43 protein-coding genes, 10 pseudogenes and 1 riboswitch are annotated in these 43,525 nt (G+C 40.6%); of the genes and pseudogenes, 14 read left to right on the top strand and 39 right to left on the bottom strand.

Annotated elements, in window-relative coordinates; genetic code table 11:
• Window positions 1-101: 101 nt before the first annotated feature.
• The 16 genes and pseudogenes from JCM19033_RS19600 to JCM19033_RS19555 all read right to left on the bottom strand — a co-directional run bounded on the left by JCM19033_RS19600 (window position 102) and on the right by JCM19033_RS19555 (window position 11,880).
• A pseudogene (locus JCM19033_RS19600) lies at window positions 102-664 on the bottom strand (nitroreductase).
• A 24-nt stretch (window positions 665-688) separates the two neighbouring features.
• A complete protein-coding gene (locus JCM19033_RS19595; protein ID WP_269758425.1) occupies window positions 689-961 on the bottom strand; it encodes a flavodoxin domain-containing protein in 273 nt (90 codons plus the stop codon).
• Complete coding sequence (locus JCM19033_RS26725) at window positions 955-1,107, bottom strand: hypothetical protein (protein ID WP_269758423.1); 153 nt, start codon at window positions 1,105-1,107, stop codon at window positions 955-957. The genes JCM19033_RS19595 and JCM19033_RS26725 overlap by 7 nt, the downstream gene beginning before the upstream one ends.
• Window positions 1,108-1,113: 6 nt before the next feature.
• On the bottom strand, window positions 1,114-2,151 hold the full coding sequence (locus tag JCM19033_RS19590) for a ribonucleotide-diphosphate reductase subunit beta (protein ID WP_054637578.1): 1,038 nt from the start codon (window positions 2,149-2,151) through the stop codon (window positions 1,114-1,116).
• A gap of 26 nt (window positions 2,152-2,177) precedes the next feature.
• Window positions 2,178-2,917, bottom strand: a pseudogene (locus JCM19033_RS26720) (hypothetical protein).
• 26 nt (window positions 2,918-2,943) lie between these two features.
• Entirely contained in the window at window positions 2,944-4,467 is a 1,524-nt protein-coding gene (locus JCM19033_RS19585) for a ribonucleotide reductase N-terminal alpha domain-containing protein (RefSeq protein ID WP_269758422.1), read from the bottom strand.
• A 185-nt stretch (window positions 4,468-4,652) separates the two neighbouring features.
• A riboswitch (cobalamin riboswitch) is annotated at window positions 4,653-4,850 on the bottom strand.
• 274 nt (window positions 4,851-5,124) lie between these two features.
• Window positions 5,125-6,099 carry a DUF2971 domain-containing protein gene (locus JCM19033_RS19580; RefSeq protein WP_054637577.1) on the bottom strand — a complete coding sequence of 325 codons (975 nt, stop codon included), beginning with the start codon at window positions 6,097-6,099 and terminating at the stop codon, window positions 5,125-5,127.
• 315 nt (window positions 6,100-6,414) lie between these two features.
• Window positions 6,415-6,546: a hypothetical protein gene (locus tag JCM19033_RS26715; RefSeq protein ID WP_269758421.1), complete on the bottom strand. Its 132-nt coding sequence runs from the start codon at window positions 6,544-6,546 to the stop codon at window positions 6,415-6,417.
• 74 nt (window positions 6,547-6,620) lie between these two features.
• Window positions 6,621-6,788: an ROK family protein gene (locus tag JCM19033_RS23820; RefSeq protein ID WP_269758420.1), complete on the bottom strand. Its 168-nt coding sequence runs from the start codon at window positions 6,786-6,788 to the stop codon at window positions 6,621-6,623.
• A 10-nt stretch (window positions 6,789-6,798) separates the two neighbouring features.
• Window positions 6,799-7,485 carry an ROK family protein gene (locus JCM19033_RS19575; protein ID WP_054637576.1) on the bottom strand — a complete coding sequence of 229 codons (687 nt, stop codon included), beginning with the start codon at window positions 7,483-7,485 and terminating at the stop codon, window positions 6,799-6,801.
• A 99-nt stretch (window positions 7,486-7,584) separates the two neighbouring features.
• Entirely contained in the window at window positions 7,585-8,001 is a 417-nt protein-coding gene (locus JCM19033_RS27745; RefSeq protein ID WP_306301412.1) for a hypothetical protein, read from the bottom strand.
• A gap of 38 nt (window positions 8,002-8,039) precedes the next feature.
• Window positions 8,040-8,336, bottom strand: a complete 297-nt coding sequence (locus JCM19033_RS27740) for a hypothetical protein (protein ID WP_306301411.1) — start codon at window positions 8,334-8,336, stop codon at window positions 8,040-8,042.
• Window positions 8,337-8,494: 158 nt separating this feature from the next.
• Entirely contained in the window at window positions 8,495-9,187 is a 693-nt protein-coding gene (locus JCM19033_RS27735) for a hypothetical protein (protein ID WP_306301410.1), read from the bottom strand.
• Window positions 9,187-10,101 (bottom strand): ABC transporter ATP-binding protein, encoded by a 915-nt coding sequence (locus JCM19033_RS19565; RefSeq protein WP_054637575.1) that lies wholly within the window; start codon window positions 10,099-10,101, stop codon window positions 9,187-9,189. The genes JCM19033_RS27735 and JCM19033_RS19565 overlap by 1 nt, the downstream gene beginning before the upstream one ends.
• 14 nt (window positions 10,102-10,115) lie before the next feature.
• Window positions 10,116-10,739, bottom strand: a complete 624-nt coding sequence (locus JCM19033_RS19560) for a TetR/AcrR family transcriptional regulator (protein WP_054637574.1) — start codon at window positions 10,737-10,739, stop codon at window positions 10,116-10,118.
• 182 nt (window positions 10,740-10,921) lie between these two features.
• Window positions 10,922-11,880: pseudogene (locus JCM19033_RS19555) on the bottom strand (calcium/sodium antiporter).
• A gap of 150 nt (window positions 11,881-12,030) precedes the next feature.
• Here JCM19033_RS19555 and JCM19033_RS19550 point away from each other — a divergent pair.
• A complete protein-coding gene (locus JCM19033_RS19550; protein ID WP_054637573.1) occupies window positions 12,031-12,489 on the top strand; it encodes a hypothetical protein in 459 nt (152 codons plus the stop codon).
• A 97-nt stretch (window positions 12,490-12,586) separates the two neighbouring features.
• Here JCM19033_RS19550 and JCM19033_RS19545 read toward each other — a convergent pair.
• From JCM19033_RS19545 to htpX, 3 genes and pseudogenes are all read right to left on the bottom strand, one after another.
• A pseudogene (locus JCM19033_RS19545) lies at window positions 12,587-13,617 on the bottom strand (NADH:flavin oxidoreductase/NADH oxidase).
• A 271-nt stretch (window positions 13,618-13,888) separates the two neighbouring features.
• Complete coding sequence (locus JCM19033_RS23815; RefSeq protein WP_157049985.1) at window positions 13,889-14,056, bottom strand: hypothetical protein; 168 nt, start codon at window positions 14,054-14,056, stop codon at window positions 13,889-13,891.
• A gap of 248 nt (window positions 14,057-14,304) precedes the next feature.
• Window positions 14,305-15,219 carry a protease HtpX gene (htpX, locus tag JCM19033_RS19540; protein ID WP_054637572.1) on the bottom strand — a complete coding sequence of 305 codons (915 nt, stop codon included), beginning with the start codon at window positions 15,217-15,219 and terminating at the stop codon, window positions 14,305-14,307.
• A gap of 265 nt (window positions 15,220-15,484) precedes the next feature.
• Here htpX and JCM19033_RS19535 point away from each other — a divergent pair, with 265 nt between their 5' ends.
• The 6 genes from JCM19033_RS19535 (at window position 15,485) to JCM19033_RS19510 (ending at window position 19,637) form a co-directional block, all read left to right on the top strand.
• Complete coding sequence (locus JCM19033_RS19535) at window positions 15,485-15,751, top strand: hypothetical protein (RefSeq protein ID WP_054637571.1); 267 nt, start codon at window positions 15,485-15,487, stop codon at window positions 15,749-15,751.
• Window positions 15,752-15,880: 129 nt separating this feature from the next.
• A complete protein-coding gene (locus JCM19033_RS19530) occupies window positions 15,881-16,192 on the top strand; it encodes a GerAB/ArcD/ProY family transporter (protein ID WP_198153589.1) in 312 nt (103 codons plus the stop codon).
• 5 nt (window positions 16,193-16,197) lie between these two features.
• Window positions 16,198-16,890, top strand: a complete 693-nt coding sequence (locus JCM19033_RS19525; RefSeq protein ID WP_054637569.1) for a GerAB/ArcD/ProY family transporter — start codon at window positions 16,198-16,200, stop codon at window positions 16,888-16,890.
• Window positions 16,887-18,062: a Ger(x)C family spore germination protein gene (locus tag JCM19033_RS19520; RefSeq protein ID WP_054637568.1), complete on the top strand. Its 1,176-nt coding sequence runs from the start codon at window positions 16,887-16,889 to the stop codon at window positions 18,060-18,062. Before JCM19033_RS19525 ends, JCM19033_RS19520 begins: the two co-directional genes overlap by 4 nt.
• 25 nt (window positions 18,063-18,087) lie before the next feature.
• A complete protein-coding gene (locus tag JCM19033_RS19515) occupies window positions 18,088-18,318 on the top strand; it encodes a hypothetical protein (RefSeq protein ID WP_054637567.1) in 231 nt (76 codons plus the stop codon).
• A complete protein-coding gene (locus JCM19033_RS19510) occupies window positions 18,279-19,637 on the top strand; it encodes a spore germination protein (RefSeq protein ID WP_054637566.1) in 1,359 nt (452 codons plus the stop codon). Before JCM19033_RS19515 ends, JCM19033_RS19510 begins: the two co-directional genes overlap by 40 nt.
• Window positions 19,638-19,691: 54 nt before the next feature.
• Here JCM19033_RS19510 and JCM19033_RS19505 read toward each other — a convergent pair whose 3' ends face one another.
• Window positions 19,692-20,366 carry an LrgB family protein gene (locus JCM19033_RS19505; RefSeq protein ID WP_054637565.1) on the bottom strand — a complete coding sequence of 225 codons (675 nt, stop codon included), beginning with the start codon at window positions 20,364-20,366 and terminating at the stop codon, window positions 19,692-19,694.
• The gene (locus JCM19033_RS19500) at window positions 20,341-20,736 is read right to left on the bottom strand and encodes a CidA/LrgA family protein (protein ID WP_054637564.1); all 396 of its coding nucleotides are present in this window, start codon (window positions 20,734-20,736) and stop codon (window positions 20,341-20,343) included. The genes JCM19033_RS19505 and JCM19033_RS19500 overlap by 26 nt, the downstream gene beginning before the upstream one ends.
• A gap of 158 nt (window positions 20,737-20,894) precedes the next feature.
• On the opposite strand from JCM19033_RS19500, the pseudogene JCM19033_RS28520 reads away from it, so the two are divergent.
• The 3 genes and pseudogenes from JCM19033_RS28520 to JCM19033_RS19485 all read left to right on the top strand — a co-directional run bounded on the left by JCM19033_RS28520 (window position 20,895) and on the right by JCM19033_RS19485 (window position 23,939).
• Window positions 20,895-21,791 (top strand): annotated as a pseudogene (locus JCM19033_RS28520) (LysR family transcriptional regulator).
• A gap of 250 nt (window positions 21,792-22,041) precedes the next feature.
• Window positions 22,042-22,980, top strand: coding sequence for an NADP-dependent oxidoreductase (locus tag JCM19033_RS19490; RefSeq protein ID WP_054637563.1), 939 nt, complete (start codon window positions 22,042-22,044; stop codon window positions 22,978-22,980).
• A gap of 134 nt (window positions 22,981-23,114) precedes the next feature.
• Window positions 23,115-23,939 (top strand): STAS domain-containing protein, encoded by an 825-nt coding sequence (locus JCM19033_RS19485; protein ID WP_054637562.1) that lies wholly within the window; start codon window positions 23,115-23,117, stop codon window positions 23,937-23,939.
• A gap of 86 nt (window positions 23,940-24,025) precedes the next feature.
• Here the strand turns inward: JCM19033_RS19485 and JCM19033_RS19480 are convergent, their stop codons facing one another.
• Window positions 24,026-24,928: a LysR family transcriptional regulator gene (locus JCM19033_RS19480; RefSeq protein WP_054637561.1), complete on the bottom strand. Its 903-nt coding sequence runs from the start codon at window positions 24,926-24,928 to the stop codon at window positions 24,026-24,028.
• Window positions 24,929-25,497: 569 nt separating this feature from the next.
• Between JCM19033_RS19480 and JCM19033_RS19475 the strand changes: the two genes are divergently transcribed.
• Genes JCM19033_RS19475 through JCM19033_RS19465 form a run of 3 tightly spaced genes read left to right on the top strand, consistent with a single transcriptional unit; the run spans window position 25,498 to window position 26,442 of the window.
• Window positions 25,498-25,962: a DUF2243 domain-containing protein gene (locus tag JCM19033_RS19475; RefSeq protein WP_054637560.1), complete on the top strand. Its 465-nt coding sequence runs from the start codon at window positions 25,498-25,500 to the stop codon at window positions 25,960-25,962.
• A gap of 4 nt (window positions 25,963-25,966) precedes the next feature.
• Window positions 25,967-26,167 carry a hypothetical protein gene (locus tag JCM19033_RS19470; protein WP_054637559.1) on the top strand — a complete coding sequence of 67 codons (201 nt, stop codon included), beginning with the start codon at window positions 25,967-25,969 and terminating at the stop codon, window positions 26,165-26,167.
• Window positions 26,158-26,442 carry a hypothetical protein gene (locus tag JCM19033_RS19465; RefSeq protein WP_054637558.1) on the top strand — a complete coding sequence of 95 codons (285 nt, stop codon included), beginning with the start codon at window positions 26,158-26,160 and terminating at the stop codon, window positions 26,440-26,442. Before JCM19033_RS19470 ends, JCM19033_RS19465 begins: the two co-directional genes overlap by 10 nt.
• Window positions 26,443-26,507: 65 nt before the next feature.
• On the opposite strand, the gene JCM19033_RS19460 is transcribed toward JCM19033_RS19465, so the two are convergent.
• From JCM19033_RS19460 to JCM19033_RS26685, 6 genes and pseudogenes are all read right to left on the bottom strand, one after another.
• Window positions 26,508-28,226 carry a SulP family inorganic anion transporter gene (locus JCM19033_RS19460; protein WP_054637557.1) on the bottom strand — a complete coding sequence of 573 codons (1,719 nt, stop codon included), beginning with the start codon at window positions 28,224-28,226 and terminating at the stop codon, window positions 26,508-26,510.
• A 505-nt stretch (window positions 28,227-28,731) separates the two neighbouring features.
• On the bottom strand, window positions 28,732-30,186 hold the full coding sequence (gene betB / locus JCM19033_RS19455) for a betaine-aldehyde dehydrogenase (protein WP_054637556.1): 1,455 nt from the start codon (window positions 30,184-30,186) through the stop codon (window positions 28,732-28,734).
• A 66-nt stretch (window positions 30,187-30,252) separates the two neighbouring features.
• Window positions 30,253-31,245 (bottom strand): annotated as a pseudogene (locus tag JCM19033_RS28515) (NAD(P)/FAD-dependent oxidoreductase).
• Between the two features lie 20 nt (window positions 31,246-31,265).
• Window positions 31,266-31,625: a Rieske (2Fe-2S) protein gene (locus tag JCM19033_RS19445; RefSeq protein ID WP_054637555.1), complete on the bottom strand. Its 360-nt coding sequence runs from the start codon at window positions 31,623-31,625 to the stop codon at window positions 31,266-31,268.
• A gap of 2 nt (window positions 31,626-31,627) precedes the next feature.
• Window positions 31,628-32,029 carry an amidohydrolase family protein gene (locus JCM19033_RS26690; protein ID WP_269758416.1) on the bottom strand — a complete coding sequence of 134 codons (402 nt, stop codon included), beginning with the start codon at window positions 32,027-32,029 and terminating at the stop codon, window positions 31,628-31,630.
• A 32-nt stretch (window positions 32,030-32,061) separates the two neighbouring features.
• Window positions 32,062-32,697: an amidohydrolase family protein gene (locus JCM19033_RS26685; RefSeq protein ID WP_269758415.1), complete on the bottom strand. Its 636-nt coding sequence runs from the start codon at window positions 32,695-32,697 to the stop codon at window positions 32,062-32,064.
• A gap of 520 nt (window positions 32,698-33,217) precedes the next feature.
• On the opposite strand from JCM19033_RS26685, the gene JCM19033_RS19435 reads away from it, so the two are divergent.
• Window positions 33,218-34,750 (top strand): BCCT family transporter, encoded by a 1,533-nt coding sequence (locus tag JCM19033_RS19435; RefSeq protein WP_054637554.1) that lies wholly within the window; start codon window positions 33,218-33,220, stop codon window positions 34,748-34,750.
• A gap of 128 nt (window positions 34,751-34,878) precedes the next feature.
• Here JCM19033_RS19435 and JCM19033_RS26680 read toward each other — a convergent pair.
• The 11 genes and pseudogenes from JCM19033_RS26680 to JCM19033_RS19380 form a co-directional block, all read right to left on the bottom strand.
• Window positions 34,879-35,212: pseudogene (locus JCM19033_RS26680) on the bottom strand (transposase); the annotation flags it as partial.
• Between the two features lie 336 nt (window positions 35,213-35,548).
• The gene (locus tag JCM19033_RS23810; RefSeq protein ID WP_157049983.1) at window positions 35,549-35,704 is read right to left on the bottom strand and encodes a hypothetical protein; all 156 of its coding nucleotides are present in this window, start codon (window positions 35,702-35,704) and stop codon (window positions 35,549-35,551) included.
• A gap of 64 nt (window positions 35,705-35,768) precedes the next feature.
• The gene (gene gvpJ / locus JCM19033_RS19425; RefSeq protein ID WP_054637552.1) at window positions 35,769-36,107 is read right to left on the bottom strand and encodes a gas vesicle protein; all 339 of its coding nucleotides are present in this window, start codon (window positions 36,105-36,107) and stop codon (window positions 35,769-35,771) included.
• A 40-nt stretch (window positions 36,108-36,147) separates the two neighbouring features.
• The gene (locus JCM19033_RS19420) at window positions 36,148-36,447 is read right to left on the bottom strand and encodes a gas vesicle protein K (protein WP_054637551.1); all 300 of its coding nucleotides are present in this window, start codon (window positions 36,445-36,447) and stop codon (window positions 36,148-36,150) included.
• Between the two features lie 21 nt (window positions 36,448-36,468).
• Window positions 36,469-36,693, bottom strand: a complete 225-nt coding sequence (locus JCM19033_RS19415) for a gas vesicle protein (protein WP_054637550.1) — start codon at window positions 36,691-36,693, stop codon at window positions 36,469-36,471.
• A 2-nt stretch (window positions 36,694-36,695) separates the two neighbouring features.
• Window positions 36,696-37,535 (bottom strand): GvpL/GvpF family gas vesicle protein, encoded by an 840-nt coding sequence (locus tag JCM19033_RS19410; protein WP_054637549.1) that lies wholly within the window; start codon window positions 37,533-37,535, stop codon window positions 36,696-36,698.
• A 30-nt stretch (window positions 37,536-37,565) separates the two neighbouring features.
• Window positions 37,566-38,213, bottom strand: coding sequence for a TetR family transcriptional regulator (locus JCM19033_RS19405; protein WP_054637548.1), 648 nt, complete (start codon window positions 38,211-38,213; stop codon window positions 37,566-37,568).
• A 143-nt stretch (window positions 38,214-38,356) separates the two neighbouring features.
• A pseudogene (hcp, locus tag JCM19033_RS19400) lies at window positions 38,357-39,648 on the bottom strand (hydroxylamine reductase).
• Window positions 39,649-40,085: 437 nt separating this feature from the next.
• A pseudogene (locus JCM19033_RS19395) lies at window positions 40,086-41,668 on the bottom strand (BCCT family transporter).
• A 217-nt stretch (window positions 41,669-41,885) separates the two neighbouring features.
• A complete protein-coding gene (locus JCM19033_RS19390) occupies window positions 41,886-42,281 on the bottom strand; it encodes a thioesterase family protein (RefSeq protein WP_054637579.1) in 396 nt (131 codons plus the stop codon).
• Window positions 42,282-43,190: 909 nt separating this feature from the next.
• Window positions 43,191-43,525 (bottom strand): annotated as a pseudogene (locus tag JCM19033_RS19380) (heterodisulfide reductase-related iron-sulfur binding cluster); the annotation flags it as partial.

Here is a 43,525-nt window from a genome sequence, read left to right as displayed (position 1 = left end):
GGGGTGCCTGGCACCATAAGCGGTTGTAATATATTTTTCGCTCATACTAGGGCTTTAAATAGATTTTGTGTTACAGCCCCTGCCGGTGCCAGGCACCATAGTTATAGCCATACGGTTTTTTCTTCAAATGGTGTGCGCTGCTTCTTTTTTTCTGCTCCCTCGCTGTTTTCCGGGTAACCTAAAAATACTGTTCCAACTACCTTTTTGTCTTGTGGCGAACCTATAAAATGATGAAGACGTTCGTCGTGGACAAGACCAACTCCCCTTGTTCTCCAGACAAAACCTAACCCTTGTTCCTCAGCTGCAAGCCACATTGAATGAATCGCACAGCACACAGCATATTCATTGTCTGTAGAATCAGACGCCTTTGGAAGAGTGTCTGATGTGACAACAATAATGACGGGCGTTTGTGTCACTGCTTTCATGGAACTGTCTACTAGCTTTGGCTTTGTTGGAAAACGTTCTTGTAAATATTCATAAGCTAAAGATTCATATTCTTTCTTGGACCTCCCCTGTATCACATAAAAACTCCACGGCTCTCTCATTCTATCATTTGGAGCAGGGTAGCTGCATAGAGCAGGGATTCTATTTTTTCTTTTTCTACCTCTTTGGGTATGTAACTTCGCACTGCCCGCCTTGCTTCCAAACGTTCAAAAACGCTCATTTCTTTCACTCTCCCTTTGTTTTTTTACGAGGAATCTACGAATCTTTTACACCGCTGATCATCCTTTTTCTGAGGTGTAAGCTCCACTTTTAACGTGACGGCGAGATTCGTACATACGTACAGCATGTCCCGGAATTCATTGACTGCTCCGCAGTATCTCGGAAACAAGCTGTCGCCTGTTCCAAACACCCCAGTGGTCAGTTTCTTGCTTCCATATTCCTCAAAGGCAGTATAGAGGTCTCTCATTTCACGGGGAATTTCCCCATTTCCCCAGGTGTATGTCCCAACTGCTACGATCTGAAAGTCCTGAAGCTGTGATAATGGAAAGAGGCTGAAGGATAAGAGACTACGTCGATGTCTCGCATTTCCAAATACTTCTTAATCATTTCTGCCAGCTCTTCGGTGTTCCCGGTCACTGATGCGTAAATAACAGCCGCTTTCATGGTACCTTACAGCTCATCAAATCCATTTGACTGAGTAACTTTCGAATAGGTTCTTGATTTTTGTTCAAAGAAATCTGATTTCGTTTCATTGATCATTTCGTCGCTGTATACTTGGATCCACGGCATAGGGTTGTCCTTTTCTTCATACAGATTGTTCAGTCCTAATTGCCGCAGACGTTTATTTGCTAAATACTCTACATATTCTTCAAATTCATCTAAATCGATACCTTCGACCTCTTTAAGAATGTAATGTGCCCATTCTTTTTCCAGTTCGACGGCATGCCCAATGGTGTCATAGACATAGGAAATGTTCTTGTCTGTATGGAGCTCGGGATTTTCCGCCAGCAAAATCCGTACAAACTGAGAAATAAAGTACGCATGCTGCATTTCATCCCGCTGAATATAACTAATCATCGTGCTTGTTTTCAGCATTTTTTGCTGACGGGCCAAGTGATAGAAAAAAGCAAAACCAGCATAAAAATAAATACCTTCTAAATTAATTGAATTAATGGCTAATTTAAAGAGCGCTTGTGGCGTAGGCTCTTCTCGAAAACTCTCGTAGGCCTCTAAAATCAATTGATTTCTTTTGCGAACAATAGGATCCTCTTTGGCCTGGTTGAACCTTTCATTCTGCTCACGTAAAGGAACAAGGGAACTCAACACATAAGAGTAGGACTCGTTATGGACAGCTTCTTGCTGGGCTACAACCGCAAAAATTGCTTTAAAGCTGGAATCTGTCACATAATCCATTACCTGGCTCATGGTTGGAGTTTGCAGGCTGTCCAATGAGGCAAGCTGAGTATTGATTCTCAGGAACACATCTTTTTCAACATCACTTAAATGATCCCATTGTTTAATATCATCCTGCATATTAATTTCCTGAGCCTTCCAGAAGTTCGAAAGGAGAGTCTGATATAACTCATACATTTGTGGATAAGCTATATCATTCCAGTTAAGCAGTCCTGAAGACTGTCCACTAATGATGCCTGTAGATTTATTCGGGGCTGCTGGATTCATTAATTTCACTTTTGACAATGAGGACATTTCGATCCCTCCTAAAATAGGTTAAGTTAGCTGTGACAAGCTTCACACTCTTCAATTTCTGACTGGGAAGTGCTCCGCACATAATAAGTTGTTTTCAACCCCTGCTTCCAGGCTTCAAAATGAAGGTTGAGCAACTCTTTAGCCTTAATGTCATGACGGACATAAATATTAAAGCTTATTGACTGATCAACATGGCGCTGTCTGGCAGCGTTTTGCCTGATGCTCCAAATCTGGTCCAGTTCATGGCGGGCCCGTTGGTAATAGAGGTACGTATGGTGATTTAAGTCTGGAGCTGTTACCTTAAACTTAAAGTTCTTCTTTTCTTCAGCAAATTCCACTGCGTACAACGGGTCAATTCCATCTGTGGATCCACCGATTTTGGCAGTAGAAGAATTAGGAGCTACAGCCATCATCCATCCGTTTCTCACTCCAGTTGCAGCCACCTCTTCCTGTAATTCCTGCCACCGTTTTGACGTATAGCCTCTTCGCTCAAAATAAAGACCTGTTTCCCACTCAGAACCTTGAAATTTACTATAAGCCCTTTTTCTTTTGCCAATTCCATGGAAGATTGAATCGTGTGATAGGCAATGTCTTCGTATATTTTATCTGCGTATTCCACAGACTTCTCAGATTCCCACTGGATTCCTTTTAATGCCAAAAGGTGATGCCAGCCAAACGTTCCAAGACCCACAGCTCTGTACTTTCTGTTGGTAACTTGCGCCTGACCCACTGGGATGTTGTTTAAGTCAATGACATTATCAAGCATCCTCATCTGAATAGGTATCAGCCTTTCTAAGACATCATCCTTACAGCCGACGGAAGATTAATAGAAGATAAATTACATACCACAAAATCTCCTGGTTTACGGACAATAACAATGTTTCCCTCTTCGTCTTCATACTCTTGACTAATAGGAGAAGGTGACATATTTTGTGTAATTTCTGTGCATAAATTACTGCAATAGATAGAGGTTCTTCCCTCCCCTTTCAAATGCTTGTTTGAATTTTGACGATTTACTTCATCCCGGTAGAACATGTAAGGTGTTCCAGTTTCCAGCTGTGCCACCATAATTCTTGCCATGATATCCATGGCTCGGTAGGTCTTTCGCGGAAGAAGAGGGTGATTGACTGCTTCTTCATACTTTTCTGTAAAATATTTACGGTCTTCCTCGTCATAAAAGTCTTCAAGACCAACCGGAGTGCCATCTTCACTCTTCCAGCCCATGATTTGTTTCACCTGGTGAGGACAAAACACATGCCATTCGCCTATGCTTCTTCCGTTCTCATCTGTCTCCTGTAACTTATGCATAAATAGGTCAGGTATCGTAACCCCGGTAAAAATATCGTGAGCTTTCCTTCTTTCATCACCATTATTTGTTTTTAAGTCAAGAAAACCGTTCATAATGTCCTTGTGGAATAAGTCTAAATAAACAGCCACCGCCCCTTGACGCTGTCCCAGCTGGTCCACACTCACAGCTGTGTCATTAATCAGCCTGATCCACGGTACCACTCCAGAGGAATTACCTTTAAACTTCTTTATATCTGATCCTAAAGCTCTTACCTTCCCATAATAAATACCAATCCCACCGCCATCCTTGCTGAGGCGGGCAATGTCCCAGTTATTCAGGTAAATACTGTCAAGTGAGTCATCAACTGTATCTATAAAACAAGAAGACAATTGACCAAAACTTTTTCCTGCATTAGATAAAGTAGGAGTAGCAACCGTCATATATAAATTGCTTAGTGCCCAATAAGCTTCCTTAACCTTTTCCAGCCTTTTGTTTTTTTCTTCCTTCTGCATAAGGGTCATCGCAATGATCATAAACCGCTCCTGCGGCAGCTCAAATACTTTCCCCTCATGATCTCTCGCTAAATACCGGTCTGCCAGTAAAAATAAACCTATGTAAGTAAACAACTCATCTCGCTTGGGTTCAATTTCCCGTTCTAATTCCTTAATTTCCTGTTCAGAATATGCTGCTAACAAATGATCGGAATAGATTCCTTTCTCACGTAACGTTTTCATTAGCTTATACAAGCTTCCATATCGTCTTTCCGCCGTGCTGTACCCTCTATGTAAAGCCGCCTGCTTGTATAGTTCATTTAAATACAGCCGTGCTGCAACAAACGTCCAGTCTGGCTGGTCCATTTGTATTTGGTTTAATGCATAGAGCATAGCTTGATGGTTCACGTCTTTATCCGTTCCGGTAAAAGATGTAATATATTCTTTGATTTGCTTTGCATTAAAATTGTAACGATCAAAAGCTTTATCAATTGTATCCATCACTTCATGTAATTCCTCTTTAACATGTACTGTCATTTTCTTCCTCCTTATTCCTGCTTTATTCTAAGCTGGCCGTTGTCGTCTCACCGCTCCTGATATTTTTTCGAATTAAAAAATCCGCTCAAATTAATGTGAGCGGATGAAACGATAGCAAGTAATGGAGAAAGATACTTTGGTCTTTCTCTGTGCCACCGTTTCATCTTCTCAATCCCCGAAGAAGGTGAAACATCTTAAGATAAGACAGGTCTCCTGACTTGTGCGTCTTCCGTCCATGAGCTCCTTCCCGTATAAAAACCGATCAAGTTTATTTATACAGTGGATACGACTCATTTCGTCAGCACTTACAGTTGCGGGGGCAGTCTTGGATTTTCACCAAATTCCCTTTTACGCCAAATGGCATCTCATCTCAAGGCAAACAATATATAGTTTTATCGATAACAAAAAACACAATATCTTGTGAAATTCTACATTTATACTACATGACTTATCCCAATTTAGCAAGTTCATAGATCCATAGATTATTAATTTATTTCTTCAAATGTAAAGCATCTCTACTATTACATGGGGGGAGCATTTGACGTCAATTATCACATTTTGTCGTAATACCCGAAAAGTCTAAGGCTGCGTTGTTTTTCTTTTCCTATTCGCTGAAAATACATTTATTTTACCTACACTAACCCCTGCATAAAAGAATTAATACCTCAGTGAAGCAACGGACTTACTAATAACCATCCTCTCCGTTTCATATCCCTTACTTTTTAAGTAATACTCCATTCCTGCTTTAGCAATGTCTATGTTATTTTTCGGACCGATGGTCACACGTTTTATAGGAAGTTTCTCTGGAAAATGAATCGTAATAAACGGGATGATTACTCCATTTGAAGCCCGGAAGAAAACCTCTGGGCCCCTCTCTTTGGTAGTGAGCTTTCGTGGAAGAGCAATTCGATATTCTTCTTCACTTTTAAAAGCCTCATCCTTAAAAAAGATCGAACAAGTTGCTAGTATAGAAAAGAAATGTTCTGAAAGCTCTCCACCGATTTCTTGCAGCGTATACTGAGGGTGAAGGCGGGATAGATATTGAAAGGTTTCCATGAGAAAATCCATAACAATTTGTTCTTGTTCTCTTCTGTCGTATATTACCCTTCCATACACTAAGGTATATTCACGGGCAAAATGACTGGAAAAATCATTTATTTTTTTCAGCATGTCACCAGAGGAAAAGCCGATATTGTATCCGTCGCCTTTTGCGTAGTTATACCAAAGAGCCAAAGAGTCTTTATTTTCGGTCAGGGAGAATATATATACTTCAAAATCGTCAAGGTCTATCTTCTCCATAAACCTTTGCCACGTCTGTTTTAATTCTAAAATAAATAACTTTTTCAGTTCCTGTATATATGTATCTTCCCCAAAGTTATCCGTCAGCTTACTTTCGACCTGTCCCAATACTTTATTAATAATTCCTTCTATATAAATAAGTTCATTTGAGTCATTTAAAAAGGTTCCTCTGCTCATCCACAAATTGTTTGTTTCTACCATGCCCATTAAACTATCTAAACCGGTGTAATGATACAGTTCCTTTTGTACAGTGTGATCTTTTCTGATTTGCTGGTCTACCGACTGCCAAAAATGCAGCGATAAAGCCTCTGCCAGTGTCCCCTTTTTATCCATGGTTTCTCCCCTTCTACTCAAGCATAAGTCTTATTTCCAGCTTGTATTTTCCCTTCTTTGTGTAAGAATAATCCCGGTCCACGATTTTTTCATTGGTGCACCCCATGTACTGGTATGCGTGACTCAGAATATCAAGAGCTCATTTAGGCATTATACATTTACCCAAATCCTTTCGGCTTACTGTCTATTTTCGTTCGACTCCTGCTTTTTCCAAAGGGGCCACTCTTCGACATGACTAATATAACTTGGAACTTTGACAGAACCTATGAAAAAAGACGGTCTCAAAAAATTTTCATTGAGACCACCCTTTTTTATCTACTTCTTTTTTTGCTGAAATGATCTTTCTTTTGCCGGCTCTGTACTTCCAGGTTCATCTGGGCTTTTTTGTGAACGGTAGGCCTCGTTTATAAACGAGCTTCCACTTTTCTTTGTGTTTTTATGGCTCACCCTCTTCACCCCCTCCTTATATAATGTTAGCTATTAGCCGCATTTTATTTGAGGGAGGGTAAAATAAGTGAGGTCTATCTGTAATGGGGGAGGAGAGCGGCCCCTATCGCTCCTGCCTTTTGCCCCGACAAGGCTTCGTAAATCTCGGCCTCTTTCTTAAATCTCGGGTAGACCAAATGATTTGTCTTTTCCTTAAGCTGGCCTAAAAAGTATGATGAAGAAGCCATCACTCCTCCTCCCAAGATAAGCTTATCAGTTTAATAAAAAGATGACATTCGCGAGCAGTATAGACAGGTTTGTAGTAAATTGATCCACAATTCCCGCTGAAATTTCTTCCTTTTCCACTTCAGCTAAATAAAAGAGTTGTCTTACATTTCCTGGTATACCCGCACTTTGGCATTGCTTCTCCAATGCTTTTCCGCTTACTGCATCTTTAAAGCTTTTGCCGGAATTCATCATCATATAACCGACTTCCCCTGAAAATCCATCTTTCCCATGAATGATTTCCTTGTTTACAATATAAGAGCCTCCAACGCCTGTGCTAACTGTAAGGTAGAATATACTCTCAGCATCAGCGCCTATACCGTTCACAGCTTCTGCAAGAGCAGCACAATTTGCATCATTTTCAACAAATACAGGAACTCCCCAGTATTGTTCCATCATTTCTTTTAAGGGAACGTTCTCCCATCCAGGCAGGTTTGGGGGACTTTTTATAACACCTTTCCAAGGATCTAAAGGGCCAGGGCTTCCTATCCCTATCGCTCCTACCTTTTCATTTTCTTTAACAAAAGCCGTTATTTCATTAATTTCATCAATAATCTCATCAGGCCCTCTTTCCGGATGAGTACTTCTTATATTTTCCTTTACTATTTGTTGGTGTTCATTCAGTAACACCGCTCGAATATTTGTACCGCCAATGTCTACGCCTACTGTATTCATAGGTGCCTGGCACCACTTTCCCTTGTCATGTGCTGCCCCCTTATTTCAACCTTATCCCCAAAAGAATGTTACAATCCTTTCTGGTGCCTGGCACCATGATTATCCGTGAATGTCTCTTTTGTTATATGCAATATATCCTGCCCCAAGGCATAGTAACGTAAGAAAGGTTAGGGTGGCGAGAGCAGTAACATTCACATCCTCTACCGGGAGCTGTGGCACATGCCCATATGGTGAGAGGACAGAAAGCCACTCTTCAAATTGCAGAAGCCCTCCCAGGTAGACAACAATAAAGGAATAAAGCAAGTAACCCCAAACAGCCGACACGGCATTAGGGGCTTTTCCAATCAGGAGTACAGCAATCGAAACCATTAACCAAATTGCCGGGAGGTAAACCATCCCTGCGCTATATAGGGTTCCAAAAGCGAGGCCCTCCTCCATAGAAATATTCCCTGCAATCCATAGACCGGTAACAGCAAGCGACATCATAACAAAAGAAACAATAACTGAAATAAGCAAGTAACTGCCAAGGAGGGTGTTTCTAGATACACTGCGGCTTAGGATATGTCTATTCGATTTTTCTTCTCTTCACTTACAATCTTTAAAACTGCCATAAGCGCTGGAATCGTGGAGATCATAGCCATAATTGCCATCAGCATTGTGATAAATTGCTCAGTTAAAGTAAATCCCTCTATGGATGGAAGCATTTCTTCCATCATCTCGATCCCTTCAATAAATGCTTCCAAATCTCCCAGTACTGATCCATAGGATACACCAAGAACAAACATGCCGACTCCCCAGGTAATCAAACTGACTCTCTGCAATCTGAAAGCCAGACCCAATGGACTAAGCAAAGAGCCTGATCCCCGGCTTTTCCCTGGCCTTTCCGGAAAAAAACCCGCACCGATGTCACGAATGGCTTGCAAATAAAGAGCAACAACGAATAAGATAATCGAAATAACCAGCGTGACTATGACAGGCCACCAGTAGTTCGTTACATATACTTCTGTTCCTAAAATCCACCCAATGGGGATGCCCAGGACAAAGTCTGATTGCCTACATCACCAATAGCCCGAATCAGATAAGAAAGCCCGAGCACAGCAAACGAAAACCCTATCACACCTCTTGAGTTATTTAGTAGTTGAGAGAAAACTGCGGTGAGACTTGTAAAAAATATTCCTGTAGCCCCTAAAGCTGCTCCGTATAATAGAGATCCTTCTAAATCCATGCTCTCAATTCTAAGCGAGTACAGACCGAGACCAATCACTAACGCTACCAATAGGTTAACCATAAACAACACCATAACCGCTGCGGTGGTAGGAGCTAATCTTCCAGAAGGAAGTGAACGAATAAGTTCTACCCTCCCGGCTTCCTCATCAGCTCTTGTAGAACGAACAAGAAGAAGAATACTCATGATGGCTACCGTCACAGCAGTAAAAAGGAGCATCTGATGAGCCATCATCGCACCTGTAGTATAGTTATCCAAACCATATCCCTGGCCTACCATAGCAGTCATAGCTGGATTGTGCATTGTATCGGCTATGGCCTGCCGTTCTTGCTCATTTTGGTAAAGGTCTGTAAAAGCTAAAGCTGTCACAAAGGTAAGGCCTGCTAAAGCGATCAGCCAAACGGTAATTCTGAACCGGTCTTTTTTTAAATAAAAGGAGGCTGACTTTCCTGTATTCTTAAACAGCTTTTCACTCATTAAGACTCCCCTCCGTTCCTTTCCCGAAAAGAAGAGGAAGTTTCATAATGGCCCATAAATAAATCCTCCAGCGTGGGAGGAGCACTTTCCAATTTAACTACTCCAAACTGACTTATATATTTTATTACCTGGTCCAGGTCCTCTGTATTCACTTGAAAAGAAAGAGCCTGTTCTTTCTCTTCTATATGATAAACTCCTTTTACCTCTTCAAGTGCTGTGATCGGCTCTTTGGTCTCCACTGAAATACTGGTCCTTGTCAAATGCCGAAGTTCCTTTAAGGAGCCTGATTCTATAATTTTTCCCTGCCTGATAATCCCGACCTGGTCACATAACCTTTCTACTTCTGAAAGGATATGGCTTGAAAGTATGACGCTTTTCCCTTGTGCCTTTGCTTCCTGAACGCATTCTTGAAAAACTCGTTCCATTAGTGGATCCAGTCCTGAAGTAGGCTCATCAAAAATATAAAGGTCCGCTTCCGAGGACAAAGCAGAAATTAAAGCGACCTTTTGCCGATTTCCTTTTGAATACGCTCGGCATTTTTTTGAAGGATTAAAATCAAATCTTTCTATTAATTCCTCCCGTCGGCTATGATCACCCGCTCCTCGTAATTTTACAAACAAATCAATGACCTCTCCTCCCGTTAAGTTAGGCCATAAATTAACGTCTCCCGGTACATACGCAAGCCGTTTATGAATCTCCACAGCATCTTTCCATGCATCTTTTCCAAAGATCCTGGCCTCACCGCTTGTGGCCTTTAAGACGCCTAATAATATCCGGATCGTTGTAGACTTTCCTGCTCCATTCGGGCCGATAAACCCGTATACCTCCCCCTCTTTCACTTCCATGTTTACGCCATCCAGTGCCATAACCTTTCCAAACCTTTTGGTTAAGCTTTTCGTTTGCAGAACATTCATTTTTCTGCCTCCCCTTACTTATAAAAGCTTGTTTTTAAGATTTCCAGATACTCGTCAAACTCCTCCCAATAAGGTTCCATATCCACTGAAGTAAAAGGCTTTCCTTTAAGCTTGTTAAGCAGTTCATTCTGATAGCCTTCCATCGACCATCGGATCAGCTTAAATGCCTTGTCTACGTCAATATCCTTTCGAAAAAAAGAGTAATCGATGTTTTCGTATAAAATTGAGTTGCCAAGTGTCTGAAGCTTTAAAATTTCGTCATGTAATTCCTTTGGCAGTTGGTCCTTATCACTCAGTAGCAGTGTCCCCATAAATTGAAATACGTGAGGATGATCAGCAAAAGCTTGCATCTTCATCTTCGAAGCCTGTTTAAATCGTTTAATAAAATCTCTTTCTTCTTCATTAATCTTTTTAATATAACGGTTGATCGTTACATCCAGACTATACTTTACAAGGTAACGGTACAATTCTTGTTTATTCTTAAAATAATAAAACAACATCCCCTTGCCGATTCCTGCTTTTTTTACGATACGATTGGTAGAAGCCTGATCAAATCCGTGCTCAGCAAATTCCTGCAGTGCGGCATTTAATATCCGCTGCTGCTTTTCACCTTCTAAGTTGTTGAACGTCTCGGACATGCCTTCATTTCTCCCTCCTCTTACTCATTTATTTCACTACTGCGCAAAATAGACCACTATGGTCTATAAATCATAGCACCACCGACCATAGTGGTCAATCAGAACTTTTCCAGTATCTTGTTTCTTTACGAAGAAAAGAAAAAATGCCCTGAATTCTTTTAAGAAAAGAAAACAGAGCATGATTAATTACGGATAATAATATAAACAAGGTAACCAATGTAGGCCGCTACCAGCAATAATCCTTCCAGTTTCCCTACCTTACATTCAGTACGGGAAAAAATAAACAATACTATCGTCAGAATCAACATAACAATGACATCAAATATATTTTAGTTTCTACCGGTAGAGGAATAATAAGAGACGCCGCTCCAAGGACAAAGAGGATATTAAAGATTGAACTGCCAACTATGTTCCCTAAGGCAATTTCACTTTCTTTTTTTAACGCAGCAGTTACTGAAATTACCAGTTCCGGCAAAGAAGAGCCGATAGCTACAATCGTCAGGCCCACCAGTGTTTCACTCATGCCAAACCTGATTGCAATTTCAGTACTGCTTTCTACCACCAGATATCCTCCAAAAATGATTGCCGCAAGTCCTCCTGTGGAGAAAAGAATATGTCTTCCCCATTTCCGTTTATCCGGTTGTTCGGTGATCTCTTTTTCCATTTGGCTGCGATTATTTCTCGCTGCTTCTATGACGTAATACAAAAATATAGCAAAAAACAAAAGAAAAATGATGCCGTCTCCCCTGGTAATGACGTTCACAGCAGTGTTTTCAAGATACTGATCACTCATCAAAACAAGCAGCACAATACATGCCAGAAAGGCAAAAGGAATCTCCTTTTTAATGGTAGCATTTGTAACCTTTAATGGAGAGAGAAATGCCGTTACACCTACGACAAGAGCTATATTAATGATATTGCTTCCTACCACATTACCAAGGGTTACTCCTGCACTTCCTTCCAATGCAGCTATGATACTTACTGTTGCTTCTGGAGCACCTGTACCAAATGCAACGATTGTAAGACCCACAAGCAAAGGCGAGATTCGGAGCAGCTTTGCGATCGCAGCCGTGCTTTCGACAAAGTAATCAGCTCCTTTTACGAGCAGCACAAATCCGAGGACCAGCAATAGATATACCATATTTCCTTATCCATCCCTTTACTATTCTATATAGATAAGGTGTACGATTTCATCCTATCCTATCCTGATCTTTTCCTTTGTTTTTCACTCATCTTTTTATAAAAACGGGGATACTATTCTTATTACTTCTGGGTGAAAATGGAGGACGCTATGCTTTTTAACATATTCTTCGGGTTTGTACTTCCATGGATTATTCTTTTTGTTCTTTGGCGAAAATTCCCTGAAGTCATTATTCTCTTTGTTCCTCTTGGGATTGCCATAGCCTTTGTTTCTAATGATTGGGGTATGAATATTTTTTGGTATACAGAACCCTATATTGAAAAAAATGAATCTTTGTCTGCCTTTCCTTTGAATCTTGGATACTTTCCTCTCATGGCTTGCTTATTTGTTACAGCGATAATGAAGTATCAATTTTCAAGGATTACATTAATAGTATTTTTCACAATTTTCTTTAGTGCTGTTGAATATATAGCCCTCGTTTTCGGAAGAGTTCATTATTTGAATGGCTGGGATATCATTTTTACTTCAGGCATATACCTTGCTGGCTTTGTTATTACCTCGGTGTATGCAAACCTCCTTTCAAAATATAAAATGCTTTCCCTAACGTAGTTATTCTACATATCAAGGTAGGTACTATATGAAAAATCAATGTGCACCCTTAGTAAAAAAGCTGCCCGAGGCAGCTTTTTTATTTGAACGTGGTACGTTATTTACTTGGAAATCCGGTTAAATACTGTTTAGGTACTTCTATCTCTTTATTTAAAGCAGCGGCAGCTTCCAGGGTCCAATAAGGATTTCTCAGCATTCCTCTTCCAACGGCCACAAGGTCTCCATCTTGATTTCCAACCACAGCGTTTGCCAGATGAGGTTCATCCAAGCGTCCTACTGCGATAACAGGCACCTGTAACGAATCTTTAATTTCTCTGGCTAAAGGCACCTGGTATGCCGCATGGGTCCCTGGCTTGCCTGCGGCCGCAATTTCCCCCTCACCGCCGGCACTAATGTGAAACATATCAACCCTGCTTGCTGGTATTCCTTTGAAAAGCTTATGCTCTCTTTAAGCCCATAGCCTCCTTCCACATACTCCATTGCGGAAATTCGCATGATTAAAGGCATATCCTCTGGCATTTCACTTTTTGCAGCCTTAATAACTTCTTTGCCAAATCTGGCTCGGTCTTCCCCATATTCATCCGTTCTTTTATTTGTGAGAGGAGATTGAAATTGATGAATAAGGTATCCATGAGCACCGTGAATTTCAATAGTATCCACTCCGGCTTTGACAGCACGCCGCACAGCCAGACGGAATTTCTCTACCATCTCTTTTACTTCGTCTGTCGTTAATTCCCGGGGAACCTTATATTTCTCACTAAAACGAATCGCCGAGGGGGCAACCGGCTCTTCTGCATCCTCAGCTTTCCTTCCAGCATGAGCTATTTGAATACCTGCCTTTGCTCCGTGCCTGCGCGCCTCATCAATAATGCGGGCAAAGGCAGGGATTTGTTCATCTGACCACAGTCCCAGGTCATAATCCGATATTCGTCCATCCGGCTCCACATCAGTCATCTCAATGATAATTAAACCAGTTCCTCCGACAGCCCTGCTCACATAATGAATATAATGCCATTCATTTGGCACACCGTCTTTTTTTGTAACTGAATACTGGCACATGGGTGGCATAACGACTCGATTTTTAAGTTCTAATCCTTTTATTTTGTAATTACTGAATAAATGATCCATTACTTTGTCTCCTTTGTGAGGTAATTGTTTGTGTCTGACTGGCTTTGTGAAACCTCATGCCTTATCCTCGCATTTCACAAACATCTTAACAAAAAAGGAATGAGAAATATAATTAACAGCTTCAGCAACCAACGATACCACTATTATGTACATTATGTGAATTGATCTTGCTCATAAGGGGAAGGATGTGTGTTTTAAAGAGTGTATAAGTCTAAAAAACCCCCCTTCCTTTTTTGGAAGAGAGGATATAATAAAAAACTAATATATATTACTAATTATGTTCAGATTTTTCATTCTTCACTTCTATGGTTTGCGTGATAACTAAAAACACTGTGAGTAAGACCGAAAAAAACAATAGCTGGCTCCATTCCTGAAAACGTACTAAACCTGCAGAATAAACAGCAGCTAAAATAACAATTAATAATCTAAATAACCCCACTCCATCACCTGCTCTTGAAATATTTCACGTTATGATACCATTACACACTGTGTAACAGCTACCCTTTTTAAACAAAATATTATTTATTATAAATCAAAAAATCGTTTGCCGATAAAAAGACGCGTTAGAACTCAAGGATAGACTGGACTTCTTTAGCTTTTGACAACTATTCTTATACTGCCTTGTGTAGTTCCTCTTATAAAAAAAGCTGATCTAAGTTTTCATAGACCAGCTTCTTACATTTACTACTATTTCTCTTCAAGACGGGCAATTCTTTCATCAAGATCAGGGTGAGTCGAGAAAAGCCTTGCCATACCGCCTTTTCCGTTGATTTTCATCGTCTGTACGGCCGAATCATCGGTACGGTCATTAACCTGAGCTCGGTTAACATGAGTTTTCAACGATCTCAGGGCATGAGCCATTTTATCACGTCCCGCTAAGTCCGCTCCTCCCCGGTCTGCATGAAACTCCCTGTACCTGGAGTACGCGGTCACTACAAGACTTCCAAGGATGGAAAATAAAATTTGAAAAATAAAGATAGCGGCAAAACGAACAACAGTCTGCATTTCTGAACGAACCAGCCTGGAAACAAGAATTGCAGCAATTCTTGCGAAAAAGATGACGAATGTGTTAATTATTCCTTGCAGCAAAGTCATTGTTACCATGTCTCCGTTTGAAACGTGAGCTACTTCATGAGCAATGACTCCTTCCACTGCTGCATCATCCATATGGTTTAAAAGGCCGGATGAAACGGCGACTAGAGAACGCTTCTTCGTTGGACCAGTCGCGAATGCATTCACTTCAGAAGATTGATAAATACCAACTTCTGGCATATGTGTCAGCCCCGCAGCCCGCGAAAAACGGTGTACCTTTTCCACCACTGCTCTCTCCTGAGAAGACAATGGACCATCTGGATCCAGCACTTTCACTCTCATCATTTTCTTTGCAATATAGCGTGACATGGCCAAGGATATAAATGAGCCCAAAAACCCTGCTAATAAACTGAATGCCATTAAGGATACGTAGTCAATGCCCAGACCAGGGCCGCCTGTATCGTATGTTCTCTCTAAATCGGTAAAAGAAGTAATGAGCGACCAGACAATAAAAATCGTGGTTATGACCATGATATTAGTTGTTAAAAAAAGAAATATTCGTTTACCCAATCCAATGCCTCCTGTTATATGTTGATGACCTTAGTATAGTTTATAACATTAACTTCCTTCAGGGAGGGAGTTTGTTAGATTGACACAAAACTCTTTGTGGAATTGAAGTTATTTACCTCTTTGTTTTATTGTCCCACTAAAATATTTCCTTGCTTAGTGTACCCTCTCATATGCATTCAATATGAAGTAGTATTTCCCCTATTGTGTATGCCCTACATAATTATTCCTGATTTACACATCTTAATACAACAAGGAGGAGAGCAGAATGGAGAAGTTTCTTTATTTTTACCTTTTTCTCAGGATTATACCTGATGCTGAAGTATTTGAAATCGCGCTGGTAACCGCTCTTGTTATCTGGTCTTCTCAATACCTGTTTAATAAATTGTTCAATGCCACGCTTCTGCCTTGGATGAGAGAAAGTAATCAAAGAAGAAGGCAACGAGAAGAAAATGAAAGCACAGAGCCCGCCAAAACCTTTTCAGCTCAAGCTGTTAACATCCCTCACCAGAAAAAAGCGGATGACCAATCGTGAGTACGAAACCTCATCAATTTGAAATGAAGGCATCTGAACTGGGCTGCACCCTTATATCATACAGCTTTGGAGTAGGGATCTTAACACTTCCGAGGGATCTTGCCTCGAGACTTGATACCCCAGATGTGGATGACTGTCCTGTTAGCCGGCGTTGTTATCATGGCCTTAATTTATTTATGTGTCGCCCTGCAAAAAAATTTCACCCGGGAAAATGTTTTCGAGTATTTACTTAAAGGCCCCTTCAGCAAATGGATAGCTTTTCTCCTGGTTCCTATTTTCATTATATATTTTATTTTCACATCTGCTGTAGTACTTCGTTATTTTGGGATTGCCTCTAAAATGTATCTGCTCGATCAGACGCCTACTGAAGTGCTTGTAATGGCCATGTTAGTCATAAGTGCCTATGCTGCTTCGAAAGGCATTGAAGGATTATATTTTTAAATATTTTGTTTGTTCCTACCATTGTTTCAGCGTTAATCGGTGTTTCTATTTTAAACATAGGTAATGTTGAAGTTGAAAAGGTGCTTCCTGTGATGCCAGAAGGTGTATTTCATATGTTTGATGGAATCTTTATTCCATTGTTTGCCTTAAACTCAGTAGTTCCTCTATTTTTTTTACTTGGTTTTTTACACAAAAATGAGGTAAAAAGTACACCATTAATGGCGAGTATGGGAATTACTTCCCTCATTTACTCCATTATTGTAATCATCACCTACACCATTTTTTCCGTTGAAACTTCTAAAATCATTGTTTTTCCAACGATTGAAGTAGCCAAGGAAATTGAGCTGGGCGGAATCTTTGAAAGGGTTGAATCTATTTTTTTAGCGATATGGGTACTAAGTATCTTTACCTCTGTTATGCTGTTATTCTTTTTGTCCGTACAAGTCACTCGAGAGATTTTTTTGACAAACAAACAAACCCCGTGGCTGCCCGGTGTATTTGCTTTTATTATCTTCCTTGTTACGTTTTTTCCTGAAAATGAAGCAGAATTGCAAAGCTTCGTTGAATATTTGAATTACTCGGGGCTCTTATTAATTCTCACTGTGCTGCTGGTCACAGGAATCACTATTGCTGTAAGAAAAAACAAGAAAACAAGAGCCTTTCAACTTAAAAACAAATATGCAGGTGAGTGGATTTGAAAAAGATTTCAGCTTGTCTACTATTACTGCTGCTTTCTATACTTCTTACCTCCTGCTGGGACAGAAGTGAAATAGAAGAAATTGGATTTGTCCTTGGAGTAAGTTTTGATCCCCCGGCAGGTGGTGACGCGGCGAATGGTTTGGAAGTGACTCATCAAGTTGCTATACCTGGCGTAGAAGAAACCGCCCAGGAGGAACCGCCTGGTGAAGATTCTTTTATTAATTTAACCGCCACAGAGATGACAAATTTCAAAGTCCTTCGGAATTTAAATACAAAGACGAGCCGAAGATTAAATTTTGAACACCTAAAGGTTCTCATTATTAATCGCAAGCTTCTGGAAGAAGGATACATGGAAGAGATACTGGACTTTTTTATCAGGGATCATGAGATGAGGCGAAGAACAATTCTGTTAATTTCAAAGGAGAAAGCAAGTGATATTCTTCAGTCCAGGCCTCTCCCTGAAAAAATACCTAGTCAGTATATTGATTTCATCAGTGAAAATCACCCTTTTGTTCTTCCAATGGTAAAAAGAATGGAAGTTGGTGAGGTGTTAGAACGAGTCGTTGGACGAAGAAGCTACCTCCTGCCCTGCATTTTCAAATCAGAGGATGGCGAATTGATTCTTCAAGGAGGAGGAATCATGCATGGAATGAAAAATCAATTTATTGACTATTTGCTGGATGAAGATATTGAAGGTTACAACTGGATTACTGGCGGAGCAGAAAAAGGGATTGTTGAAGTAAAAGGTGACAGGACCAAAGGTGAAAGATTTGTTTTTGAAATTGATGATGCTTCTAGTGAAATTACTTATAAAAGAAAAAACGGCAGGGATCATTTTCATGTCAAGCTTACCGCTGAAGGACATGCTGCTGAATTGTGGGGCCATGATATTGACTTAAGTGACCCAGAAACAGTACGGCACATGTCAGCGAGAGTAGAAGAAAAAATAAAAAAACAGGCGGAGAATATTGTTAATAAAATGCAGCATGAATATCACATTGATATTTTTGAAATGATAACTGAAATAAAACGTAGTAACTATTCTTATTGGCAGACCGTCAGGGATACATGGGACACACCTGACGGAGGCTTCTCAAAAGCTACGATTACAATTGATGCAAACGTGGAGATTCGGCACCAGATGCTGATTGAAACATTAGAAAAAGATTAATTCTCTTACAAGGAAGAGAGATACGATGAAAACATTGCTGCAACGAAGAAAATTTTTACGAAACCAACAAAAAGCGACAGCACCAAAACCAAAAAATGACCTGGATCTCTGCTTTTCAGGGGACCTCAAGAAAGACAGCTCTTTCATAAAAGAAGCTATTGGCAGCAGTGAAGAAATAAATCAGCGGTATTTCGGAGTTGCCGGAAAAAGAAAAGCATGTTTGTTTTTCTTGAAGGGATGGCAGACGAACAACTGATTGATCGGGATATCCTTCGTCCTTTAATGGAAATGGATGAAACGCTTCTGGAAACATACAATGAAAAGGGTCTTTTAGCTGAAATTTCAAGTCATATTCTCCCTGTTTCTTCCGTAGAAGCAGAAGGCCAGCTTGATTCTCTTCTTGATAAATTTTTTTCAGGACACACAGTTCTCCTTATTGATGGTTGTAAACAAGCTCTTACCATTGAAGCTATCTCTTTTACAGAACGCTCGGTGGAGCAGCCTGAAACTGAAGTGGTCGTAAGAGGACCAAGAGATGGTTTTACGGAAAACATTCAGACAAATGTAATGCTTCTGCGCAGAAGGCTGAAAGACCCAAACCTCACCTTTGAATATGAAAAGGTCGGTGAACGTTCAAAAACCAGGCTGTCTATTGGCTATATTAAAGGCTTGGCAGATGAGAGTGTGGTAAAAGAAATCAAATATAGAATACAATGCATTGAGTTTGATAACATTCAAGAGCTTGGTATGGTGGAAGAATTTATTAAAGACAATCAATTGTCTATCTTCCCCACCTCTCTTTATACAGAACGTCCCGACAAGGCTGCTTCCTTTCTTAGCAGTGGCCATGTCGCTCTTCTATTGGATGGCACTCCCTATGCGATGATCCAGCCCATTCTTTTTCAGCACTTTTTTAAATCGCCCGAAGATTATTATGAAAACTGGATTATCAGTACACTCATACGCACCCTCCGTACTGGTGCCGTCTTTATCGCTGTCTTTTTACCTGCGTTATATATTGCCTTAGTGTCCTTTCATCAGGGTATGATTCCAACAACCTTAGCCTTGTCAATTGCTGCTTCCAGAGAGGGAGTTCCTTTTCCCTCTTTTATGGAAGCCATTGTTATGGAAATTACGCTAGAGCTATTAAGGGAAGCAGGAATCCGGCTGCCCCGCATGGTCGGACAGACGGTTGGAATAGTCGGCGGCATCGTGATCGGTGATGCTGCGGTAAGAGCAGGCATTGTAAGTCCTATTATGATCATTGTTGTGGCGTTAACAGCTATCGCCTCCTTTACCCTTCCTGTGTATAACATTAGTATTGCCATTAGGATTCTACGGTTTGCCTTCATGATTTCCGCAGCCTTTCTGGGCCTTTACGGGATAATCATTGGATTGATTATTGTATTTATTCATCTGTCAAGCTTGAAGAGCTTTGGAAGTCATTATCTTTCCCCTTTTTCACCCTTTCGTTTTCTTGAATGGGGAGATATGATCTTGAGACTTCCTTTAAGCAATTTTCAGCGGAGAAGCGAGGAACCTCCTATAAAAGATAAATTACGGCAAAAAACGTAATCTGTTCATATAGAAACGCAATAAATTGAAGTGCAACACAGCGCACAGCGAAAGTTAAAAGAGTAAAGGGACTACGATAGAGATAAATATGGCGGCGAGTCCCATGGCTGTTCCTGCCATAGCACCTTGAAGCTGACCTTCTCTTGCAATTTCAGCTGTTCCTTGTCCATGGGCGATCGTTCCCATGGACAGACCACGGGACACTGGATGGGAAATGTTTAACCTTGTTAGCAGCCAGGGCCCGAGCATCCCGCCAATCGTTCCAGTCGCCACTACAAAAGCAGCTGCAAGTGAAGGATCCCCATTTATTAACGTCGTCGTTTCCACTGCAATAGGCACAGTTGCCGATTTTACAGTTAGAGAAGCAACAATTGAATCAGACAGGCCAGATAGTTTAGCGATGGCAGTGATTGAAAGGATGGCTGCTAATGAGCCCAGAACCAAGCCTGCCCCCCAAATGAGACTGTACTCCATGATTAGCTTTCTATTCTTATATAAAGGTACAGCTAGCGCAGCCGTCGCCGGACCTAACAGATACGTCATGATCTCTTTTGCCGGTTCATACTGTTCGTAGGAAACACCGCCTAAGAGAAAAATACATATGAGAATCGTTGTACTGAAAAAGACAGGTGTTGTAAAAGGCGAAGGAAACCTTTTTCCGACCTTTCTAGAAAGCAAATACACTCCTACCGTCAGAAATATACTAGCAGCTGTTACTGGTATCACCACAATCGGCTCCCTCCTTCTTTTTAGCTAGATATTGCGATATAAATCCCGTTATAAACATTCCTATCCCTGTACTAATAATCAAGCCCAAAACCAGAATCAGGCCATGTTGCAGAAAGAATTCTCCAAAGTTCATTAAACCAACAGCAATAGGTATAAAAAAGAAAGCTAAATGTTTAATGAGGAGATTAGCGGCTCTCTCTACAAATTTCAGAGGAATAATGCCTGAAGCTAATAAACTGACAAGTATAAGCATCGCCATGACGTTTCCTGGTAAAGAAAGATTAAAAACGTTCACTAAAAGGTATCCTGCCTCATTAATCAGCCACAAAAGAAATAGTTGAAAAACAAGCAAGCTGTAATCGCGCCACATTATGATCTCCTCCTTTCTGCTTCTTCCCCAGTCCACCCTTTTTTTCTGGGGTGGCACCTTTGTGAGACTTATTATAAACTGAATACAACCTATAAATAAAATACATATTTGTTATTTTCAATATGCATTTTATCTATACCTGAAAGGAGTGTTACTCAATGGACATTAGGCATTTAGAGTATTTTTCAGAAGTAGCCAAACACTTAAGCTTTACAAAAGCCTCCCAAACCCTCCATGTTTCTCAGCCATCCATTAGTAAAGCCATTAAAAACCTAGAAGAAGAATTAGGCGTGCCATTATTTTACCGATCCTCAAAACAACTGGACTTAACTGATGCCGGAAAAGCAGTGCTTACCAACGCTCAAACTGTTTTAGCTGCCTTTAGAAACTTAACAACTGAACTAAATGATGTCATGGACCTTAAGAGCGGAGAAGTAAAAATTGGCATCCCCCCATTGTTGGGGCAGCATTTTTCTCTAAGTTAATCAGTCATTATAAGGAGCTGTACCCTTTAGTAAAAATCACTTTAACAGAGGTGGGTACAAAAAAATTAAACAAGGTGTAAAAGAAGGCTCCTGGATATTGGATTAATATGTACCTTGCCAGCACACAGTTCTTCCTTCGAAGTTGTGAACGTCTTACAGGATCCCCTTGAGCTTGTTGTTTATAAGGGCCACCCTTTGTCTAAAAAAGGCGACGTGTCTTTTTCCGAGTTAGCAGATGAACCTTTTGTCTTGTACCGCAAAGACTTTTCTTTATATGACCAAATCATCAATGAATGCTCTAAACACAACTTTCACCCTAACATAGTGTGTGAAAGTTCTCAGAAAGACTTTTTGTTGGGGATGGTAGAAGCGAAGTTAGGGGTTGCTTTGCTCCCCAGCAGGATTTGCCGTGACATCAATAATAAAGAGGTAACCAGCATCCCTTTATCTGAATCCGCCATCAACCTGGAGCTCGGGATGATTTGGAAAAAGGATAAATATTTATCTTTTGCCGTAAGAGAGTTTGTCACTGTTTCACAACAATATGTAAACCGCCATAAGAACCTGTAGAAGTCTCTGTTTCTTAATTACCTTCTCATGTTCTCCCTCCTGCCATACTTGTTATTTTCTTGCCAAGCATTTCGTTTCAGGCAGAAGCTGATTTACTAGATGCCTCAGGAGCCAGAATATTTGTCTTTCCTTCTTCCATATGATACTTTTTCTTTGCTGTTTCTTCTTATTTTGCGATCATGTTTAAAATAAAAGAAAAAGTGGGAAGCTACTCTTTTACCTGAAATATGAATTAGAGGGAGAGATGAACATGAAAGCAATTGTTATTAACCAATACGGAGGAAAAGAAGAATTGAAGGAAACAACGGTTAACAAGCCTTCGATTAATGAAAATCAGGTTTTAGTCGAAATACACGCTACATCTGTGAACCCTATTGACTGGAAAATGCGGGAGGGTTACTTAAAAGAAATGTTTCCATTTGAATTCCCTATTACTCTTGGCTGGGATGCAGCAGGCATTATTACAGAGACAGGGAGCAAAGTAAAAGGATTTCAAAAAGGAGACAGGGTTTTTACCCGCCCTGCAACGACCAGGCATGGTACGTACGCTGAGTATGTAGCTGTTGAGGAAGAAAGACTTGCAAAAATGCCTGATGAGATGAGTTTTGAAGAAGGAGCCGCAATCCCGTTAGCCGGTTTAACAGCCTTACAATGTATTCAGGATTTAGGAGAAGTACAAGAAGGACAGAGAGTGCTCATTCACGCAGGAGCCGGCGGAGTTGGAAATTTCGCGATCCAGATTGCCAAGCATATCGGTGCATACGTGGTAACGACTGCTAGCGGCAAAAATGAAGACCTTGTTACATCTCTTGGCGCTGATCAACTCATCAACTATAAGGAAGAGGACTTTAGTGAAGCTGTTGAAAACATAGATTTTGTCCTGGATGCTGTTGGTGGTGATGTTCAGGCAAAAAGCTACAAAGTCTTGAAAGAAAACGGAAAGCTTGTTTCTATTGTAGAACCTCCCTCCGAGGAGGAGGCGAAGAAGTATGGAGTGGACGCTTCGTTTCACTGGCTCAAAGAAAATGGAAAGCAGCTTCAGCAGCTTGCTGACCTGTATACGACCGGAGAGGTAAAGCCTGTGATTAACAAAGTTTTCCCTTTTCATGAACATGGACTTCAAGAAGCCCACAGCTTAAGTGAGTCACATCATGCGAGCGGAAAGATTGTAATTCAAATAAAAGAATAATTTTTTGCAAATATAAGGGCGGCTGGAAATTTTTTCTCTGGCCATCTTACTTTTTTTCAAATGGTATTTCCAGTTAAACATTGTTACGATAAAATAAATAATACCTATTCAATCTACAATAGGAGTGATTCGGTATGGGCCTTATTTTAGAAGAAGAGTATATAGATTATTTCACTTCTCAGAGATCGGCGTTTCAAGAAAAGCTATTAAACGAAGCCGTAAACGTCCGGGATAAAATTCACGATATTCTTTTAATCGGAAACATTGATCTTCTCAACAATGCGCATACATTAGTCATGTACGTACTTAGCGGAGAGTTAAAAGCCCTTGACAAATTTGCCCAAAAGGAAGGCATTTCCTGGGCCTCTCAAGATTTAACATTAGCCTTTAAGCTGGAATGGGTGCAGGCCATCCGCAGAACAGTGTGGAATTTCCTTCAGCGCTATGATTTAGAGAGAGAAGGCGAATCTTATAGAAACTTCTATGAGCTTGAGGAACAAGTAAATGACCGCATTGATCAGTTTCTCAATGGATTCTTTCTCAGTTATTCTGATTATAAGGATCAGTTGATTGAATCACAGCGAAAAATTGTTGAAGAGCTGTCTGTCCCAATTATACCTGTAACCTCCACCGTTGGTGTCGTTCCCTTAATAAGAGAGATTAATTTATCAAGGGCTAATATCATAGAAGAGAAAATTCTAAATGAAATTGAAAGACTGAGAATCCAAACACTGATTATGGACTTTTCAGGTATTACATCCGTGGAAAAGGGAGTACTCTCACATTTGATGAAAATGATTGACGAGACTAAAATGATGGGGTGTGAATGCGTCATTACAGGGCTTGGCCCAGAAATCGTAATGGAAATTACCAAGCTTGGCATACAAATTCATTCTCAGGCAAAGACAAAGGGAAGTTTACAGCAGGCCCTGGAAGATTACCTGGTCTCGTCTATTTAAATGAAAGTTTAAAGGCCGTGTTTCTATATAGAAAACACGGTTTTTTTAAAGTAATACTGCCTCCTTCTTTTAAGCGCCAGTGTACATTATTTTCCAAAACTCCCCAACATAGAAAAGAAATCTTTTAAAAACTCATAAAAAAGTTTTTCCGTCGGAAGAATTTTTCTTTCATTTGAAACAATGACTCCTACCGTGCGAGTAACTCTCTGTTTTGTAATTGGCACTTTCACGGTGGACCTTGGAATCCCGTCAATTAGAGTGATTTCCGGGAGAAGGGTTATGCCTAACCCTGCTGAGACTAATCCTTTTATAGCGTCCACATCTTCACCTTCGAAGGAAACACTAGGTTCAAACCCTGATTGGAAACAGGCGTCTACAATAATTTCACGCAATATAAATCCTGGTGGGAATAAAACAAATGAATCTTCTCGTAATTGGTCAAGAGATAAGGAGGACTGGTTTGCGAGTGGATGGTCTGATGGCAGGAGTGCTACTATGTCTTCTACAAACAATATGTCTCCTTTTATCTTTTCATTTTTAGGCAATGGCCCAAGAAGAGCCATGTCAATTTCTCCCTTAATGACGGACTCAATCAGATTGTAATAAGAACCTTGTTTTAATTCGAACTTAACTTGAGGGTATTTCTTCCGGAAAGAAGAAATAGCTGTCGGCATCGTATAATTCGCCATACTCGTTGGGAACCCGATTCTCGCGACCCCTTTTTCAGGATCCAGGTATTCCTGAACCTCCCTTTTTGCATTATCAATAACATGTATGGCTTCCTCCATATGCTCCAAAAACATTTTTCCAATTGGAGTTAACTTAACATTTCTCCCTTCTCGGATAAACAAGTTCACTCCTAATTCTTCCTCGAGCTTAAAGATTTGACGACTAACAGCAGATTGGGCTACATTCAGTGACAAAGCGGCTTCAGTAACGTGTTCTTGCTTAGCAACTTCAATAAAATATTGAATCTGTCTTAGTTCCAAACTGCTCGCTCCTTTGAATTAATCTATTTTTGATATCATTTCAATCTAATCAATATATTGTTTAGCTTAATATTTAGTTATATAATGAAATCAACTTCAAAGTAATAAAGAAAAAGAGCACGGCTCTTTTAAAATTAGCTCTATATGTAGACAGAGAATGACAGAGAAAAAAAAGAAGGTATTCCACAAAGGAATACCCCAAAAAAGATTGGTAGATCTTCGCCCTGTGTGTGAGTAGGGCATGACATCCTAAACAGAGGATCTGTTTCTAGTATAAGATATTTTTAGAGAAAATGGAATACCAAAATAATGTACAGAACAGAATTCTGTTTACGCAATGAAAGACATACTGTCTCCAGTATGTCTTTTTTTAATTTTTTTTGGAGGGTGCCTGGCACCCTGCTTCAGTTGTAACATAAGAGCATAGAAAATCCACTCATTAAGGGATTTCTATATTACAGACTATCTGGGTGCCAGGCACCTCAAAAAGGAAATAGCGATGCAAATATAGAAGAATTAGGGTAATTGCGGCAGAGGAAAGCGTTAGCGCAAGGAGGAGAGTAAATAGAATGACAATTGAAGTGCGGAAAAAATATTTAAACGTTGGCAGTTTCCTGCTTGGATTTGGCTTTTTAGGAGCTTTGGACGGGATTATTTTTCACCAGCTTCTGCAATGGCATAGCGTCGTCTTAAGTCCAGATAGAACGATAGAAATTATAAGTGATGGGATCTTTCATTTTGCTGTTACCATTACCATGATTGCAGGAGCCATAATTTTATGGCTCGGAGGAAAACCGACAGATCTGTCAAAAGGAATTCGTTACGTGATAAGCGGATTACTGATTGGCGGCGGCACTTTTAATTTAATTGAAGGAATTGTTAACCACCATATTCTCCAAATTCACCGTGTTCGTCCAGATGCCGAGAATCCCCTGCTTTATGATCTGGCTTTTTTAGCAAGCGGAGCTGTTTTGCTTATTGCAGGCTTGCTGATAAGAAAAACCGTCCCTAAGCTTGTTGACGGAAAGAGGTGATTTTTTGTACCGAATAGTCAGCTTTATCGTTCTTTTTACTTTTGTTGGAACCACGCTTTATTTCTATACCTTAAACAGTCATTTTGTCATGTCTATGAGTGAAAATGATCATTCCCATCACCATTCATTAAAAGAAGTTCCTGAAACCGCACCTGCTCCGGCAATCTCTGGTTCCGTTGGACAAGAAGCGGGCCAATGCTGGTAGAGCTTGAAACTGAAAATTTTCATTTTAGCCGTGATGATTCTGTTCTTCATCCAGAAATCATGGAAGGGCATGCTCACCTTTATGTAAATGATGACCAGGAAGCAAGAATCTATGCAAATACGTACAATTTAGGTCATTTAGAAGAAGGGACACATCAAATAAAAGTTGTTCTTGTCAGCCACGATCATCAAACTCTCGTTAAGGGGGGCAGGAAATTTCTTTTGAAGAAGTTATTAAAGTGCCTTAAAAAAGGAGCAGCTCCCCCTTTTCATTAAGAGGAAGTCTGCTCCTTTTTGATTATGACTAAATGGTAGGTGGTGGTTGTTTATGTCTACCTTCGTTAGATCATATAGTCATCATAAGCATCGTGCTTAGGGGACTTTGCAAGCTTTGAAAAATCATTAATTCCTTTTTCCTTTAACAACTGATCTAATGGCAGATAACTTACTTGTTCTTCTAAATGTTTTTCCCAGCCAGTTTTGTTAATCGTATCTCTGACCTGGCCTTTCACATTGGCAAACCAAAAACTTATCCCTTTCCTTTGGAAACGTTCAACGATCTCTTCCAGGCTCCGCGCTGCTACTGTATCAATATCGTTCACACCGGACATTTCCATCATAATCCATTTTGCTTCCGGCTTTTCCAAGTGAAGACTTTTTATTTCTTCCTCCAGATAATTTATATTGGCAAAGTGTATATTAGAATCGATTCTAATAAGCAAGACGTTTTTCACTGTTTTTGCTCCAGGAAAACGATTTACTGCGCGGAACGCTTGCTCTTCTTCCAAATAGCCTACCTCTACTACATTAGGCTTAGCACTTCTTCTGACTAAAAGAAGAAGGGTGAATACTGCTCCTAAAATAATTCCCCATTGTATTCCAACAAATAATGTCACAAAAAAGGTAAATACCCATACCCAGCCTTCAAAAGGTTTGACCTTAAACAGGTATTTCATTTGCTTAGTGTCGATCAGCTTGTACACGGCCATGATAATAATAGAAGCAAGAACAGCGTTTGGCAAATAATAAAAGTAAGATGTAAAAAAGAGCAAGGTAACCAAAACACCACAGGCGGTAATAACTGAGGTAAACTGCGTGGCACCCCCGGTTTCATGGTTGACAGCCGTTCTGGAGAAACTTCCGTTCACAGGAAAAGATTGAAAGAAAGATCCTGCAATATTCGCAAGGCCCAGCGCTTTTAATTCTTTGTTTGGCTTAACTGTATATTTTTCTTTACTGGCCACTGCCTTTGCAATAGCCAGTGACTCCATAAAGCCAATAAGAGCTATCGTAAGAGCCATTGGAAACAGTAATTGTACGTTATCCAAAGTCAAGTTTGGAAATACCAAGGAAGGAAATCCTCCTGGTACGTCCCCTACAATTTGAATTCCGGTATCCTCCAGGCCAAGTACAGAGACAGCCCCGATTGACAAGAGAACAATGAGCAAAGGACCTGGAATTCGAGGGTGAATTTTTTTGAAGATAAATAGCAGCAGGATACTGGCCAGACCTATAGCTACTGTTGTGAAATGAACGTCTGATAATCTATTAAATAACTCAAGTAGTATGACTTGTACCTGCAAATAGTTGCCCAAATTTATTCCTAAAATATGTTCTATTTGACTTATTCCAATGACGATAGCTACAGCTGATGTGTAACCGCTCAACACAGAATGAGGGATAAACTTCACAATAAACCCGGCTCTAAATAACCCTAATAATAGTTGTATAAAACCAACCATCACAGCAAGAATAAGAACATAAGAGATATATTCAGCGGAACCAGGTTCTGCAAATACAGAAACCCCTGTAAAAACCAGCAACGAAGAAACAGCGACAGGTCCTACCGACAAATGTTTAGACGAGCCAAAAATGGCATAGATAATAAGAGGGATCGTAGAGGCATACAAACCCATTTCTGGCGGTACGCCAGCCAGCATAGCATAAGCCATCCCTTGAGGTATAAGCATAACGAATAGAGTAAGACCGGCTATAAAGTCCTGCCTGAACAAATTTTTATTATAGCTTGGAACTAAGTGGTGTAACTGCTTTTTGTTCATGTCCCTCTCCACCCTAATATAGTCTTTAAATACATGTTATATCCTAAGCAAATTAATTTTAACCTAAATCGTTAAACTCTTACTAGAAAGTTTTCTACATATTCATTGTGTCTTCCACAATGGCTGACAGCCCAAATAGCAATCATCTTCTTACAGTACGGCTTTGTTACATTTTGCTGTTGATTTTTGTGAAGTGACGCTTGCTTCCATCTAAAGATCCACAAGCCAATCTACTTCATTTGCATTTACCTTCACGTTGAATTCTGCAGACGCCGCCTCGAGCTTTTATCTACAATCAAAAAAAGAACCATCATTCGCCTTTAACAGAGCCAAAAATAAAAATCAACTCTTTTTGGAGTTGACGTAAAATGGAAAATAATAAATTTAGTGTCATCTATAAGTTCATTTATAAAAGATTTGTATCCTTACAGTATGAAGGGCCTGTCCTATATGACAGATACCCCATAAAACAATTTATTATAACTGAAATTTACTATTTGTCCGATTAGAACCAGTTGAGAGGCTGAGGAGCTGTATTCTCAAATACGTGTTTAACTTCGGTATATTCTTCTAACCCTTGTTTCCCCAATTCTCTGCCTATCCCTGAGGATTTATATCCTCCCCATGGCGCTTGTGCGAAATAAGGATGGAAATCATTAATCCAAACTGTTCCCATGCGAAGCAGGCTTGATACTCTTTGAGCTTTTTTTATGTCAGTTGTCCAAACTGCACCGGCAAGCCCATATTTGGAGTCATTTGCCAGGTTAATCGCTTGTTCCTCCGTGTTGAATTTCTCTATTGTTAAGATAGGACCAAATGTTTCTTCCTGTACAATCTCCATAGAAGTATCACAATTTGTAAATATAGTAGGTTCAAAGAAAAAGCCGTCTTGGAGCTCTTTTTGTTCTGGCCGTTTTCCTCCGGCAACAAGGTTAGCGCCTTCTTTCACGCCTGTTTCTACATATTTTTCTACTTTTTCACGATGTTCCTTTGAAATAAGTGGACCAGATTTTGTAGAGTCATCAAACCCGCTGCCAAGTTTAATATTCTTCGTCCGGCTTACTAAAGCCTCCACAAATTCATCATGAATCGTGTCTTGCACAAGGAGGCGAGCACCTGCTGAGCATACTTGTCCGGCATGGAAAAAGACTGCATTTAATGCCTGGTCAACCGCTGTTTCAAAATCAGCATCTTCAAACACTACGTTTGGGTTTTTCCCTCCAAGTTCCAAAGCTATCTTTTTAAAGTTTCCGGTAGCAGCTGTCATTACCTTTCTGCCTGTTTCAATGCCGCCGGTAAAAGAAATAAGATCAACGTCATGACTTTCAGATAGAGTCTGGCCTGTTTTTGCTCCGTTTCCAAGCACCAGATTTACGACCCCATTTGGAATACCGGTTTCTTCTATTAATTCGGTTACTTTAATGGTAGTGAGAGGGGTAATTTCACTTGGTTTAACAATAATAGTGTTGCCTGCAGCCAATGCAGGAGCTATCTTCCACGCTGCCTGAAGAAGGGGATAATTCCACGGAGTAATCTGCCCGCATACACCAACTGGTTCTCGTACGATTTTGCTTGTAGAATCAGGTATAGGAGACTCAATGATTTCCCCGCCATCTTTGTCTGCCAGACCTCCGTAGTACCGAAAGACTTCTATTATATCGTCCATGTCGGCATAGCTTTCCGTCAACGTTTTTCCGGTGTCCAGGGTTTCAAGCTCCGCGAGCTCTTTTTTATCCCTCTCAATTAATTCAGCGACTTTTGTGACTAATTTGCCTCGTTCCGTTCCGGTTGTACGGCGCCATTCTCCTGAATCAAACGCTTTTCTTGCAGCACTAATTGCAGCCTTGGTATCCTGCTCGTCCCCTTCTGGCACTTCTGCAATGACTTCTTGGTTAAAGGGGTTGATAATGGTCCGGGTTTGACCAGATACGGCTGACACCCAGCTTCCGTCTATATACATTTTTTATGATACATTGGTAACCTCCTTGTGTGTAAATCATATTGCTAAGTTAATGGTTTTTCCTCTTTAGGCCATCACACTGGTACTATGAGGGGGCTGAACTTTCGTTTCAGGATCTATATAATGCTTTGCCTGGCTAATTGCTGTCGGGGCTTCGCCGAAGCCTGAGGCAATTAGCTTTACTTTCCCGTCATAGGTGGCAATATCACCGGCTGCGTATATACCGGGATATTCGTTTCCATTTTCTGATTGACTACTATTGAGTTCTTTTCGATTTCCAGTCCCCATTCTTTAATAGCTCCAAGGCTTGATAAAAACCCATGGTTTACAACCAGGGAGTCAATTTCAAGGTTTTCTGTGACTTCTCCCTTGCTTTCTTTAAGAACAACTGTCTCAATGTAGTCATCCTTGCCTATTAATTCCTCTATCACTACGGGAGTTTTTATCCGTACACTTGACTCCCTCAATTGATTTACGCTGTGTTCATGAGCCTGAATTTATCTCTGCGGTGAATAAGTGTAACTTCCTTTGCAATATCCTCAAGCATAAGTGCCAGTCCACGGCAGAATCTCCTCCACCGGCAACGCAAACTCTTTTATCCTGATATGCCTGCAGGTCTGTAATCGAGTAAAAAAGATTATTTCCTTCATACTTATATGAACTTTCATCTTTAAGACGCCTTGGTTGAAATGCACCTGCGCCCCCTGTAATGATCACGGTCCTGGAGTAATGAACAGCTTTTGTGGAGGTTACTTTGAACAACTGCTCGTCAAGTTTCTCAACATATTGAACATTTTCCTCCAGACATACTTCAGGATTAAACTGCTTTGCCTGTTCTTCAAGCTGGTTAATCAGGTCTTTGGCTAACACTTTTGGAAAACCAGCCACATCATAAATATATTTTTCAGGATAAAGAGCCATCAGCTGGCCGCCTAACTGAGGCAGGCTGTCAATGACTTTCACGGACATTTCACGCATGCCTCCGTAGAAAGCTGTAAATAAACCTACTGGTCCGCCGCCAATAATAATGGCATCCACTACGTTATTTTCTTGGGTCATTTTTATCACCTTACTGTGTGTTATTTATAGACAATGACGTTTTCATCTTCCACGCGTACTTGAAAATGTGCCAGCTTTTTTTCAGGGGCTGCCAGCATTCTGCCTTCATTTTTAATATCAAATTCTCTTCCATGCCAAGGGCAGCGGAGAATTTCTCCTTTGTGACAGTAGTCATAGCTTCCCGGCTTACTATTACTTGTCGTTGCTCCGCATATTAAACCTTTCTCAAGACGAGCTCCTTGATGAATGCATTGATTCATAAAGGCATAGAACTCTCCGTCTGGTGTCCGGCACACCACGATATTTTGTTTTCCAAAGTACGACTCTTTGATTTCTCCAGGCCGTACGTCAGACGTTTTACAAACGATTTGCTCTTTCATAATTATCCCTCCCTCGTCTTAGGCAGCTTTGGATAAAATGCCTTTGCGTTGTCTGCAAATATTTTTTTCTTAAGCTCCGGGTCCATATTTGGAAGCGCACGGTCAGGAGAGTCAAAGTCCCAGTGAGGATAATCAGTGGAGAAGCACAGAATTTCATCCGTTCCCATCTGCTCTATAAGTGACATAAACTCCTTCTTATTCAACTCTTCTGCAGGCTGAGTGGTCACTCGAATTTGTTCTTTCATAATTTGACTAGGTTTTCTTTTCAGCCATGGCACTTCATGCCGCAGGTCACGGTATTGCTGGTCCATTTTCCACATAAGGTGCGGAACCCAGGTGAATCCTCCTTCGATCATGATAAGACCAAGGTTTGGAAACTTATCAAATACACCGTTAAAGATCATGTTCGTGATTTGTTTCATGTGAGCAGTAGGGATTAACGTATGCCACTCAATGAAGTATCTTGGCCATTTGCGTAATAAACCGGCGGTTCATTATGATGCATGCCGATCATTAGATCGTATTTTTCCGCCGCTTCAAATATCGGATGATAATACGGATCTCCCCACATAATGTCATCAATTGGAAGGAGTACCTGAACCATTTTTGGATGAGAGCCGACTCTCTCAATCTCTTTTACAGCATTATGAGGTTCCTGGGCCGCAATATGGACAGATCCATATAAACGGTCATCCTTTTCGAGCCAATTTTCAATTTGCCAATCATTGTAAGCAGAAGCTAGAGCTGCAGCCATCTCGTACCAGCCATGCATAGATGATGGAGATGGATCTAACGCACCGGTTAAAATACCGAACTCATGGCCAATATCATCTAAGAGCTGCTTTTGCATAAAAGGCAGGTCGGTTCCGGCCGGCCTGCCGTCAGGAAGAATCGCATCAGCTCTGTCCACTCCGGCTGTGGCCGGCTGTGTATAGGGCATATGCTTTTCCTGGATCCAATGACAGTTGGCAATGTAATGTTTATACGGCTCATCTAAATAATCGAGTATATCTTTATATTGAATACGTTCATGAATATCAGTATCTACAATTGCAATTTTATTTTTGGACAATGGTATTCCTCCTTCACAGTTTTCGCGAGCAAGTAAAATAGTACCAGTGGTTAGAAAGATTCTCCAAACACACTGAGAGCGGGTGAGTGCGGTTTAGAATGCTCAGTGACATTCAGTGAAAGCCAGTGAAGGCCAGTGACAGTTTTTTAATTTTTGAATAGTCAGCATTCCTGAATAAAGCTCATGGCGGCTTTCTGGCTTTGTGAGGACGGCTTTCTTTTAGTTGGGAGATACAATCATCAGGGTCAAAGGAGGTGGAAAAGAGAAGGAGAATTCAGCCGATTCCTTTGGCCTTTTTTGTATTGAATGGATGTAAGGCAGTAGGAAAGTCTTAGAATTAATTTCAAATGTACTTCAGAACAGTGTTAATGTCGTTTTATGTGTTTTTATTGTCGAATATTTAATAAATTCCGGTTTGCAATCAATTTAAAAGATGTGTAACATATGAAACTGTTGCTGAAAAACCCTCTATCATCTCTTCTGATTTTCAAAACTATAAAACTATCTTCGAGGTGAGTATATGAAACATGCAACATTAGTTTTTTGGTACGGACTTGCCATTTGCGGCTTGTTTGTACTCTGGGGAGCTGCAGCTCCTGAGCATTTGGAAAGTGTGACACTGACGACAACTGCTTTTATCTCTGACTGGTTTGGATGGTATTATATCCTGCTGATTATGGTCATACTAGCCTTTTGCATTTACTTAATATTTTCAAGATTTAATAAAATAAAGCTAGGCAAGGACAGTGACAAGCCTGAATTCAGCCTTCCCACATGGTTTGCTATGTTGTTTAGTGCCGGAATGGGAATAGGATTGATTTTTTGGACAACGGCTGAACCCATCTCTCATGCTTTCATAAGCAGCCCCAGCGGTGAGGAGGGGACATCTCAAGCTATTAAAGAATCCCTTCAGTATTCTTTTTTTCACTGGGGAGTTCATGCTTGGGCCGTCTATGCCCTTGTAGCTTTAGTGTTAGCATATTTTAAGTTTCACAAAGGTTATCCTGGTTTAATCAGCGCGACACTTGTTCCTATTTTTGGCAAAGAACGTATGGAGGGGACCCTGGGGAGATTGATTGACACTCTGGCCATCATTGCAACAGTGGTAGGGGTAGCTGCAACTCTTGGCTTTGGGTCTGCGCAAATCAATGAAGGGTTAGCCTATCTCATTAACACACCGAGTAACTATGGCTTTCAATTGCTAATCCTAGTGGTAGCAACTGTATTATTTATTATTTCAGCATGGTCTGGCTTAAGCAAAGGAATTAAGTATTTAAGTAACATCAATATGATTCTGGGCTTTTTACTAATGGTTCTACTATTAATTGTGGGTCCTACAGTGTATATCATGAACATGTTCACTCATTCACTCGGGGGATACATTGCCAACTTTTTTGATATGAGTTTTGAAATGGAGCCTTTAAACGAGGAAAATCGCACATGGATTGATAACTGGAAGATTTTCTATTGGGCCTGGTGGATCTCCTGGTCTCCGTTTGTTGGAATTTTTATTGCAAGAATCTCAAAAGGACGTACGATAAAAGAGTTTATGCTTGGTGTTCTATTTGTGCCTGCGTTTGTCTGCTTTATCTTTTTTGCTGTATTCGGTGTGTCAGCATTGGACATCCAGCAATCAGGCATTACAGCAATTTCCGATTATTCAATGGAAACGACCACCTTTGCTGTTCTAGAGCATTATCCGCTGGGGACCCTACTATCGTTTCTAACGATCGTAGTCATTGCCATCTTTTTCATTACTTCAGCTGATTCTGCAACCTTTGTGCTGGGTATGCTATCTACCTCCGGCTCATTAAACCCTTCAAGATCGGTGAAAATTGTTTGGGGATTATGCTTATCAGCCATGGCAGCCATCATTGTATACTTTGGAGGAACAGACGGCCTGCAAAACGTTCTTATTATTGCAGCTTTTCCTTTCTCCATAGTAATCATGCTGATGGGATATTCCTTTTATTTATCTGCTAACAAAGAAGTACAGGCCAAGAAAAGAAATAAAAACAAAGGGCCGAAAGTTAAGTATTCAGATTCTGCGTGATTATATAATTGAAGTGTGGACTCTCGTAAAATCACATTTTGCTAAAAAAGAAAGAGGCTGGGACAAAACAGTCTCTGAAAAGTTAAAACGGTGCCAATTATCGCTTTTCGATAGTTGGCACCGTTTTGTTAATCTACAATAGGTTGATGAGCCTGTCGGGCATTGTACTTTCTCAAATTCACCGCCATCAAGGCAAATTCTTTTTCGTTTTTAACCTGCTCTTTGCACATTCGGGTGACATGCAAATTAGCCCTCAGAAATCCCAAGACAGGCTCTACATCAATCTTACGCTTTCCGTAGATCTCATCTTTTTTCTCTTCCGAAAGCATGTCCCGAGTAAAAGCTTTTTGGTTCTCCCATTTTCATTGTAATAACCTTCCGGTTATTTACCTCTTTATCTTTCGTACATTGTGGACATAGGGAACATTCAAAACAATCTTCACAATCATAAACCTTAAACGACGTTAATCCCCTGATTTATCCGTCCTTTTATGGTACATATTCATTAATGGTTCAAAAATTACGAGACGCCTGCGGGAAAAGCAAGAGCTGAAGATCCGCCGGGGCGGTCTAACCCGGCTAGCTGAAGCCTTGCCCGGGGCATAGAAGACACCGCGAAAGTGAATGAAATGAAGCTTGAACGGATGTCGCACTTGTGCCTTTAAGGTGCAAGCGAGTGTATTTTTGAACAAACAACTACTAATACTGATGACAAGAAAAGGTTCTCACCGATGGTGAGGACCCTTCTTATTAGCTGGGTTTTGTCCCTCTGAACTTTAATAGTAAAAGGATAGCTTTTTATTTTAACCGCTTTGTACGAGATGAATCATTTATAATTTTCTTTATCTCTTCTTCATTAGGAAGCCCCGCTTTTACTTGAAATGTATACTCGGTTTTTACAGTAGAAGCATCTTTCCCTTCCCCTATTTTCCTTTCCTCCACTCGCTTCATCACGGAATGATCTGTATCTTCTAACTATGCACCAGCTGCATGATATCATTTAGCAGGTTATTGTTTTTCACCTTTCCTGTCCTCCCCTGCTTGTAACTGGATTTTCTTCCATATTTTCTTCTAATTGCTTCACGCGTTCTTGAAGCTCTCTGTTTTCTTCTTCCATCTTAATTGCTTTGGAAGAATAGTGAGGGTCATTTTCCCACCAGTCGATGCCCATTTCCTTAGCTTTATCGACAGATGCAACAAGAAGGCGTATTTTAATCGTTAGAAGCTCCACTTCTGCTAAATTAACCTTGATGTCTCCTGCTATAACTACTCCTTTATCCAACACTGTTTCCAGAACATCCACCAGACCGCCGACTAAATTTGTCGGGTGATTTCCTGCTTGCTGAATCTCGCTCATACGATCACGCTTCCTTTCTTGCTGGTATGATTACTAACAGCTACATCAAATTACCGAGGGGACCTAAGTCTATATTTAAGTCGTCATCATCCAAATTAAAAATTTCTTTTAATTCTTCCATTTTTTCCTCTAGATTCATTAATGCTTCTCCCACTTTTTCAATTTCCTCTTCTGTCAGGCTTCCACTTTCCACACGCCTCATGGCTTGACGCTCAACGAGCTGGCGAAGCAGCTCAATAACCGTCATCACAAGCTGAGAAAGACCTTCTTCAGCTTTTTCAGGATCCAAAGCAATTTTTCCCGTGGGCTTATGTTCATTAACCAATTCCTGATCTGCCATTACGAAACACCTCCTTTGTATTTAGGAAAAATCTATTGTTTCCTCTCTGAACTCCTTCAGTTCCTTGTCCCTTGCCTGCACAAGAGTTTCTACGGAAGCCAGCAGCACTCTTAAATCCAGATAGACTAAATCAACACCTGCAATTGAAATAGTGATATCCCCCTTTAATACCACTCCTTTTTCAAGCACAGCATCAAGGACATCCAAGAGAGAAACATCTTTTGTTTGCAAAGATTCCCCTGCCATGTTTACTCGCCTCTCTCTGTGAAATTGGAAAAGTGGTATGCAGGCCAAGGCCCAGTGACTTCATAGGAGAAACCTGTTTCATTTTTATCTGCCTTTTCTCGCTCTGTTTCAATGATTTGTAACGCCCTCTCCACCTCCTCTTTCGGAAATAAGTAGGCGCCGTTCCAGCACATATCGTCTTTCCTTCCAGTAAGCTTTCTCTCCCAGTTTTTCTTTACTTCTTCATCGCTGCTGTAAGCGGTAAGCTGCTCATGAATGCTCTCACAGTATTCATCAATCTCTTTTTCAGCCTGCTTTTCTATAAAATCTTTAAGCTTCTTCTTTTCAAAAAATTGTTTACCTTTGGGTAAATCTTTTATTTCCTCTATTTTCTCTTTGACCGTCGTACTGTTTTCCTCAACTTCTTTTGTAAAGGATGATTTGTCGGTGTAAATCTTGATATTCCATTCTTCTTTTTTGCCAAGCTCCTTAAATACGGACGTAATATTCTCTTTATGAGTCTCTACTATCTCTTTTAAGCTTTCTTTATCTTCGTAAATTGTGCCAAATTTCAATGGAATAACCGTGTAGATTTCGTTTAAAGCATTCATCTTCTCATGATGATGAAAAGCATGCTTTTGGAGCCATTTCATATCATCCACTTTTCGCTGCAATACTTCCTCGGAGAAATCTTCCTCTTTTACGAGACAAGTTACTGCGGTAACCTCATTGAATTCTATAAATTCTATGTCATAATCAGGATCGATCCCTGTCATTGAAGAAAGAGAGTTTTCCTTTGTTTCATTTGTCGGGACAAAAGCATATAAGTAAATGAGTTCCTTTGTATTTGCTTCCGTTTGCATGTATATTCCTCCTATTCTTGTATTTTTTATTTATTCGTTAACACTTTTTTTTGAAGTTTCAGGAAGGCCAGAAAGCTCCGCTCCCCACGTTGTCAAAACCGAACATACGACATTTTCTACCTGAGGTACCAACTCATAATCAGTGTTACCTCTCACCCATTCAGAAAGAAGTCCGCTGACCAGCCCTACAAAAGCTAATGCACCTGACTCTGGCGTCCAATGTACTGGAAATGGACTTTTTCGCTGGGCACGTACAAGAACTTCTGTTACTACCTCACGCGCGTGGTGTTCCATAGATTTTTCATCCGACTCACTATTCTCTCTATTAAGCTCATACTGTAAAAGCAGTCTTGTAAGCTGTCTCAGCCGAATGTCGGACTGATATTTATGGAGAATAGATCCTATTGTATCTGCCAGTGCCTCCAAAGGATCGACAAGGTCATTGCTTGATAAAAGTTCCGTAAGCTGTTCTAAAGGAAGCTCGATTCTTTCTCTTATCGCTTTTAACAATCCCTCCTTGTTTTGAAAATGCCAATGTACCGCCCCTCTTGTTATTCCAGCTGAGTTTGCAATGTCAGTCAGGGAGGTTGACTCATACCCTCTTTCAATAAACAACTCTTCTGCTGCATCAATAATTGCTTCTCGGGTCTGCGCAGCTTCCTCCTTTGTCCGGCGCATGAAACCACCTTCCTTTTGTTATACATACAGTATGTTTGTAAATGACTTGTTCCCCTTCTACCCTCCAGTTCTTTTTTATAAACTCTTGAATTTTGCTCATAAAAAAGAGGCCTGTTTAAAGGCCTCCAAAAAGAACTGTACTTTTAATTTAATGTAAGCATGTCATTCATGTCTTCTGCCGCATTACCTATCAGCTTTAACCCAAAAGCTTCCTGTAAAAAGCTAAGCACTCCTGGCGTTATAAATTCTGGAGGCTTCGGTCCTATACGAATATCTTTAATGCCTAAACTAAACAATCCAAGCAGTATAGCCACTGCCTTTTGCTCAAACCAGGAAAGAACGATACTTACAGGCAGCTCGTTTACTTCGCATTCAAATGCCTCTGCAAGAGCAAGAGCGATTTTAACCGTGGATACAGAGTTGTTACACTGACCCAAGTCAATAAACCTGGGGATATCGGTTCCTTCAATGGTTCCATACTCAACGTCATTAAAACGGAATTTCCCGCAAGATGTTGTCATAATTACGGTATTGTTTGGAAGGGATGTGGCCAACTCTCTATAATAGTCGCCGCCAGGACCGGAGCGTCGCAGCCTGCGATGACGAAAAATCTTTTGATTTTCCCTTCTTTGACTGCGTCAATAATTTCAGGTCCTAACCCGATGACTGTTTCATGGTGATATCCTGTCGTTAATGTTGCCTCGCTCTCCATATCTGCGTCTTCTAAAGATAGAGCCTTTTCAATTAGTGGAGTGAAGTCATCATTTTCTATTTTATGGACTCCCTCTAAGCCCGCAATATCGTAGGAATAGAAACGATCAGAGTAACTGCCTTTTATAGGCATCACGCAGTTTGTATTCGCTAAAATAGCGCCCTTAAATTTTTTGAAAAGGCGTCGCTGGTCAAACCATGCCTTTCCGATGTTTCCTTTTAAATGGGGATATTTCTTCAAAGCCGGGTATCCATGAGCTGGCAGCATCTCAGAATGAGTGTAAACATTGATTCCTTTTCCCTCTGATTGCTTTAACAATTCTTCTAGCGCAAATAGATTATGACCCGTAACAATAATTGCTTTGCCTTCTACTTTGTTTTGAGAAACCGTTACAGGCTCTGGTGTCCCGAGCTTTGCAGTGTGTGCTTGATCGAGAAGCTCCATAACCTTGACCGCAGCCCTTCCCACTTTCATTGCCATATCTATATGTTCCTGCATGTTGAAATTTGAGTTCGTTAACGTCATATATAATGCTTCGTGAGTGACAGCATCTACTTCCGGATCACTATACCCGAGCTGTCTGGCATGAGTGGCATATGCTGCAATTCCTTTTAGTGCAAAAACCATTGTATCCTGCATGCTTGCAATATCTTCATTTTTCCCGCAGACTCCGATCACCTGGCAGCCACCTTTTAATGTTTGCTCACATTGATAACAAAACACCTATGAACCCCTCCTTAAATTAACCTCTGCGTTAAGGATAAAGAATTCTCACAGGCTGTTCTGTGACAAAGATCATAGTTTATCAGATTGTCTTTGTCCCTCTTGCCAACCTTCATAGCAAGCAAAACAATAAAGCTTCCTCTCCTCACTGTTCACCCCGTTTAAAAAGCCGTTCTCACAATAGATGGAACGACCACAAGCTGTGCACTTCCCAACTTTTCTTCCACAATTTCCAACTCCTCTTCCTGGCAAGTTTAACCGTTTCCTTCTTCATAAAGTTCACTGATCCTTGATTGATTCCTTCTTGGGTACCTGCTTTTACTGTATAGTGCTCTGCCAAATTTATAGAGTAAAAACCGAATGAAATTGAATCGAAAAAATAGGGCTGCCTTAAAGCCGGTACGAACGACTCATGGCAGCCTGATCCTTGTTTTTATTTAATAAGTTTCCTCTTCATCTTCAAGATGCTCAGCAATTTTCCGGTGTTTTTCTATATCCTTCCTTTGCCGGGTTTCCCGGTAGTCCTGCTGAATGGAAATAAACAGTGAAACAGCAACAATGAATAATACGATAGAAAATGGCAAGGCACCAATCAGTGAAGCTGTTTGAAGTCCTTCTAAGCCGGCACTTATAATCAAAACAACCGCAAGGAAAGCAATAAGTGTTCCCCAAATTACTTTTACGGTAACCGTTGGATTTGTATCCCCTTTTGAAGTCATCATGCCAAGAACGAAGGTCGCTGAGTCTGCCGAGGTTACTAAAAAGGTAAATAATAAGCAGATGGACAGAACCGATAGAATGGCTCCCAGAGGGAGGTTTTCAAGCATTGAAAATAATGCAGTTGTTTCATCCGCAGCAACAGCCCCTGCTATATCCGTCCCCTGAAAAAGGTCCATATTTATAGCCGTTCCTCCAAAAATTCCAATCCATATAATACCTAGAAATGGAGGGACTACCATGACGCCAAGGACGAACTCTCTTACCGTTCTCCCACGAGAAATACGCGCAACAAACATGCCGACAAATGGTGACCAGGCAATAGTCCAGGCCCAGTAATAGATAGGCCAGTCCTGAACCCAGGTTCCTTCAGAATAATGATCAAGGCGCAAGCTCGCTTGAAAGAAATTCTGCATGTAATCGCCGATTCCAGTGGTGATGGTGTTAAGGATATAGCCTGTTGGCCCTAAGATAAGCACGGTAACCATAAGGATTAACGCCAACGCTAAATTCGTGTTACTTAAGTATTTAATTCCTCGATCCAGGCCCGATATGGTTGAGATTAAAAAGAAAACAAACATGACTAAAACGATAATGACCTGTGTAGCGATTCCTGCCGGAGCATCGAATACAGCTGACAAACCTCCGTTTATCTGGAGGACACTTAATCCCAAGGTTGTTGCCACTCCCATCACCGTAGCAATCACGGCGATAATATCAATCGTACTTCGAAGAGGCTTTTTCCAGTGTCACCAATCACAGGATTCATCGTGTCACTAATCAGACTCCGCTCTTCTTGTCTGTATATAAAATAAGAAATAGCCAGTCCAACGAAAGTAAACGAGGCCCATTGGTGAATGCCATTGTTAAAAAATGCACTCCACATGGCTTCTCTCGCAGCTTCATTTGTTCCAGCTTCAATACCTCCTTCAAAAGGCGGTGGGCTCCCGAAGTGAGTCATCGGTTCTGCTACACCCCAAAATACAATACTTACACCAAAGCCACAGCTGAACAACATGGCAATCCACGTAAAAAACGGATACTTAGGCCTGGTGTCATCTCCTCCTAGTCTTATTCTTCCGTATTTACTAAAAGCTAAGTACAAGTTGAAAATAATTAAACAAAACACAAAAGCTAAATAAAACCAGCCAAAGGTATCAGCGATAAAGTCATAGGCTGCCGTAGCATTGGCTGCCAGTGCTTCTGGAGCTATCGCCCCCCAAATCGCAAAAATGAAAATGATAGAAAATGAGATCCAAAAGGTCCGGTTTAAAAATTTCCACTTATCCCGTTTGTCAGCCATACTGCTCCCCCTTACTAAATTGCTTGCTATCTTTATTCCTATTGAATTCCCTCTAATACCAATCTCATAACCTATTTATCGCAGGTAATAATGGGAATACAAAAGAATAAAGAAAAAAAGTGGAAGACACGGCATATCTATGTCCCCTCCGCTCGAATTTCCAAGAAAAACCCGAAAAAACACTTGGCCAACAGCCAAATGTTTTTCGTTACAAATATTAATGAATGATTTTATGTTTTTCCAGCTCTATTCTAATCTCCTTTGAAATTGGCTGACTTTGTTGCGCAGAGAAATCAAAATTGACGTAGACTGCTTTTCCAATAGCACACAGCTCATTGTTTTGATGAATCTCCTCGTAGAGTTTGAAGCTCGAATTTCCAACGTCAGAAACCCACGTTTTCACTTCGACTGGATATCCATAATAAATCTGGCTTACATATTCCACCTCCATTTTAAGTATCACGCACCTCCAGTTATCAAAAGATAGGTCCGGAGTGAAAAGCTTAAAGATCTCGTCTCTGCCAGATTCCAGCCACACTGGTAACGTGGTGTTATTGATATGGCCGGCTCCATCGGTTTCTGAAACCCTGGGTTCAATGACTTTCGTAAACATTTTCATCACCCCGCTAAGAAAGATTGCCTTCTTCATAAAAAATTTCTTCTTTAGTTAGATTCAATATATGTTTCGACATTTCCTTTCTTCTGATGAAATGCTCCGTTTAAAATGAAATAAACGCCCTCTACATAGCTACTTTTCAATAAATGGCTTTGTTACATTTTGTTGTTGATTTTCATTAATAGCTGCTCGCTTGCACCTAAGAGTCCAGAAGTTGCGCGATCCCTTCATGCTTCAACTTGTGCGCCTTCATGGTGTCTTCTATTCTAGGGCATGGCTGCAGGCTTTCTCAAAAAACATGCGATTATCGTTGGCATCACCCACTATGATTTTCAATCAAATAACTTATTAAAAATCATATCAACCTTTATCAGATTCAAAAAAACACCATAAAAAACAGAGAACTTTAGTTAGATCTCCATTTTTTTTAGAGTCATTACCTTTTTCCAAGAGCCCTTCCTTTCGTCAATATACAAGGAACTCCTTTTCCAATTGCTCCAGGTTTACTCATTTTTTCCATGTATGCAATCCCTCTTGCACACTGCTTTTTACAGGAAAAACAAGTTTCAGAGGTAACTGCCTTCATAGTATGGACATGCTTTTCAGCAGGGGAAACTTTGACAGCTGTTTTTGACTTTTTTGATTTTCTCTGTCCCATCTTTCATCTCTCCGTTTACATTTTGCTATATCCTATGCACATGGAAAACGGGGGTGATGAAATCGAAACATTTTATTCTATTATGGGTTTTTCCCCCACCTAAGAGAATCGTGCCTCCAACAATTACCCCAAAAAGAAGAGCCATGCCATTCATGACTCTTCTCATTCTTCTATTTAAGCGTGTGTGTCAGACTGAATCTATATATAGGCCCTTCCCTATCCATTCACAATAAAAGCAAACTTTTTCATCAAGTGACGACAATATCTCTTTCTTTTGTATTTATAACTGCTTTTTCAAGAATTTCAGCAATATCCAGGGTGGAAATATCATCTTCCACTTCCTTGGCTTTGGTCCCGTCACTCAGCATCGTCAGACAGTACGGCACCCGCTCCCAATCATGGACGGGCTCACTTCCATCGCCTGCTCTGTCCGGGCGACGTTCACCCGCTGCCCCGCTTCTTCTTCCATCCACATCATGCCGCCGCCGGTCCGCAGCACATGCCGTCCTCGCGGTTTCGTTCCATTTCCACGACCGTAAGCCCTGGAATGGCTTTTAAAATTTCTCTCGGAGGATCATACACA

Source organism: Thalassobacillus sp. C254, assembly GCF_001310615.1.
Note: the sequence above shows the minus strand (reverse complement) of the source record. Positions and strands in the feature narration are given on the sequence as shown.

What these genes read in the sequence shown, in the direction of transcription:
- JCM19033_RS26725 (WP_269758423.1), bottom strand. Translation starts at nt 1,107, where the DNA reads ATGAAAGCGGCTGTTATTTACGCATCAGTGACCGGGAACACCGAAGAG.
- JCM19033_RS19590 (WP_054637578.1), bottom strand. Translation starts at nt 2,151, where the DNA reads ATGTCCTCATTGTCAAAAGTGAAATTAATGAATCCAGCAGCCCCGAAT.
- JCM19033_RS19585 (WP_269758422.1), bottom strand. Translation starts at nt 4,467, where the DNA reads ATGACAGTACATGTTAAAGAGGAATTACATGAAGTGATGGATACAATT.
- JCM19033_RS19580 (WP_054637577.1), bottom strand. Translation starts at nt 6,099, where the DNA reads ATGGATAAAAAGGGGACACTGGCAGAGGCTTTATCGCTGCATTTTTGG.
- JCM19033_RS19575 (WP_054637576.1), bottom strand. Translation starts at nt 7,485, where the DNA reads ATGAATACAGTAGGCGTAGACATTGGCGGTACAAATATTCGAGCGGTG.
- JCM19033_RS27735 (WP_306301410.1), bottom strand. Translation starts at nt 9,187, where the DNA reads ATGAGTGAAAAGCTGTTTAAGAATACAGGAAAGTCAGCCTCCTTTTAT.
- JCM19033_RS19565 (WP_054637575.1), bottom strand. Translation starts at nt 10,101, where the DNA reads ATGAATGTTCTGCAAACGAAAAGCTTAACCAAAAGGTTTGGAAAGGTT.
- JCM19033_RS19560 (WP_054637574.1), bottom strand. Translation starts at nt 10,739, where the DNA reads ATGTCCGAGACGTTCAACAACTTAGAAGGTGAAAAGCAGCAGCGGATA.
- JCM19033_RS19550 (WP_054637573.1), top strand. Translation starts at nt 12,031, where the DNA reads ATGCTTTTTAACATATTCTTCGGGTTTGTACTTCCATGGATTATTCTT.
- JCM19033_RS19535 (WP_054637571.1), top strand. Translation starts at nt 15,485, where the DNA reads ATGGAGAAGTTTCTTTATTTTTACCTTTTTCTCAGGATTATACCTGAT.
- JCM19033_RS19530 (WP_198153589.1), top strand. Translation starts at nt 15,881, where the DNA reads ATGACTGTCCTGTTAGCCGGCGTTGTTATCATGGCCTTAATTTATTTA.
- JCM19033_RS19515 (WP_054637567.1), top strand. Translation starts at nt 18,088, where the DNA reads ATGAAAACATTGCTGCAACGAAGAAAATTTTTACGAAACCAACAAAAA.
- JCM19033_RS19510 (WP_054637566.1), top strand. Translation starts at nt 18,279, where the DNA reads ATGTTTGTTTTTCTTGAAGGGATGGCAGACGAACAACTGATTGATCGG.
- JCM19033_RS19500 (WP_054637564.1), bottom strand. Translation starts at nt 20,736, where the DNA reads ATGTGGCGCGATTACAGCTTGCTTGTTTTTCAACTATTTCTTTTGTGG.
- JCM19033_RS19490 (WP_054637563.1), top strand. Translation starts at nt 22,042, where the DNA reads ATGAAAGCAATTGTTATTAACCAATACGGAGGAAAAGAAGAATTGAAG.
- JCM19033_RS19485 (WP_054637562.1), top strand. Translation starts at nt 23,115, where the DNA reads ATGGGCCTTATTTTAGAAGAAGAGTATATAGATTATTTCACTTCTCAG.
- JCM19033_RS19475 (WP_054637560.1), top strand. Translation starts at nt 25,498, where the DNA reads ATGACAATTGAAGTGCGGAAAAAATATTTAAACGTTGGCAGTTTCCTG.
- JCM19033_RS19465 (WP_054637558.1), top strand. Translation starts at nt 26,158, where the DNA reads ATGCTGGTAGAGCTTGAAACTGAAAATTTTCATTTTAGCCGTGATGAT.
- JCM19033_RS19460 (WP_054637557.1), bottom strand. Translation starts at nt 28,226, where the DNA reads ATGAACAAAAAGCAGTTACACCACTTAGTTCCAAGCTATAATAAAAAT.
- betB (WP_054637556.1), bottom strand. Translation starts at nt 30,186, where the DNA reads ATGTATATAGACGGAAGCTGGGTGTCAGCCGTATCTGGTCAAACCCGG.
- JCM19033_RS19445 (WP_054637555.1), bottom strand. Translation starts at nt 31,625, where the DNA reads ATGAAAGAGCAAATCGTTTGTAAAACGTCTGACGTACGGCCTGGAGAA.
- JCM19033_RS26690 (WP_269758416.1), bottom strand. Translation starts at nt 32,029, where the DNA reads ATGATCTTTAACGGTGTATTTGATAAGTTTCCAAACCTTGGTCTTATC.
- JCM19033_RS19435 (WP_054637554.1), top strand. Translation starts at nt 33,218, where the DNA reads ATGAAACATGCAACATTAGTTTTTTGGTACGGACTTGCCATTTGCGGC.
- gvpJ (WP_054637552.1), bottom strand. Translation starts at nt 36,107, where the DNA reads ATGAGCGAGATTCAGCAAGCAGGAAATCACCCGACAAATTTAGTCGGC.
- JCM19033_RS19420 (WP_054637551.1), bottom strand. Translation starts at nt 36,447, where the DNA reads ATGGCAGATCAGGAATTGGTTAATGAACATAAGCCCACGGGAAAAATT.
- JCM19033_RS19415 (WP_054637550.1), bottom strand. Translation starts at nt 36,693, where the DNA reads ATGGCAGGGGAATCTTTGCAAACAAAAGATGTTTCTCTCTTGGATGTC.
- JCM19033_RS19410 (WP_054637549.1), bottom strand. Translation starts at nt 37,535, where the DNA reads ATGCAAACGGAAGCAAATACAAAGGAACTCATTTACTTATATGCTTTT.
- JCM19033_RS19405 (WP_054637548.1), bottom strand. Translation starts at nt 38,213, where the DNA reads ATGCGCCGGACAAAGGAGGAAGCTGCGCAGACCCGAGAAGCAATTATT.
- JCM19033_RS19390 (WP_054637579.1), bottom strand. Translation starts at nt 42,281, where the DNA reads ATGTTTACGAAAGTCATTGAACCCAGGGTTTCAGAAACCGATGGAGCC.